The organism is Pseudomonas sp. GW821-FHT04C07, from assembly GCF_059420325.1.
On the sequence record NZ_JBWKTM010000001.1, the window covers coordinates 627428 to 684113 of the forward strand.

General features: G+C 57.4%; 51 protein-coding genes (2 of these 51 cut by a window edge). 23 read left to right on the top strand and 28 right to left on the bottom strand.

The window, feature by feature from the left end; all coding sequences use genetic code 11:
• The 4 genes from AC07UI_RS02980 to AC07UI_RS02995 all read right to left on the bottom strand — a co-directional run.
• Positions 1 to 1519 carry the 5' portion of a DEAD/DEAH box helicase gene (locus tag AC07UI_RS02980; RefSeq protein ID WP_494991181.1) on the bottom strand. It extends 893 nt beyond the left edge of the window, so only the first 1519 of its 2412 coding nucleotides appear in the window; the start codon lies at positions 1517 to 1519; its stop codon lies beyond the left edge, outside the window.
• Between the two features lie 438 nt (positions 1520 to 1957).
• Positions 1958 to 4186 carry a hypothetical protein gene (locus tag AC07UI_RS02985; protein ID WP_494991056.1) on the bottom strand — a complete coding sequence of 743 codons (2229 nt, stop codon included), beginning with the start codon at positions 4184 to 4186 and terminating at the stop codon, positions 1958 to 1960.
• 294 nt (positions 4187 to 4480) lie between these two features.
• Positions 4481 to 4669: a hypothetical protein gene (locus AC07UI_RS02990; protein WP_494991057.1), complete on the bottom strand. Its 189-nt coding sequence runs from the start codon at positions 4667 to 4669 to the stop codon at positions 4481 to 4483.
• 158 nt (positions 4670 to 4827) lie between these two features.
• Positions 4828 to 6129 carry a hypothetical protein gene (locus tag AC07UI_RS02995; RefSeq protein ID WP_494991058.1) on the bottom strand — a complete coding sequence of 434 codons (1302 nt, stop codon included), beginning with the start codon at positions 6127 to 6129 and terminating at the stop codon, positions 4828 to 4830.
• Between the two features lie 527 nt (positions 6130 to 6656).
• On the opposite strand from AC07UI_RS02995, the gene AC07UI_RS03000 reads away from it, so the two are divergent.
• The 3 genes from AC07UI_RS03000 to AC07UI_RS03010 all read left to right on the top strand — a co-directional run bounded on the left by AC07UI_RS03000 (position 6657) and on the right by AC07UI_RS03010 (position 11197).
• Positions 6657 to 7121, top strand: coding sequence for a hypothetical protein (locus AC07UI_RS03000; RefSeq protein WP_494991059.1), 465 nt, complete (start codon positions 6657 to 6659; stop codon positions 7119 to 7121).
• Positions 7122 to 7414: 293 nt separating this feature from the next.
• A complete protein-coding gene (locus tag AC07UI_RS03005) occupies positions 7415 to 9661 on the top strand; it encodes an McrB family protein (RefSeq protein ID WP_494991060.1) in 2247 nt (748 codons plus the stop codon).
• A 12-nt stretch (positions 9662 to 9673) separates the two neighbouring features.
• Positions 9674 to 11197 carry a DUF2357 domain-containing protein gene (locus AC07UI_RS03010; RefSeq protein WP_494991061.1) on the top strand — a complete coding sequence of 508 codons (1524 nt, stop codon included), beginning with the start codon at positions 9674 to 9676 and terminating at the stop codon, positions 11195 to 11197.
• Between the two features lie 494 nt (positions 11198 to 11691).
• Here AC07UI_RS03010 and AC07UI_RS03015 read toward each other — a convergent pair whose 3' ends face one another.
• The 3 genes from AC07UI_RS03015 to AC07UI_RS03025 form a co-directional block, all read right to left on the bottom strand.
• On the bottom strand, positions 11692 to 12105 hold the full coding sequence (locus AC07UI_RS03015; RefSeq protein WP_494991062.1) for a hypothetical protein: 414 nt from the start codon (positions 12103 to 12105) through the stop codon (positions 11692 to 11694).
• 150 nt (positions 12106 to 12255) lie between these two features.
• Entirely contained in the window at positions 12256 to 14031 is a 1776-nt protein-coding gene (locus tag AC07UI_RS03020) for a hypothetical protein (protein WP_494991063.1), read from the bottom strand.
• A gap of 18 nt (positions 14032 to 14049) precedes the next feature.
• Entirely contained in the window at positions 14050 to 17172 is a 3123-nt protein-coding gene (locus AC07UI_RS03025; RefSeq protein WP_494991064.1) for an SNF2-related protein, read from the bottom strand.
• A 543-nt stretch (positions 17173 to 17715) separates the two neighbouring features.
• Here AC07UI_RS03025 and AC07UI_RS03030 point away from each other — a divergent pair.
• Positions 17716 to 19224 (top strand): Hsp70 family protein, encoded by a 1509-nt coding sequence (locus AC07UI_RS03030; RefSeq protein ID WP_494991065.1) that lies wholly within the window; start codon positions 17716 to 17718, stop codon positions 19222 to 19224.
• Positions 19225 to 19748: 524 nt separating this feature from the next.
• On the opposite strand, the gene AC07UI_RS03035 is transcribed toward AC07UI_RS03030, so the two are convergent.
• The gene (locus AC07UI_RS03035) at positions 19749 to 20468 is read right to left on the bottom strand and encodes a response regulator transcription factor (RefSeq protein WP_494991066.1); all 720 of its coding nucleotides are present in this window, start codon (positions 20466 to 20468) and stop codon (positions 19749 to 19751) included.
• Between the two features lie 169 nt (positions 20469 to 20637).
• On the opposite strand from AC07UI_RS03035, the gene AC07UI_RS03040 reads away from it, so the two are divergent.
• From AC07UI_RS03040 to AC07UI_RS03050, 3 genes are all read left to right on the top strand, one after another.
• Entirely contained in the window at positions 20638 to 20970 is a 333-nt protein-coding gene (locus AC07UI_RS03040; protein WP_494991067.1) for a hypothetical protein, read from the top strand.
• 493 nt (positions 20971 to 21463) lie between these two features.
• Complete coding sequence (locus tag AC07UI_RS03045) at positions 21464 to 22399, top strand: FecR family protein (RefSeq protein ID WP_494991182.1); 936 nt, start codon at positions 21464 to 21466, stop codon at positions 22397 to 22399.
• A gap of 18 nt (positions 22400 to 22417) precedes the next feature.
• The gene (locus tag AC07UI_RS03050; protein WP_494991068.1) at positions 22418 to 24724 is read left to right on the top strand and encodes a CHASE2 domain-containing protein; all 2307 of its coding nucleotides are present in this window, start codon (positions 22418 to 22420) and stop codon (positions 24722 to 24724) included.
• Between the two features lie 389 nt (positions 24725 to 25113).
• Here AC07UI_RS03050 and AC07UI_RS03055 read toward each other — a convergent pair whose 3' ends face one another.
• The 4 genes from AC07UI_RS03055 to glyQ form a co-directional block, all read right to left on the bottom strand.
• Positions 25114 to 25884, bottom strand: coding sequence for a lysophospholipid acyltransferase family protein (locus AC07UI_RS03055; RefSeq protein WP_494991069.1), 771 nt, complete (start codon positions 25882 to 25884; stop codon positions 25114 to 25116).
• Between the two features lie 79 nt (positions 25885 to 25963).
• Positions 25964 to 26497 (bottom strand): D-glycero-beta-D-manno-heptose 1,7-bisphosphate 7-phosphatase, encoded by a 534-nt coding sequence (gmhB, locus tag AC07UI_RS03060; protein ID WP_494991070.1) that lies wholly within the window; start codon positions 26495 to 26497, stop codon positions 25964 to 25966.
• Between the two features lie 18 nt (positions 26498 to 26515).
• Positions 26516 to 28570 (bottom strand): glycine--tRNA ligase subunit beta, encoded by a 2055-nt coding sequence (gene glyS / locus AC07UI_RS03065; protein WP_494991071.1) that lies wholly within the window; start codon positions 28568 to 28570, stop codon positions 26516 to 26518.
• Positions 28567 to 29520 carry a glycine--tRNA ligase subunit alpha gene (glyQ, locus tag AC07UI_RS03070; protein WP_031319418.1) on the bottom strand — a complete coding sequence of 318 codons (954 nt, stop codon included), beginning with the start codon at positions 29518 to 29520 and terminating at the stop codon, positions 28567 to 28569. The genes glyS and glyQ overlap by 4 nt, the downstream gene beginning before the upstream one ends.
• Positions 29521 to 29601: 81 nt before the next feature.
• On the opposite strand from glyQ, the gene AC07UI_RS03075 reads away from it, so the two are divergent.
• The 3 genes from AC07UI_RS03075 (at position 29602) to AC07UI_RS03085 (ending at position 31446) form a co-directional block, all read left to right on the top strand.
• Positions 29602 to 30165 carry a DNA-3-methyladenine glycosylase I gene (locus AC07UI_RS03075; protein ID WP_493062793.1) on the top strand — a complete coding sequence of 188 codons (564 nt, stop codon included), beginning with the start codon at positions 29602 to 29604 and terminating at the stop codon, positions 30163 to 30165.
• A 51-nt stretch (positions 30166 to 30216) separates the two neighbouring features.
• A complete protein-coding gene (locus AC07UI_RS03080) occupies positions 30217 to 31104 on the top strand; it encodes a lysophospholipid acyltransferase (RefSeq protein ID WP_494991072.1) in 888 nt (295 codons plus the stop codon).
• A 102-nt stretch (positions 31105 to 31206) separates the two neighbouring features.
• On the top strand, positions 31207 to 31446 hold the full coding sequence (locus AC07UI_RS03085) for a PilZ domain-containing protein (protein ID WP_494991073.1): 240 nt from the start codon (positions 31207 to 31209) through the stop codon (positions 31444 to 31446).
• A gap of 16 nt (positions 31447 to 31462) precedes the next feature.
• Here the strand turns inward: AC07UI_RS03085 and AC07UI_RS03090 are convergent, their stop codons facing one another.
• The 5 genes from AC07UI_RS03090 to def form a co-directional block, all read right to left on the bottom strand.
• A complete protein-coding gene (locus AC07UI_RS03090; RefSeq protein WP_494991074.1) occupies positions 31463 to 31777 on the bottom strand; it encodes a tetratricopeptide repeat protein in 315 nt (104 codons plus the stop codon).
• Positions 31778 to 31921: 144 nt separating this feature from the next.
• The gene (gene trkA / locus AC07UI_RS03095; RefSeq protein ID WP_494991075.1) at positions 31922 to 33295 is read right to left on the bottom strand and encodes a Trk system potassium transporter TrkA; all 1374 of its coding nucleotides are present in this window, start codon (positions 33293 to 33295) and stop codon (positions 31922 to 31924) included.
• Positions 33296 to 33317: 22 nt separating this feature from the next.
• Positions 33318 to 34643: a 16S rRNA (cytosine(967)-C(5))-methyltransferase RsmB gene (rsmB, locus tag AC07UI_RS03100; protein ID WP_494991076.1), complete on the bottom strand. Its 1326-nt coding sequence runs from the start codon at positions 34641 to 34643 to the stop codon at positions 33318 to 33320.
• Entirely contained in the window at positions 34640 to 35599 is a 960-nt protein-coding gene (fmt, locus tag AC07UI_RS03105; protein WP_494991077.1) for a methionyl-tRNA formyltransferase, read from the bottom strand. Before fmt ends, rsmB begins: the two co-directional genes overlap by 4 nt.
• A 57-nt stretch (positions 35600 to 35656) precedes the next feature.
• A complete protein-coding gene (def, locus tag AC07UI_RS03110; protein WP_494991078.1) occupies positions 35657 to 36163 on the bottom strand; it encodes a peptide deformylase in 507 nt (168 codons plus the stop codon).
• Between the two features lie 154 nt (positions 36164 to 36317).
• On the opposite strand from def, the gene AC07UI_RS03115 reads away from it, so the two are divergent.
• The 3 genes from AC07UI_RS03115 to tsaC all read left to right on the top strand — a co-directional run bounded on the left by AC07UI_RS03115 (position 36318) and on the right by tsaC (position 39148).
• Positions 36318 to 37343 carry a LysM peptidoglycan-binding domain-containing protein gene (locus AC07UI_RS03115; RefSeq protein WP_494991079.1) on the top strand — a complete coding sequence of 342 codons (1026 nt, stop codon included), beginning with the start codon at positions 36318 to 36320 and terminating at the stop codon, positions 37341 to 37343.
• 89 nt (positions 37344 to 37432) lie between these two features.
• Positions 37433 to 38536 carry a DNA-processing protein DprA gene (gene dprA, locus AC07UI_RS03120; RefSeq protein ID WP_494991080.1) on the top strand — a complete coding sequence of 368 codons (1104 nt, stop codon included), beginning with the start codon at positions 37433 to 37435 and terminating at the stop codon, positions 38534 to 38536.
• 54 nt (positions 38537 to 38590) lie between these two features.
• Entirely contained in the window at positions 38591 to 39148 is a 558-nt protein-coding gene (gene tsaC / locus AC07UI_RS03125) for an L-threonylcarbamoyladenylate synthase type 1 TsaC (RefSeq protein ID WP_494991081.1), read from the top strand.
• Positions 39149 to 39302: 154 nt separating this feature from the next.
• Here tsaC and AC07UI_RS03130 read toward each other — a convergent pair whose 3' ends face one another.
• Entirely contained in the window at positions 39303 to 40280 is a 978-nt protein-coding gene (locus AC07UI_RS03130; RefSeq protein WP_494991082.1) for a quinone oxidoreductase family protein, read from the bottom strand.
• A 167-nt stretch (positions 40281 to 40447) separates the two neighbouring features.
• Here AC07UI_RS03130 and hemF point away from each other — a divergent pair, with 167 nt between their 5' ends.
• Both hemF and aroE read left to right on the top strand, forming a co-directional pair.
• Entirely contained in the window at positions 40448 to 41362 is a 915-nt protein-coding gene (gene hemF, locus AC07UI_RS03135; RefSeq protein ID WP_494991083.1) for an oxygen-dependent coproporphyrinogen oxidase, read from the top strand.
• A gap of 72 nt (positions 41363 to 41434) precedes the next feature.
• The gene (gene aroE / locus AC07UI_RS03140) at positions 41435 to 42256 is read left to right on the top strand and encodes a shikimate dehydrogenase (RefSeq protein WP_494991084.1); all 822 of its coding nucleotides are present in this window, start codon (positions 41435 to 41437) and stop codon (positions 42254 to 42256) included.
• Positions 42257 to 42278: 22 nt separating this feature from the next.
• Here aroE and AC07UI_RS03145 read toward each other — a convergent pair whose 3' ends face one another.
• The 3 genes from AC07UI_RS03145 to betC form a co-directional block, all read right to left on the bottom strand.
• Entirely contained in the window at positions 42279 to 43847 is a 1569-nt protein-coding gene (locus AC07UI_RS03145) for a SulP family inorganic anion transporter (protein ID WP_494991085.1), read from the bottom strand.
• Positions 43848 to 44042: 195 nt separating this feature from the next.
• Positions 44043 to 44975 carry a choline ABC transporter substrate-binding protein gene (gene choX / locus AC07UI_RS03150; protein WP_494991086.1) on the bottom strand — a complete coding sequence of 311 codons (933 nt, stop codon included), beginning with the start codon at positions 44973 to 44975 and terminating at the stop codon, positions 44043 to 44045.
• A 15-nt stretch (positions 44976 to 44990) separates the two neighbouring features.
• Positions 44991 to 46505, bottom strand: coding sequence for a choline-sulfatase (betC, locus tag AC07UI_RS03155; protein WP_494991087.1), 1515 nt, complete (start codon positions 46503 to 46505; stop codon positions 44991 to 44993).
• Between the two features lie 114 nt (positions 46506 to 46619).
• On the opposite strand from betC, the gene AC07UI_RS03160 reads away from it, so the two are divergent.
• Positions 46620 to 47570: a choline sulfate utilization transcriptional regulator gene (locus tag AC07UI_RS03160; RefSeq protein ID WP_494991088.1), complete on the top strand. Its 951-nt coding sequence runs from the start codon at positions 46620 to 46622 to the stop codon at positions 47568 to 47570.
• Here AC07UI_RS03160 and AC07UI_RS03165 read toward each other — a convergent pair.
• Positions 47557 to 48228: an NAD(P)-dependent oxidoreductase gene (locus AC07UI_RS03165; protein ID WP_494991089.1), complete on the bottom strand. Its 672-nt coding sequence runs from the start codon at positions 48226 to 48228 to the stop codon at positions 47557 to 47559. The two genes, AC07UI_RS03160 and AC07UI_RS03165, sit on opposite strands and share 14 nt — an antisense overlap.
• 83 nt (positions 48229 to 48311) lie before the next feature.
• Between AC07UI_RS03165 and AC07UI_RS03170 the strand changes: the two genes are divergently transcribed.
• Together AC07UI_RS03170 and AC07UI_RS03175 are read left to right on the top strand one after the other, a co-directional pair.
• A complete protein-coding gene (locus tag AC07UI_RS03170; RefSeq protein WP_494991090.1) occupies positions 48312 to 48638 on the top strand; it encodes a DOPA 4,5-dioxygenase family protein in 327 nt (108 codons plus the stop codon).
• Positions 48639 to 49098: 460 nt separating this feature from the next.
• A complete protein-coding gene (locus AC07UI_RS03175) occupies positions 49099 to 49464 on the top strand; it encodes a DUF6124 family protein (protein WP_494991091.1) in 366 nt (121 codons plus the stop codon).
• Positions 49465 to 49594: 130 nt separating this feature from the next.
• Here AC07UI_RS03175 and AC07UI_RS03180 read toward each other — a convergent pair whose 3' ends face one another.
• The 3 genes from AC07UI_RS03180 to trpB all read right to left on the bottom strand — a co-directional run bounded on the left by AC07UI_RS03180 (position 49595) and on the right by trpB (position 52200).
• The gene (locus AC07UI_RS03180) at positions 49595 to 50035 is read right to left on the bottom strand and encodes an anti-virulence regulator CigR family protein (RefSeq protein WP_494991092.1); all 441 of its coding nucleotides are present in this window, start codon (positions 50033 to 50035) and stop codon (positions 49595 to 49597) included.
• A gap of 120 nt (positions 50036 to 50155) precedes the next feature.
• Positions 50156 to 50968: a tryptophan synthase subunit alpha gene (gene trpA, locus AC07UI_RS03185; protein WP_494991093.1), complete on the bottom strand. Its 813-nt coding sequence runs from the start codon at positions 50966 to 50968 to the stop codon at positions 50156 to 50158.
• Complete coding sequence (gene trpB / locus AC07UI_RS03190) at positions 50968 to 52200, bottom strand: tryptophan synthase subunit beta (protein WP_494991094.1); 1233 nt, start codon at positions 52198 to 52200, stop codon at positions 50968 to 50970. Before trpB ends, trpA begins: the two co-directional genes overlap by 1 nt.
• A gap of 111 nt (positions 52201 to 52311) precedes the next feature.
• On the opposite strand from trpB, the gene AC07UI_RS03195 reads away from it, so the two are divergent.
• From AC07UI_RS03195 to AC07UI_RS03205, 3 genes are all read left to right on the top strand, one after another.
• The gene (locus AC07UI_RS03195; protein WP_494991095.1) at positions 52312 to 53205 is read left to right on the top strand and encodes a LysR family transcriptional regulator; all 894 of its coding nucleotides are present in this window, start codon (positions 52312 to 52314) and stop codon (positions 53203 to 53205) included.
• A 218-nt stretch (positions 53206 to 53423) separates the two neighbouring features.
• Positions 53424 to 53639 (top strand): dodecin, encoded by a 216-nt coding sequence (locus AC07UI_RS03200; RefSeq protein ID WP_494991096.1) that lies wholly within the window; start codon positions 53424 to 53426, stop codon positions 53637 to 53639.
• 127 nt (positions 53640 to 53766) lie between these two features.
• The gene (locus tag AC07UI_RS03205; protein ID WP_494991097.1) at positions 53767 to 53988 is read left to right on the top strand and encodes a DUF1161 domain-containing protein; all 222 of its coding nucleotides are present in this window, start codon (positions 53767 to 53769) and stop codon (positions 53986 to 53988) included.
• Positions 53989 to 54090: 102 nt separating this feature from the next.
• Here AC07UI_RS03205 and AC07UI_RS03210 read toward each other — a convergent pair whose 3' ends face one another.
• Complete coding sequence (locus tag AC07UI_RS03210; RefSeq protein ID WP_494991098.1) at positions 54091 to 55092, bottom strand: LLM class flavin-dependent oxidoreductase; 1002 nt, start codon at positions 55090 to 55092, stop codon at positions 54091 to 54093.
• A 241-nt stretch (positions 55093 to 55333) separates the two neighbouring features.
• Between AC07UI_RS03210 and AC07UI_RS03215 the strand changes: the two genes are divergently transcribed.
• The gene (locus AC07UI_RS03215) at positions 55334 to 55765 is read left to right on the top strand and encodes an OsmC family protein (RefSeq protein WP_494991099.1); all 432 of its coding nucleotides are present in this window, start codon (positions 55334 to 55336) and stop codon (positions 55763 to 55765) included.
• Positions 55766 to 55960: 195 nt separating this feature from the next.
• Positions 55961 to 56194 carry a DUF1161 domain-containing protein gene (locus AC07UI_RS03220; RefSeq protein WP_494991100.1) on the top strand — a complete coding sequence of 78 codons (234 nt, stop codon included), beginning with the start codon at positions 55961 to 55963 and terminating at the stop codon, positions 56192 to 56194.
• Between the two features lie 6 nt (positions 56195 to 56200).
• Here AC07UI_RS03220 and AC07UI_RS03225 read toward each other — a convergent pair whose 3' ends face one another.
• Both AC07UI_RS03225 and AC07UI_RS03230 read right to left on the bottom strand, forming a co-directional pair.
• Positions 56201 to 56620, bottom strand: a complete 420-nt coding sequence (locus tag AC07UI_RS03225; RefSeq protein ID WP_494991101.1) for a PA0061/PA0062 family lipoprotein — start codon at positions 56618 to 56620, stop codon at positions 56201 to 56203.
• Between the two features lie 43 nt (positions 56621 to 56663).
• Positions 56664 to 56686 carry the 3' end of a PA0061/PA0062 family lipoprotein gene (locus AC07UI_RS03230; protein ID WP_494991102.1) on the bottom strand. The gene runs 391 nt beyond the window's last position, so 23 of the gene's 414 nt are visible here — the last part of the coding sequence; the start codon falls outside the window, past its right edge — the gene reads right to left on this strand; its stop codon occupies positions 56664 to 56666.

Below are 56686 nucleotides of genomic sequence, written 5' to 3' on the forward strand. Positions count from 1 at the left end.
GATCCAGGCTGTCAGCTTGCTGGATGTTGAACACGACGACCTTCTTCTTCTGACCATAGCGATACAAACGACCGATGCGTTGCACGAGGCGCATGGGGTTCCAGGGCAGGTCGTAATTGACCATGACGTGGCACTTGTTCTGGAGGTTGATGCCTTCCCCGCCCGCCTCGGTCGAGATCAGGAATCGCCCTTGCTCCTCAAAGCGTTTGATGGCTTCACGCCGTTCGGCATGTTGCATTGAGCCATTGATTAACTCGACTTGTTCGCTGCCATAGTGGTTGGCCAAGGCATCACGCAGGTAGTTTTGAGTAGTTCGGTATTCGGTAAAAATCAGCACTTTCTCGTCGGGGTTGGCTGCGTGGATCTTGCCGATGATGTCTTCGATAAACAGCTTCAGTTTGAGGTCGTTGGCTTTCAGCGCAGCGGCCTCATCAATAAGGTCTTTCAACAACTGGACTTCACCGGCAAAGAATTCGCGGGCATCACTGGTGAATTGCTCTTCCCACTCACCTAGGTAGCGTTCATCGCTGGGTTCGTCTTCTGAGGTAGCGTTGGCTTCATCGTCGAGAAGGCGCTGAAGACGATTGCACAGCGCCCGGTGAATGGCTGCTGCGCTGGAGGCGGCCAGCTTGCGATAAACCGTCATGACGAAACCAATGGCGTTACCGGTACGGCCTAGCGCTTCACCTGCGCCATAGCCTTTGCGCAGATAGGCTTGAAGCGTTTTATCGAACTCGATGGATTCATGGCTGCTGGGCACCTGCAAGGCACTGGTTATTTTGCCTTGGAATATGAAGTTTCCTTCCGCATCGGTCACGTCAGCTTTGTGGTTGCGGAACACCATGTCATGCAGAATTTCTGGATTCAGGTTGAGCATCATCAGCTCGGTGCGACGCTCAGGGCGTAGTAGCTCTAGCAGTGCCACGAACTTGTCCTGCTTGCCTTGGTGAGGAGTCGCGCTCAACAACAGCATGTGTTTGGTTTGGCTGCGTAGATTCTTTGCCAAGTCATAGCGTTCAGAGCTGTCCAGCTTCTGCCCGTACTGGCGGCGGCTGAGTCGATGCCCTTCGTCAAAGATCACCAGATCCCATGGCTCTGCCTGGAGCAGGCTTTCCAGGTGGTCTACTTGTTTCAGGCGATCCATGGAGCCGATGACGCAGTCGTGCATCTTCCATTGGCGGGGTTCATTGATGAAAAAGTCTTCGCCATAGATCTCGAAGTCTTCCAATTTGAACTTGTGGTACAGCTCTTCCTGCCATTGTTTGGTCAGGCCTGCGGGCGTGATCAGCAGGATGCGTTTGACCAGGTCTCGTTGTCGCAGGGCGTGCAGCAGCATTCCAGTCTCGATGGTCTTACCCAAACCCACATCATCCGCAATCAACCAGTTGAAGTTGCCGGATGCGAGGATGTGGTGCACAAGGTGAATCTGGTGAGGCAGCGGCTCAATTTCTAGGTGAGAAAGGGCACCAGTGTTTTCATTCCACACCTTAATGGCATGGGCCAGCATGCGCAGGCGCATGCGCTCGGCATCGATTGGTTCCCCTTTGCTGGCTGTGACAAACCGATGCTTAACGCCCTTCACCTGACGCAGATATTGATAGGGCAGCCAATGGCGCTCACCACGCTCAGGAAAGTCGACCAACACTTGTTCGCTGCCTGCCAAGGTGCGTTGCTGCATGATGACGCCCAGCCCTAGTGAGCGAATGCCGCTGCCAGAAGTGTCATCGACCACGTCCATGCCATTTTGAAAGCCTGAGCGCACGGCAGAAGCATCGACATAGGCCAGCTTCTTCTCAGGACTAAACCAGTGAACCTGAAGCTGATTTTCGGGTTCTTTAGCAATGGCCATTTTGACGATGCCCCGACGCTCCTCTTGGCCGCTGGGTGATTTTTGGCTGACCCAGCAACCTGGTACATGGGTAAGTCTGAGGGGCTTCATGGGCTAATCCTTTATCCGTTACGGTTCAATGTTTGGCAAGGTTAGGTCGATACTCTGTGCGTGCAAGGCAGATGTGAGCGATGCCGCTGACAACTGTGATGGAGCTTCATCAGCGTCATCGTCAATAGTCTCATCTTCAGCCTCAATCTCTTCAGGAATATCTGTGTCCTCAGGCTGAGGTTTCTTAGTCCGCTTTTCGGCATTAAGCGGTGGTTTTTCTACTACAAGTGGCTTGTCACTCAAATAGCAACCAGGCTCCTGCGGATGTTTGGTTTTAAATACGCCGTAGGCCCGAAGGATCTCGTTTTTTTCGATTTCCAGCACATCGCATAGCCCCAAATCGCTGTATTCCTCAGCAGGTAGCTCGTGAGGATCGCAGAAGTCAAAGGGCTGATTGGCAGGTAAGCAGCCTTCCAAATTGGCAAACCTGAACCACAGATACCGAGCAAATGCTTTAAATGCACGGCGCAAGACAGTGTTCTCGTACCAAGAAGCAAATAGACTTTCTAGGAAAACCTCTATTTCTTCCACCTGTGGCAGTGATTCAAAAGAGCGGACGATCAGCAAGGCTGTCGGCCATGACAAAACGTAGTAGGACAGGCTACTACTACCGTTTTTATCAAAAGCGATCCAGTAGATATCATTCTCAGACCAGATCACTTTGATATGAGCAGCCAAGATCAGCTCTTGAGGGGCGAGTCCTTTTTCGATTTCTCTCTCAAGTGCGAGACGAGTCTGTCCCCAGCCACTCATCACAAAAATCTGTTGAACCAGAGAGAGTGTGCTGAGCGGCCAGTTGGCCTTTCCGATCAACTCAGCGGCTTTCTGGAGCGCACGGTCTTCGCGGGAGAGTTTGTCAGCGAGCCAATCATTTGACTCGGCAGTTACAGCCTCCTCGCCGTCAAAGACTTCATCCGGGTCAAAGGCATAAGCCGCATAGTCATCATCAAGATCACGGAAGTCATCTAGATCAGTGCGGGTTTCTTCTTCGAGGCCTGCCCCAAGTTCGATAATGGTCAGATCATACAAGTCATGATCGAGGTCGAGGTCATCTTCAAGGGCTTCAAGCCCCAAGTTCAGCTGGGGCGAAGTAGGGATGTCTAGCTCCAGATCGGTTAATGCGAGGTCTTCACCATCCTCATCCTCATCGTTCTCATCGGATATCTCATCTTGATTTGGAGACGTGGGAGCAGAAGCCTTCGTGACTAGCGATGGTATGACATGTGAGGGAGGGCCATCAGAATCCAATGGTTCTGGAGTGTCCAATCTTGTTGGCTGAATAGAGGTTAATGAGCGCCCTGATTTGTTGAATACCTTGACCTTGGTTAATCCCTCTCCAGCCTCTGTCTCTTTCCTCGGATGGGTGAGTTTGAGAATGTTTTTTATGGGGGCGGACGGAGCGATCTCGTCCTCAGCCGCGTGCTCTTCGGTGGAGTCGTCTGTAGCTGCTGAAGCCATATCAGGTGCATCACCGGCTTCAGGTTTACCGAGGCACATTGGAGCTTCAGAAGGCGTTGATTCTGATTGGCCTTCCCACCAGCCGTCAGTTTTCAACGAGGGGTATTGAGATGCCGTGTGCTGAATGAAGTTGAGCGAATCATCGGCTGTTTCGGTCAACGCCTTGTTGATCGGGGGGGGTGGGCTTTCTAAGGTCGTTAGGCGTTCAGCTGAGTCGTTGAGGAAAGCCAGGTCACTGGCTGTCGGAAGATCATCCGTCGTCTCTTCAGGCGCTATTTCGACAAAGGCCTGTTGTTGGCGTCTCAGCAATAGAGCGCGCTGCATGGCTTTGGCCCCATCTATGGGGCGGCGTTGTAGCATGTAAACGCGACTTAGCAGGTTTAGATAGTCAGGCTCTTCAAACGTATCAATTGCTTCCAGGAGGAGCGACTCGGCAGCTTGTAACTTGCCAGACGCGACCAGGCCGTTGACGTCTTTGAGGAGCAGCTCTTTGCTGCGTTGCTTGCTCTTGATCGAGAGCGTTTGCTGTGCGCGATGTTTTTTAAAACGAAGGATCAGTTCAAGCCTGCGCTGAATATCTTCCGCAGCCTGATGGTTTTTTAGGAACTCGCTGAGGAGTGTTCTGGCTGTGGCGTGCTGCCCCTGAGCAATCAGAAGTGAAATGGCTTGGAGCAGGCCTTCTGAGGAATGGCCTTTCAAGCTCGAGCGGATCTTCGTCTCCAGCTCCATAGGATCCGATGCAGCATAACTCCACAGTTCGTCGAACAGCGATTCCCAATCCATTTCCATACCGACTCCGTGACGACACTGCCCTGGCCGTGCGCAAGATCGTGGCGCGGTAGGAGAGAGCACAGCCCTATAGGTCTTTAGCCTGTGTCGTCCGTCACATTATCCAGACCGACCTTGTGGGTAAAGGCAAACAGCCATTAGGACGTTAAATTCTTATCTGTCTGCCTGCGGTTGCTAATTGCCGGATTGGCATTTCTCATCGGCACTTAGCCAGACTAGGAGTCTGACCATAACGTCCATTACGCGAATCGGTGCCCCAGGTACAGGTCAGTTACCTGGTTAATGCGGCTTTCATTAAAGTTCGACTGTCATCACCTTGATGCCCACCCCTTCGCAGAACCGACCTACGGCGGTTAGTGAGCGCCACACCCGCACCGGTAGCCACTTGGCGCCGAGGCGCAGTTCCAGCCGCCAGGCTTCCCCGTCCCGCAGCACCCGAAATTCCCGCGCCGCGCCGGTCTCCTGTTCGATGGCTGTGCGCATACGCCGCCCCTCCACTTGCCCGTCATGCCACGCCCAACCCTTCTGGTATAGCGCAATCGCGGAACCTGGCGACCAGAATGGTCATTTAGTTTCACCAGGCTGTGGATAACGGTGGGGGCTGATTTAACGTAACTGCCAATTACGCGCAGCGCGTGGCTCTAGTGGAGGCTCATCCGCGATTCTAGAAAGCGGCCGCTTGCTGGGAATCGATCTTCGAAGTTGCCGCGAATCATCTCCAGTTCCTCGGCGGTGGCAACGACGTTGTTCCAGGCTGGTAGAAAGCTGAGGCCCATAACCAGTGCTCGGTGCTTCAAACGTTTATACAGCGGTAGCTTTCCCAAATAGGCCGCCAATAGCAGGGCCTCCCTGAGAATGTTCTTTTGCGTCTCGCCAGAGCGATACAGTGCCAAGTCGGCGGCTCGTTCGTAATGGAAAAGCGCTGTTTCCAATTGGCCCGCGAGCACGTGCCAGCGACCTTCTAGGAATTCTAGGAAGTAGGCACTGACAGGCTCTGGTTCTTGAAGCGATATCTGGTGGCGGAACTGATCTAGGCCGTAACGCGTCCGGGCCTGGTCGCCTAAGGCTTTGGAGGTTGTACGTTTCAACTGGTCGTCGAGCAGAAGCCCGCTTTTTACCAGTTTGCTTTTGTGCGCAGAGGCTTGAACATTCAGCGCCGCGAGCTTATTCCCGATATCGTCGGGTGGCACATTGCCCAGTACCTCGCGCAGGATACTGTCACGCAGCTTTAGGTGGGCGGAGGCTGCTTCATCGAATACCACCAAGACCCTGGCGATGATCAGCCACTCCGTGAAGGCCGTGACCAGTCGATCTCGCAGGGGGAACACTCCCAGAAGTGTCCTTTGCAGCAGGCCGATGCGCTGAAGGGTGGGCAACTGCTGGCCATGGCGCCAACGCTGCATCAGTTCACGCCCGTTCTTGTTCTCATCAAGGGCGTTTGGGTACAGCAGGTGCCCGAGCTGATTGGTTTCAACACCAAGCTCCTGTTCCAGCCAGGTGAAGGTAACCGCCACAGGGTGTTGCTGATCGTTCAACAACGCCGCGATGGGCGGGCTAGGAACGGCCTCCTGCATTCGCAGCAAGAAAGACGCTGCGAATGGTGCGAACAGAAGGCTAATGAGGGCTGGGAGGCTTTGCTTGCGGGTGAGAGCGTCCAGCTGAACGGTTTTAATCAGCGCCACGTAACCGTGGTGAAAGGTCTTCGCGGAACTCATCACGAAGTCAGTGAAGTTTTCGTTGCTCTTGGCGAGCAGTGGCGTCTCTATCAGCTCCTCACGCAGTTGCGCCAGTAATTGCCAGTCAAAGTCCCCTTCCCTGGCCAACCGGTCTACCTGGCGGTTGCTGGCTTTGGTATCAAGCGCCTTAGCCAGGAGGCGGTAGCATTCGCCTAGGCGCGGGTAAGGCGGGAGCGGGTCAATATCAGTAGCAGTCTTCGGCATCATTGAGTAACTCCGTTCGTCCTAATGGCATATCCGCATCCTTGCGTTAACCGTCCTGATTAATGACTACGCTTTCGGCCCTTGGCCGCGATTGCCACCGGATTTGACACCAGGCACCTTGCTGGGCCAGTTGCCACCGGGGAATGGGGTGGGGCATGCCGGACGCGAGCGGCCCTTGGGGCCGTTATTTGACGATGGGCTGGAGCTCGGCTTCACCATGTGTTGGCTCGTGAGGGATGGTTGTTTGTGCATGTTGGGTCTCCATAGGAACGTAGCCCAGATGGCTACACTGCTAAAGGTACGGAGATGCCTCATAAAGTGCCCGCGCGCGGTTGGTCAGTTTTCCTGTGCGGGGTTGCGGTGATGTGCAAAACGGAACCGGTTATCCTCCCCTCATGTGGGACAGTGGCGTAGCCCGTAAAAACAGCTGTGAAACAGAGAAACCCAATCCGCTTCTGATAAGTTAACGCAGCACCGATGGAGTCCGGTGTAGGAGTGAACCTGATACCTGCCCATTAACTGGAAAGGCTATGGCAAAAGTCCAACAAGATAAGTTCCCAAAAAAACGAGGCCGACCTCGTCTAGAGAGGCTCCACGCTCGATACGAAATACAGATCACAAGCTGGGATTTCAGCTGGTCGTTTTACCTATCGGGGCCTAAAGACCGGTGGCAAGGGAGAAGCCACTTTAAAGAGATGGCGACCTTGACGTTGACGGGCCGTGTTATTGAGCCTGAGGGGTTTAAATATCCAGAAGCCCACCTGCGTCTAGTGGCAGATCCATGGCTGGATAGCTTAGTCGAGCAACCGGCGGCGATCGGCTCGATCCACATCAATGACAAACAGTTCACGGGATACGTGCCAATCCCCAGCAGCCAAATGCCAGTGTTGGTGAGCTCGGCGAATCGATTGTTATTTGTCGAACTCAATGGAACACCATTGCGGTATCGCAAGGCTTTGATCAACGAGCTCCACTTGAATACAGCCCCTGACTAACCCTTCACACGCGACGCCGCTCCACCAAATCCAAGCCGATCCATCGTGATGCCGATTTAGACCTGCATGGGCACTCATTTTTCTTGGGGGGGTACTGGCATGCGCTCCACGAATTTACGTTTCCTTTCCTATATATACACGAGCACCCTGGGCGGCCGGTTGAGGGTGTAGTGGTCAGCTAATCCCGGACAACCTACTGACTGAACCGGCTCGGCACACCAGTGCCCAGAAAGAGCCCCTTTCCCTTATAGCCACTTTGCTATCATCGCCAGCAAACCACAGAGGTAGAGCGTGTGAAGATCGATAGCGATGCCGTATTGAACACCCACCTTCAAGCCATCCTCGTAGGCTCTGCGCAATCCGAGCACAACCTGCGATGGGCTTCGGCTCTGGGAAGGTTTCTCGAAGAAGTGAAGGGCGCCATACCGAATCGCCTAGTCAGTCGAGACTTTCTCCTGCACCTGTGGAATTCCGAGGCGATATCGTCCACCGGTAACGGGCATGTGAACATCGAGCCGGCATTGGACGACCCTGATTTTGTGCAGTGGTTCGCCACACGGTTTGCCCAGCCCTTGCCGACCGACCCGGTCGAAGCAAAAAATTACCTAATCAACCTTTACGACGAACTTTCCCGGCGTATGCGAGCACTGTGCACGCGCAATGCCTGGCTCAAACTGAATCGTGTGATGTGCGCGTTTTTCCCAGAGCAGTTCACCACCATTGGCGATAAAGGGCGGCTCTACGTATTGCACCGGGCGCTGGGCGGTGACATACACGACCACCACGTTCAGAAGCACCTCGCGATAAGGGCCCGAATCGATTTGGTGCTTGGGCCGGCAGAGCCCGGTGAGGCGTCCGTCCGCCGTCTCTGCCTACCCTGGCTACTGTATGAGAGGCTCGATACAACCAATGCCAGCGATACCGCAGAGCCCGTTGAGCCCACTGAGCTGGGCTTGACGCCATTGCCTGCGGTTCTACGTCGCAAGGGGCTTACCGCGCTAGGCGGTGGCTTCGCGACAGTGCTCGGAATGCTTGATGACCTGAACCAAGGTGTGACCCGAGAGGAGTTTGCCGATCTACTGCGGCAAGTCAAACCCGACCTCCGCGATAATAGCGTTTCAACGATGATAAACGTCATTGCCCGAGAGTTGGATATTTGCAAACGCGAGGACGGCATCTACGGGTTAAACGCACGGGGCTTGAACCTGCTCGAGTCCCAAGATCCCGATGAACTGGCTGACCACCTGCTTACCCGCGTCTTGGGAGTCGACCATGTAATCACACAGCTAAAAACCGATCCTTGCTCTAAGTCGCACCTGGTCGTGATGCTGCAGGCGATTAATCCTGGCTGGACAAAGGCGGATGTGCCAACCGCTATCCTTAGTTGGCTTAGAAACCTGGGCGTCATTGAACCGAACAGTGGAAGAATGTTGCAGTTGACCGAACGCGGCCGACGCTGGGGTGAAATGATCGCCTGGGAGCCCCAGAGCCTACCTCAAAACACAATCAGCGTGATTGAGCCGGTTGACCCTGCCGAGCTGAACAACCTCGTTCTCCCCAACTTGCAAGACATCGTCACCCGCCTCGGCGCTCGCGTGGGTCAGCAGATGGCCTTTGATGCTCAGCTGATTCGGCAGTTGCACGCAGGACTCTGGTCCAATCCGCGGCGACATTTCGCGGTGTTGACCGGCATCTCCGGCTCAGGCAAAACACAGTTGGCGCTCAATTACGCCCATGCACTGTGCGGCAGTACGTCGGATCAGGCCCCCAATATTCAGGTGATTCCAGTGCAACCAGGCTGGTACGATCCGAGTGCGTTGCTGGGCTATGTCAGTCCACTCAGCGATAGCACTTACCGCAGCGCACCCTTTCTCGAGGTGCTGCTGCAGGCAGCCGGATCACCGCAAACCCCCTACATAGTGATCCTCGACGAAATGAACCTGTCGCATCCCGAACAATACCTGGCCCCTATACTGTCGGCTATGGAAACCGGGTGCTATCTGGACCTTCATCAGCTTGGCAATGACACCGTGCACGTCCCCGAGACTCTTCGTTACCCGGCCAACTTGGCCATCATAGGCACGGTGAACATGGATGAGACGACCCACGGTCTGTCCGACAAGGTCCTCGACCGAGCATACACTCTGGAATTCTGGAAGATCGACGTCGATGCCTTCCCCGGTTGGCAGACCACAACCCTGCCAGCCGATCTGCGTGGCCAAGTGCGCGAAGCGATCCTGGGTCTTGTGAAAGCGCTGGAACCGGTTCGACTGCATTTCGGCTGGCGCACCATCAGTGATGTACTTGGCTACCTAGCATTTCATCATAACGCCGGGCTGCCGACACAAAACGCGCTTGACGATGTGGTCTACGCCAAGGTTCTTCCAAAAATTCGCGGCGAAGCGACGACAAAATTCCAAACAGCCCTCGGGGCTGTACACGACTGCCTGAAAACTCACGGTCTTGAGCGTTGCGCCGAGAAAATCGCTAGCATGAAGGAAGACCTGCTGTTGACCGGTTCTACACGGTTCTGGCGCTAAGGAAGCCCTGCTATGCTGCGAATTCGCTCTCGCTGCGACGAAGCGTGGGTCACTGTCACCGCTGGCGATCGCGAGTCGGGGTTCAATGAAAACGTTGAATACCAGCTAGTTATCGAGCCGGGTTCGCGCTTGATCGTGGACGACATCGAACTCCATTCCAGGGCTGGCCTATTCACCTGGCAACCAGGCTTCTATGCCGGCCTCGTCAACGTCGAGGTGATCGATGCACGGGGTGAAGTCAGTGCCTGCCAATTGCAGGTCGATGTCAATCAAGGAAAGTCCACCTCAATCGCATTTGCCGAGATGATCGCGACGATTCGCGCCTTCGATCCTGCCCTGCTGTTAGGCACCTCAGAGGCAACCTTGGATTTCGGCAACGAACAACAAACCTCCACACTGGCCGATGCCATACTGCTGGCGCGTGTGCGTCACTATGGGCAAGCGTTTCTCGACGCAGTCGAGTCTATCCTTAGAGCGCCACATCAATCGCTTCTGGCCCATCGGCAGCATCTACCGCTGTCCAGGGTCCGCCGATTACACCACTCCGCTTTGCGCGACCGTCAGCTAGCTGCAGCGCTCAACGGTACCGGGGTCGAATCGCCAGAAGATGTCCTGATCCAAACCATCAGCTCGACGTCGAGTTGCGACACACCGGCCAACCGTACTCTACTCGCCCTGTTGAAACGCTTCAGAGCCAGGGCAATGTATCTCCGGGCTAAGGTTAGCGCTCAAGCGCTGGGGGGGCCTAAAGACGAACAGGCCAAGCGCAGCCCACGCCGTGTTGAGGTGCTGGATCATCTAATATCACAGACCCTGCTGATGGCCCAAGGCCAGACTCTTCGTCAGGTCTCGGGTCATGGCCCAAGCGCCAGCGGACTGACCCAGATCGCCGCTCTCCCAGGCTATCAAAGGGCATATCGAATGGGCTGTGCCGCATTGATGACCGGCATAGAGGGCAGCAACCCTCTCGACCAGCTGCACAGCAACTTTTCCTGGGGGATCTACGAAACTTGGTGCTATGTGCAAGTGCTTGCGATTGTGCCGCGGCTGCTCGAAAACTGTACTCCGATTGCCCACAGTTCCGCGGTCGGCGCGCAACTGTCGTACCGTTTTTCATTACCGAATTCGCGCTCGATCGATGTACTCTTCCAGGCACGGTTTCCCTCCGAGCAGGTGGAGACAAACCCGCTCGCCCGCAGTATTTCCCGTGAACGCTACCCTGACATTCTGCTGATGGACAGTGTCGGGCTGGGTAAGCGCAGTATGGTGCTGGACGCTAAATGGCGCAGCGGTCGGAAGAATGTGCTCGAGGCCATGGAATCCGCGCATATCTACCATGATAGCCTTCGCCTTGGGGGTACCGCGCCGACTCCCTGCCTGCTGCTATTGCCTGGGGATACATGCGTCCCTTCGCTTGAAACCGACGAATTTATCGAGCAGCACGGCGTCGGTTCCATCAGTGGGTTTTCGGTGCAAGGCGCTGGGCTCGAACGACTGGAACGAAGGATTGAGCAGTGGTTGAATTTGGGGGGATGATTGCCAAAGCACATTAGACTGGAGACTGTTGTCGCTGAAGCCTATTTGACCCACTTGCCGAAGCAAGACTGACCCATCTCCAATCGGCAAATCCAGTAAAGGCAATGATTCGCAAGGAATCAGGCGGGGTCAGTAAAGTCTCGGCAAATGGGTCAATTTGGCATCGGCGCCAATACTGAGATCGCCAAATGTGCCAATCTAGCGATGTCTAGCAAAATTCGCTATACATCGCTATACATCGCTAGATTTTGCTATGCACTCCTTTATTGTTGCTGATGCGGTAGTGCCTGTTGTCGCTGACGCGATTTTGATCAGGCCTGCTAATTTTGACTGACCCATACCCTGCCTCTGAGATCACCCGCAAGGCCATCATTTGTTGAGAATTCGGGTGGGTGATGAATTCCGGCGACTTGGGTCAAAATCGCATCAGCGCCAACAGTCGTAGGTACTGCTGCGTTGAGACTGAGAAGAAGCCTCCCTCCTGACTTGGTCAGCTATAAGCTCGCAGTATGCTTAAACAGTTTTGCCAATCGGTTTTCCAACTTGTAATGGTTTGCTGGCTGGACATCGAAGCGGAATATCCCTTCCTTTCGCCATTGTGCAATGCCCCCTTGGGGGTGAGGTAGCAGCTGCCAGGATGGTTTGACCTTTGTCCAAGTCATGGTGATTTTTTCACCATCTATGCTTTCAACGCGACCTGCCCCGCGAACCGTCCCTTCATTGGTGTTTTTGTTGAAGGTAGCCAGCAGCACATAGTGGCCGATCCTGAGATCATTCCGAATGGTCCGGATATCGTGGTTCTTAGCCTGAGGCCATTGCGCCAGGTCGGGAAACGGCAAATCATCTGAAGCTACGATTGCGTCCAGGAAATGCTCTGCGTAAGAAAATTTCCAAAATATGGTCTGCATCAGCCACCTCAGTACGAAAAACACTTTTTCTCTGTGAAGATCCTTATACGTGAACACACTTTCAGCAAGGATAGACATCCTGGTCGAAACGGAATTTCACTCCGTCAGTGCAAGGCGTCAGCGAAGGATATGCGGGAGAATTGCAGATACCTACTTCTCGATGTAGTTATCGCGCCATGCGTCCGAACTCGTCACCGGAATTACGGGTTTCGGAACTGCCTTCAGAACTTTCCCGAGATTCAAAAAGCTCAGACCATACGCCACTGACAAACGATCAAAATCGGCAATAGGAAGGCCCGGAGCCATCAGGTCATTTGGCTTCGTTAACTGTCTGATTTTAACCCTCATCCATTCGTACATACTTGGATGGTTATTAAGGGAGTATCGTAGCTGCTCGTAGAACGGGAGACGACTGCCTCCGCCGCACAGATAAACCGGAAGGTCAGTCAAATCAATACGAGAAAGACGTCCCTGTGAAGTCTCCCAATAGGTTTCATGAGCAACCTGTTTAAAGACTTTTTTATAAAACAGTCTGTCGGCGTGCTGAGCCGGCGTGGTAAATATCAAGCTGATTGCTGAAAAATAATCTTCTAGCTTTTCGGGTAGACCCGTTTGGGTATCGCTGACTAACCCGGCTTCCGAGATGGCCTCCAGCAACTCCACACGATCAGGGCATCGATCCTGAATAGCCGTACTCCACCAATTCAGCCTATGCCTGTGCAAATTCACTACCCCAAGCGGCTCAACCGTTGCAGTAAAAAAAATAAAATCCCATTTGCCGCCGCTCCCACGTTTAACCTGAAATAGCGAGGTGTCCACCGTGCCGGCTCCTACATCAACCATCATGAAGTTGTTGGCAGCCTTGGGATCAAATTGTTCAGAAGCAACATAGCCGTAAATTTGCGCCGCGATTTCTGGAATTACCGATATCTCGACGTCTTCTTGTTCGGTCGGGGCCTCGCCATGCCGTAGGTGAGACGCACGTCTTAACGCAGTTGTCGCTAATTGTTGAGTGATCACCTCAGCATCGTTACCTGCCAATATCCATGCTGCCCATCCTAATTGCTCAAATAGATCCGCTTGCTCAGGCTCCAAGTGATTGGCGGTTGGTAGGCCAATAGCCATACTCCAAATAATATTGTTGGATCGATAGACCGCTTCGTGTTGGGTAAATAACCAGGCCCGGGCTCGCCGAATGGCTAGGGCAAGGAAAGCCACCACATGAAGCCGATTGTCATCCGCCTCGGGGTGAGCAAGTAACGCCAGTTTGAGGTCGGCAAACACGAGGCCTTCGGGCGTCAGCGAAAACGTGTCTGCCGAGCGATATAGTCGGCATGGTAGTAGAAAACCAGATAAACCTTCGGCGCTGCGAAATGGCACTGCAAAAGCTTTACCCGATCGCCCAATCGCCGGATCACCAAATACAACTTTGACACTGGAGGTTCCGAAATCCAGCCCAAGTACTAACTCACGGTCGATTTTGGATTGAGCAGGTTGATCTGTTGTTGCTTGTACCTGTTGTCCCGTCAAATCGAACACTAGCAACGGTGGGGCTTCATCATCACTCTGGAGCTGCCAGCTTGGTTGCGCTTGGGAAGGGAAAATCAGGTCATAGTGTCCATCTACGGGATTGGCTTTGGTCGGGGAAGCGGCTTTTCCGTGGACACCGTTACGGTAAACACTAAGATCAAGTGGAGGGGGTTCCTGCCGGGGGGGATGTTCAAGAGGCCAAGCCTTGGCCTGTTTAGCGGCTGTGGGGGTTACATGCGTTTTTTGCGGATTAGCTTTCGGGTTTTGCTTCTCCTGTGGATGACTTTTATCCACAGGTTGAGCCACGAGTGGTTTAGACGGTTGAGGTTGAGTCGATATCTCCCGCCTAGCCAAGGCATAGGCTTCTTTGAGTTGGTCGGCCAATGTTTTGCGCATCGATCGCTCCCTTGATCGTCAGATCAATCGTATAACACCACCGCTTACAAAGTTTTGCTCAGGACGGTCGCCGCTCTTCAGTTCAAGCTCGGCAATACGTTCATCAATTCGATTAGTCAGCTTCTTTAACTTACCCTCAACCGCCGGAATCAGGCGTAAGCGACGTACGTCTCCCGATGCGATGTAGGTTTGAATTGTCCGTGTGAGGCGCTCGGCCTGCTTATCAAGATGTGAGCGCAGAGCCTTTGTCATCATCTTTAAACGGTCACGATCTTCACGGCCTTGAGCCCCTTGAAAGTCATCGAAGCTTGACTCCAACCGTTCAAGGCATTCATCGAAACGCCCCGCAGCTACTGACGTATCTAGCTCATTGCTTACCCCAAGCCACTGGCTACCGCAAAGTGCCGCTGTATTGACGAGGTGCTCAGCCTGTTCTCCATCAATGAAGTAATCTCCACCTATAGGGCGTGCTACGTATTCCAAGCGCTCAACAACTCGAGTTCCTGAAACGGTCCAACGGTAGACTCCGAACACATAAGTACCAGGCTCACCCCCCTGAATCTGGAGGGCCGGCAAATCTATGGCCGAAACAGGAAATTTCGCCAGGCTACGTCCTGATTTACTTAATCGCTCTGTCACAAAGCGAATCAAAGGGTGATCTTGAGTCACTCGTTCGAACGCATGGGAGAGGTTGCCTTGGCAGTTTTCGAATAGAAGCGGCTTGGGGCGTGAGCCCACCAGCAGAGTACGGCCCTGCAAATGCTGTGACTCAATGAACGCTGCAAACTCCACTTTCGCCTGAAGCGAAAGCTCAACCTCATACTCCATCGGTTCACGGTCGGTGGGTCTGAAATGTGAGCCTGGGTAATGTTCACTGAAGAAGTCCTGAGAATAGCTCAGCAAATCCTCACCTCGAATGTAGCGGCCTAACTCACGGGCTGCCCGGACTTTATTCTGGATGAAGTCGCTGTGAGCAATCAGCTGGGTAGCTTCGGCCTCAAGCTGTTCCTGCTGTCGATTGGTATTTTCGATTGCCAGTCTCGCTTGGTTGATGCGCCGTATCTCTTCCTCAGGAGACAACTTATGAGTGAGCAAATACTGCGTCAGCTCTGTAATCGGTTCCCCAAGTATCCCCTCCATGCTGCCTAGCGCATGCGTGAAAATCTGGAGGCGATCCAGCAACCGATCATAAACACGCTCGTCGATGGTATTGGCATACATGAAATTCCAAATAAATATCCGCTCGGCTTCTTGGCCGATACGGTCGATACGGCCAATGCGCTGTTCGATGCGCATAGGGTTCCAAGGCAAGTCGTAGTTGATGACTAGGCTGGAGAACTGCAAATCCACCCCCTCCGACGCAACCTCGGAAGACAGCAGAATACTGGGCCCTTCGACACTCTGAAATCGCGTCAAAGCTGCGCCCTTGTCCATGCCGCCTCGGACCAGGACAGAGTCATAGCCATTCTCACGCAATCGCTCGGCCAAATAAGTCAATGTCTGCCGATAGAAGGCAAACAACACCACTTTCTTGCCTGGGTTCTCAGCCCAATACTGGCGAAGATTTTTTAGCAGTTCGGCATACTTATTGTCGTTGCGCTTGAGTGTTTCATAGTCACCGACCTTTTGAGCAATATCCACTAGTGCAACGAGCAGCGAGCCCATAGAGTCCGGCCTGGCGGGCTCATCGTCCGGCAATTCGCCCTGCAAGTCATAGAGCAGTTCATTAAGTTCATCCTGTTCGATCAAAGCGTGTTTTTGCTGCCATGCACGACAAGCGGCCGCCATGCAGCTAGCCATCTGCCGCTGGGGAATGGTCAGCATGAAGCCTGTCGATACTGATTGCCTGCTGCAATACTCACGAATGGCCTCGGTCACCTGTTCATAAAACACTGCCTCGCTATCACTCAAACGAGCCTTAATCGCGTTCGAAACTCGAAGTACATGCCGCTCTTGCACATCACGTTTGAGTGTCCGGGTCACGACTTTGCTGAGTGGGTTGATCCGGTCGAGCTGGTCGGCCAGTTCCGCCCGCCCTTTCGGATCGGTCAGATGCTTCTTGCCGGGGGGATGATCGAGTAGGTATTGAAGCTGTTCGTTGTCTTCCAGAAATCGGGCATCGAGTGCTTCCTTCAATCCCTCGACAAATTCTGCTCGAGTAACCGGTCCTGCCAAGATGCGATCACGCAATTGCACGATTGGTGCATTGGCCTCCAGGCTGTAGCGAAAGCTTTCCTCATACGGAAAAGCATCCTCGTCAATCAATCGCAGGAGGTTGAAAAGGTCACTACTGCGCAGTTGGATGGGGGTCGCGGACAGCATCACCAGGCTAGATGTGACAGGGCGCAGTAACTGCCCTAGTAGATTGGTCTGTGTACCCCGGTTGCGTAGGTAGTGAGCTTCATCGACGATGACCATATCCAGCAGCGGCTCATCGAGTTCAGCCTCCTCTAGGAATCGAGCTAACTTAGCGCCAGCGCTTTGGGTAGGATTCTCGCTATCGTCATAACCCCTGGGAGGGCGCAGCCCTTGCATACTGGCAATCAGTGCAAAGCCGTCCTGGGGGCGCTCTCTGACAGCTTGGAGCTTTTTCAGCAGCTCTTTTGCATCAGCCATTTCTGCTTGGACGCCAAAGCGGTTTGCCAACTCAGCCTGCCATTTATCACGCAGCATTGCAGGACAGACGACCAGCAAGCGTTTGGCGTCCAGGCGGGCGCGTAGCTCTGTCCAGATCAAACCAGCCTCGATGGTTTTACCTAGACCCACCTCATCGGCGATCAAGATACCGTTGCAAGGGGAGTCGAGGAACTGTAATACCGGCTTGAATTGGTAAGCCAAGAACTGGGTGTTAGTCGTGTTGAGGCTATAGATAAGGTTGGCGAGTTTGCCGCTCAATCGATGGAACGTGATGGTTGTACGCAGGTCCTCTTCATCACTGAAGCGTCCTTGCTTGATACAGTCGTAAGGGCGCATCGGCGTGTTCTCGACTTTCTCCAGGGTCGAAGGCAAAACGAAGTCTTCCATACCGTCAAGATAGGTAATTAACACTCGCCGCCGATGCGCTGGGCCGTCGGCTTGGTTGCCCAGAATGCCAACCCTCGCTGGGTTGGCAATCAGTCGAACCTTGTCTCCAGCCTGCATCAGATCTGCCCTCTTATGGCTTCTTCACCCGGCATTTACACTCAGCGGGTGGCCAACGAATTAGTCCATAACACGCGTATGGCGATACGCTCGTGTCGTTCACACTGGTAAAGCTCAGTAGAAACCATAGCGGAAAAAATCAGTCAGCCTGCATAGGTTTACCGCGCGCCGCCTTGAAGGCGTACACCCGCCGGACCTCCCTCTTAATTTTTCACCCGTTGTTGAGCACCCTATGGGCGTTGTTTGCAGATAGGTACCCAGCCTAGATACAGGCATCAACTGGTGAACTGGAGATGGCCATTTTGCCTGCGGGTGCTAATGAGGGTAAGCGTCCGGCAAACACGCCCTTCTGACACCATCGCCCTAAGCGATGGCGTCAGGAAGGCGTGTTTGCCGGACGCTTACTGATTTTTTGAGGGAAGCGGCTTTCAAAAAATCACACCTGGTCACTCAGGGTTTTGCTCAGGCACCTAAAGACCTGACTACTCTTAGGCTGGCAAGAGGACTTTGCCGGAGGCTTACCCTCCAAGGTAGGAACCGCACATGAAGATCGGCATTGATTTCGGAACCAGTTACTCCAGCGCTGGAGCTTTTCGCAACGGCCGCATCGAACACATCATGTTCGATGGGCAGCCGCAATTCAGGACGTCGGTATTCTTTCCCGACCGTGCAATCGATATTTCCGGCTTCGAACTCACGTCGCTCCACGAACAAGAAATCAGCGACGGAATTCGCTCTGCCAAATCGTCTTATGCTAAGCGGCTTACTAAATACAGCGAGGATATCGCAGCGATAGAGATGCGCATTCGAGTCGCAGCTCGCAACAACAAACCGATGACCGAAGAGGAAAAAGCAGAACGCAGGACCATTATCGCGAAACCGTATCTGAGTAGCGATCAGGACCTTCGTGAAACTGCCATCAATGCAATCAAGCGTCGCTGGCTTAGCGATGAGATTGCAAAGGCCAAAGAGGCTGACATTCACCTTGATACCGCGATCTTTGGCGAGGAAGCCATTGATGCCCTGTTCATCTACGAGTCCGGTCGGTTGGTCCAATCGCCAAAATCGATGCTGGGCTTTCGCCTCGAGATGGCCCAGCGCGGCTATATCACCGGGATCGTGACCCGCATCCTTAAGCACATCCGGGAACAGGCCAGCTTACAACTCGGGAAAGAGGTAACGCAGGCGACTCTGGGTAGGCCGGTGAAATTTCGCAGCTCGATAGGTCCAGACGGAGAGTTGCAGGCTATTGCCATACTGACCGAAGCCGCCGTTGCTGCTGGCTTCGAAAAAGTCGATTTTCTACATGAGCCTTCCGCGGCTGCCGTGGCTTACCACACCAGTTCGGCCACTGCTCACCATGCGTTGATCATCGATATCGGGGGTGGAACCACCGACATCGCATTGGCTGAAGTCGGCACAGGGGACGCGCAGCCTCATATTCTGTGCACTTGGGGTGAACCGAAGGGCGGCATTGATGTTGACCTCGGCCTCTCGCTCCGCTCGGTGATGCCTTTGTTCGGCAAGGGAGTATGCCCCGAGTTGTTGGCACCGGTGTTTATGGATGCCGCGTCAGTGAGTGATCTTAATCGTCAGAAGTCCTTCCGGGACCGCCGCTTCACTCATACCCCACTTCCGTACGCTTCCCGATTGGCGGAGTTGCAGAAGCCGGGCATCCCCGTGCGCCTGAACCGTGACGTGGAGAAGCTGAAGATCGAACTGAGCGAAACTGCACATAGCGCACGTTCGCTGAATTACATCGAGCCTAACTTAGTGGCGCAAGCGACCGCTACCCACTTGGCATCAGCAGCCGAGAGTTTCATGCGCACTTTCCAGCAGCTTCTTGCGCAAGTCAGCGCGGAGATTCAGAAATACACCCCAGTGTTGTTTTTGACCGGCGGAATGTCCCGAGCGCCCTACGTGATTGAAGCTGTAAAGCAAGCCTTCCCGCGATGCGACATAGCCCCAAGTGAAGCATCTCTGGGAGTCGTCGATGGATTGTCGGTGTACGCATCATTGACCCAGGATGTTCGGCATCGTAAACCTGGCTGAACATCCCCTACCTCTAAATGACCAGCCTGTAGGTATGTCGGGGGGGGGGGGGGGGCAGTCTGACCTGCACCGGCTTCGGGATGCCTTTTCAATTCTTTCAGAGCGATGGTGTCAATATGCCATCACTGTCAGTGTGGGAAAAGATGTAAGCAGAAGATTACTCGGATGAGCGCTAGGAAGGGGCTATGGGGTTGGCATAGCCTGAGCCACTCAGCTCTTCCAGCGGGGGAGGCGAGCGAAACGACATTTAATTGGTTCAAAAAACTGCAATGCGACACTACTCCGCCTGCATGTTCCACGTGGAACCAACTATTGTGTGAGGCGAGTAGGATTTTCTCATTTATTTTGTGAATCCTAACCGGCTTGCTCACAAAAAAGATGATTTTCCGCCAATGTTTGCTGGGGCTCAGAATCATCTATTTTGTGACCCTACATCAGGTGTGATCTGCTGAAATAAAAAAAGCCAACGCTCAGCGTTGGCTTTTTTTATGTGTTGAGTTGATGTCACTGAAGAAGCTTGCGCCCTACTCGCTCGCGGGAGGGACGCTTTCAAGTCGATAGCCGTACCCGTAAATGGTCAGCAGCTGCCAGCCTCGATCAGCGGTCAGGCCTAGCTTGTTTCGCAATCGATAGATATGCGTATCCAGAGGACGAGAAGACACCATCTCTTCATGGGTCCAGAAACGCTCGTAGAGATATTCCCGGGATAACGGGCGGCCCAGGTTGGCAAACAGGCAGCGTGCCAGGCGGTATTCGCGCTCGGTAAAACTGATGGGCTTACCGGCACGGGTGACGGTCAATTCAGCATCGTCGAATTCGAGATCATTGAAGCTCTGCACTTCGTTAGCCGTTGAACGTTGCAGGCCATGCCGGCGCAATACAGCCGACACCCGCGCCTTGAGCTCGTTGGGTCGGAACGGCTTGCTGACGTAATCGTCGGCTCCCGCATTCAGTGCCTGAACGATGTCGCTCTCCGCGTCGCGGCTAGTGAGCATGATCGCAGCTGGTGGCGCTTCCATGTGTTCGCGAGTCCAGCGCAGCAGTGACAAACCACTGAGGTCGGGCAGTTGCCAGTCGAGGATCAACAGATCGAATGTTTCTCGTCGTAACTGACGCAGCAAATCTTCGCCTCGTTCAAAGCTGTGCAACGTCCAGGGTTGTTCTCTCGTGGCCGGGATCTGTCGCAGTGTCTGTTCCACCCGCCGTAGCTCGGCGGGCTCGTCATCCAATATTGCGACACGCATGCAGGGTAGTTCCTTCATCTCGGAGAGTGCGATTGCTTTTTGAAACGTCCTACGGCGCTGAGTTTAGGCTGATAGTTCGAATCTGAACAATTATGGGGGATTTGCTCGAGCATCCTTACGGCTCGGTACGCTGATGTCAATTAGCCGGTAGCTGACAGGAGCACTGTTATTGCCAGTGTTTTTTCCGCAGAACGATATCGCAACCCTCAAGGAAAAGGACATGGGGAACAACATGCTTCGTATAGGTCGAAAACAGATCGCGAAGGTTGTAAATGGCAGGGATTTAACCAGGCTGACATCGCTGGTTCTCGCTGCATACCTGGGACTCGGGTTGGGAGCCGAGCAGTCCACGACTGTACCTCACGTCAATGAAGTAATAACTGAATGGTATTTCAGCCCCGATGATTCACGAGGATTCGCTCCCGTGAATTATCCACAGGCTGAGTTTAGCCAGACCACACAGCCCATTCTGCGTGAAGAACAACAGCGTTGGGTGTTCTGAACCCGGATTCAGAATTCTGAACAAATATTGCAAACCGACTTTATGCGCCTTGTCAGTAGGTAAATTCCTTATCGCTGAGTGGCACACTGGGGCATAGGAAATGCTCCGACACAGGGAGTGTTTCCGTCGATCTGGCGGGCACCGGATCGCGAGCTTGCTTGGGATCTGCGGTAGGGGGGAAAAATGGAGTGCTTGCTCACGCTGGAAAGCCGGGTCGAACCTTAGATCTGACTGCGACACAGGGATGTGTCATCCCTCGCTCAATCAGCGAGGCTGACACATCTCCCTTATCTCGACTTCTGCAGCCTCACGTGAAGGGCTAGCCTGATTATGGCTATCTGCCACTGAGCCCGGTCAGGTATGGTGTGTAAGGCTGATGAAACAGTTTTCCTGGCCCGACTTCCAGAAGAGCGTGAAAGCAAATCCAATGAAACAAATTACCTCTTTGCAATTTCGACGCCTGGGCTCCTGCCTGTTGCTTCTTGGCGGGTTCATGAGTCTGTTCGTACAGCCCGCGTCGGCAGCCTTTTTCGCCGTCAAACGTTTGCCTTATATCGATGAAAACCAACAGTGTCGTGGTCAGCCACTGCCGGCCACCGTTGAGCACCTGACCGGCGAGGCCTGGAAACTCGATACCAAAGGGAATCAGGTGCCTCTGGAAGAAGGCATGAACATTGACGAACAGGAAGGCGTGAAGACTTCCCCTTCGGCTTTCGTCAGCTTGTCTCTGGGCGATGGATCTCGCGTGGTTCTGCCCTCAAGTTCTCAGGTTACGTTGCACCTGAATGAAGAACGCTCCATTCCACAGGTCATTCTTGAGCAAGGTCAGGTCGAGTCCTATGTGATCAAGCGTGCGAGCGACTACGACCGCTTCCAGATAGTGACCCCGGTCGGCGTGCTAGGGGTGCGAGGCACGCATTTCCGTGTGCGCAATGACGATGGGCTGTCACTGATTGAAGTGCTCAATGGTCAGGTCGCAGTCAATCGGGATGGCAGCGCTATAGATGCTGTAAAAAGAAGCTCGACCAAGCCTCCCGCCAAAAAAACGCTAGCACCTGTCGCTGACGAAGCTCAGGTCATGGCACGGCAAGGTTTGCGAATTCAGAAAGAAGGCAAGCTAACCCCGGTCGACTTGTTACCTGCCCCCCAGCTGATGGGGCAGGCCGGCCAACAGGGTGATACGCCAGTCTGGAAGTTGATCATGAAACCTCTGGAGGGGGCTAAGCGCTATCGAGCCCAGGTCGCGACCGACACCGACTTCTTGAACATTAAGCAGGAACAGTTTTCCAGCACACCCGAAGTTAACTTCAGTGGCCTGAAGGCATTTTTCTACCATGTCCGTCTCTCTGCGTTCGACGAGCACGGGCTGGAAGGAGATACTGGGGTGTATGACATTTTCTATTACCCCCGTACGACTCGTGCCCAATAACGCCTCGGCATTCTGCCGATGAAGGGCTGGCAAGGGGCCGATAGCCGTGAATCGACTCAGGCCCAGCATCTGTTTCGCGGCCTGGTGCGTGAATGGTTGTGGGTCAGTTTGATCCTGCTGCCCTTGACGGCCGTCTTGTCCCTGAGCCACGGTCTGACGCTGAACAATCTTTTGTATGACAGCCTGCGTCGCTTGAGCCCGTTGCCCGTCGACCCGAAAATTCTCATCGTTACCATCGACGACTACAGCCTGCAGCAGCTTGGCCAGTGGCCATGGCCCCGCGACCTGCACGCACAGTTACTGGATCGGCTCAGTGCGGCGAATGCCAAGGGTGTCTTGTTCGACGTCATCTTCAGCGAGCCGGCCAGCGTTCCGGAAAACGACCAACGCCTGGCCCAGGCGCTCTGCCGAGCCGGGAATGTCTTCGTGCCGTTGCTTCGGGAAGGTGTCGCCCGTTACGGGCAATCTCTTGGCGAAATCGAACCGGTACCACCGCTACGCAGCTGCGCCAAGGGTATCGGGCATATCAACGCCGAGGCGGATGCCGATGGCATCGTGCGCAGTGTGTATTTGCGCGAAGGACCTGCGCACAATCCAAGGGCCCAACTGGCCTGGCTTCTCTATGAGTTGACCCAGCCTATCGATAAGCAGATGCCGGGCTCGCCCTCCTCGTTGACGGCTCAGGGTTGGGAGCGAGCCTATAGGATTCTTGTTCCTTTCATCAGTGCCAACGCCGGTTTCCCCAGCGTCCCTTACGTCAGTGTGTTGCGGGGCGAAGTCCCCCCCGAGTTGCTGCGTGATCGCTTGATCCTGATTGGCTCCACCGCCCCGGGTCTGGGAGACCGTTATGTCACGCCGCAGTCGGCGAGTCTCGGAACGACACCCGGCATCGAGATACAGGCCAATATTCTTAATGGCTTGTTGCAAAAGCGCTGCATCGTCCCCTTGGGCGATGGCTTGGCGATTGCGCTGTCGTTGTCCGTCGTTGCGTTTCTGCTTGGCTTGCTGTTGTTACGTCCACGGCATGCGCTTTGGCTGACTCTGGGTTGCATGGGAGGTGCTCTGCTGGCGTCCTGCCTGTTGTTGCGACTGGGCTGGTGGTGGTCACCGGCCGCCAGCCTGCTGGGGTTATTACTGGGTTATCTGATCTGGAACTGGCGTCGCTTGAGCGTTGTGCTGGCCTACTTCGGCTGGGAACTGGCGCGCCTCGACAGTGAGCCCAAGGTGCTCCCGGAACGCCGCCGTACTCAGGCCCCGGCTGGAGATCGGCTGCAGGAGCAGATTGTCGCGCTGGAACAGGCCATGACCCGCACCCGTGACACGCGTCGCTTTATCGCCGACGGGCTGGAGTATCTTCCGGTCGCCACGCTGATCAGCGATCCGCATGGGCAGATCCTGCTGGCAAACCGCAATGCCCGCGCATTGTTCTCCAATAGCCTGGTTGGCGAAAACCTGCTCGATCAACTGGCCAGTCTCGGCTACCCAAGCTTGATCGATGGCGCACGGCCGCCGTTGTCGGCGCTGGAGATTGTCGAGTTCCGCGACACGCAGGAGCGTAGCTTGCGCCTGGACCTGGCTGCGCTGTTACCGGTGGGAGGCGAGATGGCGATTGGCTGGTTGCTCAGCCTCACTGACTTGAGCGTCGAGCGCGATGCCGAGCAGCAACGGGCGGTGCTGTTGCGCTTTCTTTCCCATGACTTGCGTGCACCGCATTCGGCAATCCTGGCCTTACTCGATATACAACGCCACCAAGCGCCTGGCGATTCACAGGTGTTCAACCAGATCGAGCTGCAAGTGCGCAGAGCCTTGAGCCTTACCGAGGCGTTTGTGCAGTTGGCGAAAGCCGAGTCGGAGGCCTATCAATTCGAGCCAAGCATATTCGCGATGCTGATACTGGATGCATTCGATCAGGCCATGACCATCGCCCAGCTAAAGAATGTTCAGCTTGTTCACGATCTGGATGAAGAGGCGGAAGGGATGGTCTCGGCTGACCAATCCCTGCTGACCCGTGCACTGTTCAATCTGCTGGAAAACGCCATCAAATACAGCCCGGCAGGTTCGCGTATCACGGTGCATATGAGTTGCATTGAAGGCTGGTTGAGCTGCGAGATCGCGGATCAGGGCAAAGGTATCGCCGCCGATGAGCTGCCTCGGCTGTTCAGCCAGTACCAACGATTTGCTTCGGCCCAAGGCAGTGATGGTCTGGGGCTGGGGCTTTCAATGGTCAAAGCAGTCGTCGATCGGCATGGCGGAAGGATTTTCTGTGAAAGCATGGTGGGGCAAGGCACCACCTTCAGTCTTCAGCTTCCCCTGCTGGAGGAGTGATATTCAACAGGCAAAGAAAACCGGTCTCAAGGACTAATGCCGGTCAGTTAAGGAATTTTAAGTTCAGCACTGTCCCCCGTAGCAGCTGCCGAAGGCTGCGTCCGGCGGCGAAGCCGTCGCAAATCCTGCTTCCACGATTTGTCTGGAATACCGCAGTGACTGTTTTACGACTGCTGCGCAGCCGGACGCAGGCTTCGCCAGCTGCTACGGTTCGCGTAATGCCTTAACTGACTGGCATTGGTCTCAAGGACCGGTTTTTTTATTGCCATAAAAACTTATGCACGTTTTTTGTCGTTTTATTAGCTTAAGAAATATCTATATAAATCATATAGTTATTTGATGAAACAGGCGGTTTTCAACAAAACGGTACACAGGTTATCCACAAAATCTCAGACAGCCATTTTTTCCGGTTCAGCGGTGATGGGCGGCAGGGAGCCCATGTCTCGTTGAGCCTGCTCGTTCCAGGCTGCAACCCGGTCATTGAGTTCGGCAATAGCACGCGGCCCGGCGCCTTCGGCATACATCGGTGCGCCGATGACCACTGTGATAGTGCCAGCCTTTTTAGCCCAGCCGGTCTTCGGCCAGAACTTGCCGGCGTTGTGCGCAATCGGCAGAACCGGTAGTGCAGCGTTGACCGCTAACGCCGTACCGCCCCGGGAAAACTTGCCGAGTGTGCCGAATGGAACACGCGTGCCTTCCGGGAAGATCAGCACCCAGACACCATCCTTGAGCAGCTCGTCGCCCTTCTTGGCCACATGCTTGAGCGCTGCCTTGGGGTTGTCACGGTCGATGGCAATCGGACGCAACATGGCCATGGCCCAGCCGAAAAACGGCACATAGAGCAACTCGCGCTTGAGCACCTGGCTCAAGGGCTGAAAGTAGGCCGAGAGGAAGAACGTCTCCCAGGTACTTTGATGGTTAGACAGAATCACGCATGGCTGTTCGGGCACGTTCTCGGCGCCCTTCACTTCAAAGCGGATATCGAGAAATACCTTGCTCAACCACAGCGCGCAACGGCACCAGTACACGTTGATAAAACGATAACGTGCCTTGAACGGTAAAAAAGGCGCGATAAAAAAGCTGAGGCTGCACCAGAGCAACGAGGTGGTGCCCAGCAGCAGGTAAAAGAAGAAAGTTCTGATTGCCTGCAGGATCGACATAGCGGCATTTGCCTATTAAAAGCGCACTCCGGAACTGTCCTTGGTCAGGATGTCAGAAGCGCTCTATTTGTGGATAAGTTCAGTTGCGCACAAGTTCTGCGGCAACCGCCGCCAGATCGTCAAAAATCAAGGTGCCCACCGGTAGGTTTTTGCCCAGTGTCTCTTCGCCTTTCCCGGTTTTAACCAAAACTGGCTGAGAGTCGACGGCTTTTGCAGCTTCCAGGTCACCGAGACTGTCGCCGACAAACCATAGGCTGGTCAGCGCCACGTCGTAATGAGCGGCGATGGTTTTGAGCATGCCGGGTTTCGGCTTGCGGCAATCGCAGCCTTCATCGGGTCCGTGAGGACAATAGACGACGAGCCCGAGTTCGCCACCCTGCTCCGCCACCAGCGAGCGCAAGCGCTCGTGCATGGCGTCCAGGGTCGCGACATCGTAGTAGCCGCGAGCGATACCGGACTGGTTGGTAGCAACCGCTACCGTCCAGCCGGCTTTGCTCAACTGCGCGATGGCTTCGATCGAGCCGGGGAGCGGAATCCACTCCTCCACCGACTTGATATAAGCGTCGGAGTCGTAATTGATCACCCCGTCCCGATCGAGAATCAGCAGTTTCAAGCCCCGCTCCTTAAACCATTAGCCCAGCAGCGAAATATCGGCAACACCGAGGAACAACCCACGCAAACGTGCCAGCAACGCATAACGGTTGGCACGCACCTTGGCGTCTTCAGCATTAACCATCACGGCTTCGAAGAACGCATCGACCGGCTCGCGCAACGCTGCCAGACGCGCCAGCGATTCACTGTACTGACGCGCCGCAGCCATTGGCTGGACCGCCTGATCAGCCTGCTGGATCGCCGAGTACAGCGAGAACTCATTGGCGTTGTCGAAGTACTTGGCTTCGACGGTGCTCGGGATCGAGCCTTCGGCCTTGCTCAGCAGGTTCGATACGCGCTTGTTCACGGCAGCCAATGCAGCCGCTTCCGGCAATTTGCGGAACGCTTGCACCGCTTGCACGCGCTGATCGAAGTCCAGAGCCGAACCCGGTTTCAGGGCACGTACCGAGAGGTAGGTGGCGACATCCACGCCTTCGTCTTCGTAACGGGCACGCAGACGGTCGAAGATGAACTCCAGCACCGAATCAGCCAGGCCGGCAGCCTTGACCTTGGCGCCGAACGCGGCGACGGCGAAGGCCACGGCGTCGGTCAGGTCCAGCTCGAGCTTCTTGTCGATCAGGATCCGCAACACGCCGAGCGCGGCACGGCGCAGGGCATACGGGTCTTTGCTACCGGTTGGCAGCATGCCGACGCCGAAGATGCCGACCAGGGTGTCGAGCTTGTCGGCGATCGCCACGGCCGCACCGGTCAGGGTGGTCGGCAGTTCAGCGCCGGCACCGCGCGGCATGTATTGCTCGTTCAGCGCCAGTGCGACGTCTTGCGGCTCGCCATCGTTGAGGGCGTAGTAGTAACCGGCGACACCTTGCATCTCCGGGAACTCACCGACCATCTCGGTTGCCAGATCACACTTGGACAGCAGGCCGGCCCGCGCCGCCCATTGAGCGTTGCCGCCAATGTGTGGCGCGATGAACGCGGCCAGTTTGGAAACGCGCTCGGCCTTGTCGTAGACGCTGCCGAGTTTTTCCTGGAACACCACGTTTTGCAGGCGCAGGTTGAAGTCTTCGAGTTTCTGCTTCTTGTCTTGCTTGAAGAAGAATTCGGCATCGGTCAGGCGTGGGCGAACCACTTTCTCGTTACCGTCGATGATCTGCTGCGGGTCTTTGCTCTCGATGTTGGCCACGGTAATGAAACGTGGCAGCAACTTGCCGTCGGCATCCAGCAGGCAGAAGTACTTCTGGTTGTCCTGCATGGTAGTGATCAGGGCTTCTTGCGGCACATCGAGGAAACGCTCCTCGAACGAGCACACCAGCGGTACTGGCCATTCCACCAGCGCGGTCACTTCGTCGAGCAGGCTCGGCGGCACAATCGCAGTGCCTTCCTGCATCGTTGCCAGCTCGGTGGTGCGCTTGCTGATCAGCTCGCGGCGCTCATTGGCATCGGCCAATACGTACGCGGCGCGCAGGTCGTTCAGGTAGTTGGCAGGCGAAGTGATGCGCACGCTTTGCGGGTGATGGAAGCGGTGACCACGGGAGTCGCGACCGGCCTTCTGAGCAAGGATGGTGCAGTCGATGACCTGGTCACCGAGCAGCATCACCAGCCACTGCGTCGGGCGAACGAATTCTTCCTTGCGAGCGCCCCAGCGCATGCGCTTCGGAATCGGCAGGTCGTTCAGGGAGTCCTCGACGATAGTCGGTAGCAGACTGGCGGTCGGCTTGCCTTCGATACGTTGGCTGTAGCGCAGTTTCGCACCGCTCTGATCGATTTCGCTCAGGTCAACGCCGCACTTCTTGGCGAAGCCCAGGGCGGCCTGGGTCGGGTTGTCTTCGGCATCGAAGGCGGCCTGACGTGGCGGGCCGTCGAGGTTGATGCTGCGATCCGGCTGTTGGGTGGCCAGTTTGGTGATCAGCACGGCCAGACGACGCGGTGCGGCGTAGACCTGCTTGGCTTCAAAGCCCAGGCCAGCGGCCAGCAGGCCCTTCTCGATACCGGCGAGGAACGCATCGGCCAAGGTGTTCAGGGCCTTGGGTGGCAGCTCTTCGGTGCCCAGTTCAACCAGGAAATCTTGAGCACTCATTGTGCAGCCTCCAGCTTAGCCAACACTTCATCACGCAAATCCGGGGTCGCCATCGGGAAGCCCAGCTTGGCACGAGCCAGCAAGTAGGCTTGCGCAACGGAACGCGCCAGGGTGCGTACACGCAGAATGTATTGCTGACGCGCCGTCACCGAGATCGCCCGGCGTGCATCCAGCAGGTTGAAGGTGTGCGAGGCCTTCAGCACCATTTCATAGCTTGGCAGTGGCAGCGGTTGATCGAGCTCGATCAGGCGCTTGGCTTCGCTTTCATAGAAGTCGAACAGTTCGAACAGCTTCTCGACGTTGGCGTGTTCGAAGTTGTAGGTCGACTGCTCCACTTCGTTCTGGTGGAACACATCGCCGTAGGTCACTTTGCCGAACGGACCGTCAGCCCAGACCAGATCGTAGACCGAATCCACGCCTTGCAGGTACATGGCCAGACGCTCGAGACCGTAGGTGATCTCGCCGGTCACTGGGTAGCACTCGATGCCGCCCGCTGCCTGGAAGTAGGTGAACTGGGTCACTTCCATGCCGTTGAGCCAGACTTCCCAGCCCAGACCCCAGGCGCCGAGGGTCGGCGATTCCCAGTTGTCTTCGACGAAACGGATGTCGTGCACCAATGGGTCAAGGCCCACGTGCTTGAGCGAGCCCAGGTACAGTTCCTGGAAATTGTCCGGGTTCGGCTTCAGGACTACCTGGAACTGGTAGTAGTGCTGCAGACGGTTCGGGTTTTCGCCGTAGCGGCCGTCAGTCGGGCGACGACTGGGCTGCACATAAGCGGCGTTCCAGGTTTCCGGGCCGATGGCGCGCAGAAACGTGGCGGTATGGAAAGTGCCGGCGCCTACTTCCATATCGTAGGGCTGAAGTACCACACAACCTTGCTCGGCCCAGTATTGCTGGAGGGCGAGGATCAAGTCTTGGAAGGTACGCACGGCTGGCGTAGGCTGGCTCACGAAATTCACCTGTTTCTTGGGCTGCGATTTAAAGAGCGGGAGTATACCCGATTCGTTCGTCCGCACGCCCCCTGGAGCCTTATGCCACGCTGCTTTTGGTGTTCCGAAGATCCGTTGTACATGGCTTATCACGATCAAGAGTGGGGCGTACCGCTACGCGATGCGCAGCGCTTGTTCGAGTTGCTTTTGCTCGAAGGGTTCCAGGCCGGTCTGTCATGGATCACCGTGCTGAGGAAACGCGAACGCTACCGTGAGGCGCTGTTCGGCTTCGACGTGCAGCGCGTGGCGCAGATGAGCGACGCCGAAATCGACGATTTGATGCTCGATCCGGGGATCATTCGCAACCGTCTCAAACTCAATGCCGCCCGGCGCAATGCCCAGGCCTGGATGGCGCTGGAAGACCCGGTGGCGCTGCTCTGGTCGTTTGTCGGCGGCGTCCCGAAGATCAATCATTTCAAGGATCGCAGCGAAGTGCCGGCCGTGACGCCCGAGGCCGAAGCGATGAGCAAAGGTTTGAAGAAAGCCGGCTTCACCTTTGTCGGCCCGACCATTTGCTATGCCCTGATGCAGGCCTCGGGGATGGTCATGGATCACACCACCGATTGTGATCGCTACGCCATCTTGCGCAGTGGGCGGTTAGAATAGCCGGCTCGCGATACGGATCATTACGTCGGTTCAGAAGATCAGGAGTGACTTGTGGATAAGTTTAAAGGCGCCTTGCTGGTAGGCGCTCTGCGGTTGTTTGCCCTGCTCCCGTGGCGGGCGGTGCAAGCGGTAGGCGCGGCAATTGGCTGGGTCATGTGGAAAACCCCCAACCGTTCCCGCGACGTGGTGCGCATCAACCTCGCCAAATGTTTCCCGGAGATGGACGCCGCCGAGCGTGAGCGTCTGGTCGGGCAAAGCCTGATGGATATTGGCAAGTCGCTGACCGAAAGCGCCTGTGCCTGGATCTGGCCTGCCCAACGCTCTATTGACCTGGTGCGTGAAGTCGAAGGTCTGGATGTACTGAAAGAAGCGTTGGCCTCAGGCAAGGGCGTGGTCGGTATCACCAGCCACCTCGGCAACTGGGAAGTGTTGAATCACTTCTATTGCAGTCAGTGCAAACCGATCATTTTCTATCGGCCACCCAAACTCAAGGCTGTGGATGAGTTGCTGCGCAAGCAGCGGGTGCAATTGGGCAACCGCGTCGCGGCGTCCACCAAGGAAGGCATCCTCAGCGTTATCAAGGAAGTGCGCAAAGGTGGTGCGGTGGGCATCCCGGCTGACCCGGAACCGGCCGAATCCGCCGGGATTTTCGTGCCGTTCTTCGCGACCAAGGCGCTGACCAGCAAATTCGTGCCGAACATGCTCGCGGGCGGCAAAGCGGTCGGTGTGTTCCTGCATGCCCTGCGCCTGCCCGACGGTTCTGGCTACAAAGTGATCCTCGAAGCCGCGCCAGAAGCCATGTACAGCACCGATACCGAGACTTCCTGCGCGGCGATGAGCCAGGTCGTCGAGAAATACGTGCGGGCTTATCCGAGCCAATACATGTGGAGCATGAAGCGCTTCAAGAAACGTCCGGCGGGCGAGGCGCGCTGGTACTGAGTCTTATCCCGGGCAGGCCTCGCGCCTACAGCTAACTGGCATGATCTGTGGATAGTTTTGGATTCAATGTTATCCACAGCAGTTTGAACAAGGGCGCAGCAGATGTCCGATCACCGCAAATCCTTTCGCATTAAAATCCAGCACGAAAGCTTTGGCGAGTGCCTGGGCCAGACACGCAATCTCTCGGCCAGCAGCGTATACGTGAAACATCCGGCACTCTCGGCGTTGACCAAGGGCGCGGTGGTCTATGGGCAGGTGCAAGACTTGCCGGTGGCTGCGCCGTGGGTGGGTATGGAAGTGGTACAGGTCGACGCCGAAGGCATAGGACTGCGTTATCTCTGAACTGACTGTTTTTTGATCACTTAGCCTGGCGATCAAGCTTCTTCAAAAACACCGTCATTTCCTTTTCCGCCTGTTTGTCGCCATGAGCGCGCGCGGCTTCGAGCCCCTGTTCCCAAGCCTTACGGGCGGCCGGATAGTCCGCCAACGCCAAATGCGCCTTGCCCAGCAGCTTCCAGGCAGCGGAATACTTCGGATCGAAACACACACAGCGTTGCAGATGCTCGGCCGCTTTGGCGTTCTCGCCCAAATCCAGATAGCCCTTGCCCAGACCGAAGCGCAGCAGCGAGTTATCCACACCCTTGGCGAGCATTTTTTCCAGGGATTCGATCATGGGGCAGTGTCCTTCAGTTGATGATCGTTCCCACGCTGCGCATGGGGGTGCATCCCGTGACGCTGCGCGTCACATCCGGAGCGGACGCAGAGCGTCCATGGCGGCATTTCCACGCAGAGCGTGGGAACGATCTATTTGTGTGGGTCAAAAAAAGCTCAGGCCAACGTGGAACAGCTTCTCCACATCGCGGATATGTTTTTTATCCACAAGGAACAGAATCACATGGTCGCCGGTCTCGATCACCGTGTCATCGTGGGCGATGATGACTTCTTCGTCGCGAATAATCGCGCCAATGGTGGTTCCCGGAGGCAAACCGATGTTTTCGATGGCGCGGCCGATCACTTTGCTCGACTTGGCATCGCCATGGGCAATCGCTTCAATGGCTTCCGCTGCACCACGGCGCAACGAGTGAACGCTGACGATATCGCCGCGACGCACGTGGGCCAGCAAGGTGCCGATGGTTGCCAACTGCGGGCTGATGGCGATATCGATGTCGCCACCCTGGATCAGGTCGACATAGGCCGGGTTGTTGATGATGGTCATCACCTTTTTCGCGCCCAGGCGTTTGGCCAGCAGCGACGACATGATGTTGGCTTCGTCATCGTTAGTCAGCGCCAGGAAGATATCGGCGTCAGCGATGTTCTCTTCCAGCAACAAGTCGCGGTCTGATGCGCTGCCCTGCAACACCACGGTGCTGTCGAGGGTATCGGAGAGGTGGCGGCAACGCACCGGGTTCATCTCGATGATCTTCACCTGATAACGGCTTTCGATGGCTTCGGCCAAGCGCTCGCCAATCTGCCCGCCACCAGCAATCACGATGCGTTTGTAGCTTTCATCGAGGCGGCGCATTTCACTCATTACTGCACGAATATTCGCTTTTGCGGCGATGAAAAATACTTCATCGTCGACCTCAATTATCGTATCGCCCTGGGGCAGGATCGGTCGGTCACGGCGGAAGATCGCTGCAACACGGGTTTCGACATTGGGCATGTGCTCGCGCAACTGCCGCAGTTGCTGACCCACCAGCGGTCCGCCGTAGTAAGCCTTGACCGCCACCAGTTGCGCCTTGCCTTCAGCGAAGTCGATCACTTGCAAGGCACCGGGATGTTCGATCAGGCGCTTGATGTAATTAGTGACGACCTGTTCCGGACTGATCAACACGTCGACCGGAATGGCGTCGTTGTCGAACAGGCCGGCGCGAGTCAAGTAGGCGGCTTCGCGCACGCGAGCGATTTTGGTTGGGGTGTGGAACAGGGTGTGGGCGACCTGACAGGCGATCATGTTGGTTTCGTCGCTGCTGGTCACCGCCACCAGCATGTCGGCATCGTCGGCGCCAGCCTGACGCAGCACTGTCGGGAACGAGCCGCGGCCTTGCACGGTGCGGATATCGAGCCGATCACCGAGATCGCGCAAGCGTTCGCCGTCCGTGTCGACCACGGTGATGTCATTGGCTTCGCTGGCCAGGTGTTCCGCCAGCGTACCGCCGACCTGCCCTGCGCCGAGGATGATGATTTTCATCCACTCACTCCCTTGAAACCGGTTAACCGCGTGCAGCGGCGATCTTGATCAGCTTGGCATAGTAAAAACCGTCATGGCCGCCCTCTTGTGCCAGCAACTGCCGGCCGTGGGGTTGTTTCAGACCTGCTGCAGGCTGCCCGAGCTGGCCGGCGATGTCCAACTCACGAGCGCCCGGGGTACGGGTGAGGAAGGCTTCGATGACTTCGGTGTTCTCGGTCGGCAAGGTCGAGCAGGTGGCATACAGCAGGATGCCGCCGACGTCGAGGGTCGGCCACAGGGCGTCGAGCAGTTCGCCTTGCAGCACGGCCAACGCGGCGATGTCGTCAGGTTGACGGGTCAGTTTGATGTCCGGGTGACGGCGGATCACCCCGGTGGCCGAGCATGGCGCGTCCAGCAGAATCCGCTGGAACGGCTTGCCGTCCCACCAGGCAGCGGTGTCGCGACCATCGGCGGCAATCAGCTCGGCGCTGAGGCCAAGACGCTCAAGGTTCTCTTGCACTCGCACCAGGCGCTTGGCTTCCAGATCCACCGCCACCACACCGGCCAGTTTCGGTTCGATTTCCATGATGTGGCAGGTCTTGCCGCCCGGGGCGCAGCAGGCGTCGAGCACTCGTTGGCCCGGCGCCAGGTCCAGCAGGTCGGCGGCCAGTTGCGCGGCTTCGTCCTGCACGCTGATCCAGCCTTCGGCGAAGCCCGGCAGGTTGCGTACATCACCCGGCTCGTCGAGGACAATGCCGTCCTGGCTGTAGAGGCAAGGTTTGCCGACCACACCGGCGTCGCTCAGCAGCTTGAGATAAGCATCGCGAGAATGGTGGCGGCGATTGACCCGCAGAATCATCGGCGGATGGGCGTTGTTCGCCGCGCAGATGGCTTCCCACTGTTCAGGCCAGAAGGCCTTGAGGGATTTTTGCAGCCAGCGCGGATGGGCGGTGCGCACCACCGGGTCGTGTTCCAGCTCGCTCAGCAGCGCTTCGCTTTCGCGCTGAGCACGGCGCAGCACTGCGTTGAGCAGGGCCTTGGCCCAGGGTTTTTTCAACTTTTCCGCGCAACCGACGGTTTCGCCGATGGCAGCGTGGGCCGGCACGCGGGTGTAGAGCAATTGGTAGAGACCGACCAACAGCAACGCCTCGACATCGGCGTCTGCAGCCTTGAACGGCTTTTGCAGCAGCTTGGCCGCCAATGCCGATAAGCGCGGTTGCCAGCGAGCGGTGCCGAAGGCCAGATCCTGGGTGAAACCACGATCACGTATTTCCACCTTGTCCAGTTGCGTCGGCAAGGAGCTGTTGAGTGAGGCTTTACCGTTGAGTACAGCCGTCAGGGCTTTGGCGGCGGCCAGACGCGGGTTCATTGGGCATCCACCGCTTGACCCAGCACGGTACCGACGGCGAATTTCTCGCGGCGGCTGTTGAACAAGTCGCTGAAGTTCAGCGCCTTGCCGCCGGGCAATTGCAGACGGGTCAGGCACAAGGCCTGCTCGCCGCAAGCGACGATCAGGCCGTCCTTGCTGGCGCTGAGAACCTCACCCGGCGCGCCTTGGCCATCGGCGAGGTTCGCAGAGAGGACTTTCAGGGCTTCGCCATTGAGGGTGCTGTGGCAGATCGGCCAAGGATTGAACGCGCGAACCAGGCGTTCCAGCTCGACGGCCGGACGGTTCCAGTCGATGCGCGCTTCGTCCTTGTTCAGCTTGTGAGCGTAGGTGGCGAGGCTGTCGTCTTGCACTTCGCCTTCCAGAGTGCCTGCGGCCAGACCGGCGATGGCCTGAACCACGGCCGGCGGGCCCATCTCGGCGAGACGGTCATGCAGGCTGCCGCCGGTGTCGTCGGCGCTGATCGGGGTGGTGACCTTGAGCAGCATCGGCCCAGTGTCCAGGCCTGCTTCCATACGCATCACCGTCACACCGCTTTGGGTATCACCGGCTTCGACGGCGCGCTGAATCGGCGCCGCACCGCGCCAGCGTGGCAGCAACGAAGCGTGGCTGTTGATGCAGCCCAGGCGTGGGATATCCAGCACCACTTGCGGCAGGATCAGGCCGTACGCCACCACCACCAGCAAGTCCGGCTTCAGAGCCGCAAGTTCAGCCTGGGCCGCTGCGTCGCGCAGGGTCGGTGGCTGCAAAACGGCAATGTTGTGCTGCTCGGCGAGTTGCTTGACCGGGCTTGGCATCAGCTTTTGCCCACGGCCCGCCGGACGGTCCGGCTGGGTGTAGACCGCAACGATCTCATAAGGGCTGTCGAGCAGGGCCTTGAGGTGTTCGGCGGCAAATTCGGGGGTGCCGGCAAAGACGATGCGCAGTGGCTCAGTCATGTGAGAAGTCTCGCAAAAGAAAAAGGCTTGCCGCAGCAAGCCTTTGGAAGAAGGGAATCAAGCGTGCTGGCGATGTAGTTTTTCCAGCTTCTTCTTGATCCGGTCGCGTTTGAGCGTGGACAGGTAGTCGACGAACAACTTGCCATTGAGGTGATCGCATTCGTGCTGAATGCACACCGCCAGCAGGCCGTCGGCGATGAGCTCATAAGGCTGGCCGTCACGGTCCAGTGCGTGGATCTTCACGCGCTGCGGGCGATCGACGTTTTCGTAGAAGCCCGGTACCGAGAGGCAGCCTTCCTGATACTGGCCCATCTCGTCAGTCAGGACTTCAAACTCGGGGTTGATGAACACCCGTGGCTCGCTGCGGTCTTCGGAGAGGTCCATGACCACCACGCGTTTGTGCACGTTGACCTGGGTCGCAGCCAGGCCGATGCCGGGTGCTTCATACATTGTTTCAAACATGTCATCGACCAACTGACGCACTTCGTCGTCCACTACAGCCACAGGTTTGGCGATAGTGCGCAGGCGCGAGTCAGGGAATTCGAGGATGTCTAAAATGGCCATAGGCGTAATTGCTGCACGTGTGAGTAAAGTCAAAGTCGGTGCCTGGTGGGTCCGTAGACTCAGGCTGCCGTTGTAAAACGTTCTCCTGGAAGGGAGCAAGCCTCGGGGGGCTCTGGCGTTTCACGCGAACGTACATAATAAAGGGATTCACTGCATGAGGAAATCACTACTCGCCCTGCTGCTGCTGGCCTTGGCCGGTATCGCGCAGGCGCAAGTGCAACTCAAGGACGGTTTTCCACAGCATTACACCGTAGTGGCTGGTGACACACTCTGGGATATTTCCGGGAAATTTCTCCGGGAACCCTGGAAGTGGCCGCAGATCTGGCAGGTCAATCCGCACATTGAAAACCCCAATCTCCTCTACCCCGGCGACTCGCTGTCACTGGTCTACGTCAACGGCCAGCCACGCTTGACCCTCAATCGTGGGGCTTCACGGGGCACCATCACACTGTCACCGCAAATCCGCAGCACGCCGGTGGCCGATGCCGTTGCGAGCGTTCCTCTGCAGACGATCAACAGCTTCTTGCTGAATAACCGTATCGTCGACACGGTCGAGGTGTTCGACAAGGCGCCATACATCGTCGCCGGCGATGCCGAGCGGGTGCTCAGTGGTACGGGCGACCGAATCTATGCCCGCGGCAAGTTCGGCCCGGCGCAATCGGTCTATGGCATCTTCCGTCAGGGTAAGGTCTACATAGACCCACAGAGTAAAGAGTTCCTTGGGATCAACGCCGACGATATCGGCGCCGGTGAAATCGTTGCCACTGAAGGTGATGTCGCCACGCTGGCCCTGCAACGCACGACCCAGGAGGTTCGCCTCGGCGACCGATTATTCAGTGGCGAGGAACGGGCGATCAATTCGAATTTTATGCCCAGCTCGCCACAAAACGAGATCAACGGCGTGATTATCGATGTGCCACGCGGTGTGACGCAGATTGGCGTGCTCGACGTGGTGACCCTGAACAAGGGCTATCGTGATGGCTTGGTCGAAGGCAACGTGCTGGCGGTGATGAAAACCGGGGAAACCGTTCGTGATCGCGTGACGGGCAGCGAGGTGAAAATCCCGGATGAACGCGCCGGATTGCTGATGGTGTTCCGCACTTATGAAAAGCTCAGCTATGGCCTGGTATTGAATGCATCGCGCTCTTTGGCAGTGATGGACAAGGTCAAAAATCCTTAAAAAAACGGAAACTCTCAACAAGTTACCAACAGACTTATCCACAGCTTGTTCCTGTCTGAGCAGGACTTATAACGATCAAGGATGATCCTATGTCGCTGTCTGCTATATCCCCGGTTTCCCCTGCGGAGCTGGAAGCCCGTTTGCGTTTGCACCGTCTGCCGGAGCTCGGCCCCCGACGTTTTCATAAGCTGCTCGACGCCTTTGGTTCGGCCTGCGCAGCCATCAGCGCACCCGCTGGTGCCTGGCGCTCATTGGGCCTGCCTGCTGCGTGCGCCGAGGCCCGACGCAGTGCCGATGTCCGTGACGGTGCCAGCCATGCATTGGCCTGGCTTGAACGTGCGGACCAGCATTTACTGATGTGGGACCAGCCGGGCTACCCTGCTCTGCTGGCCGAGCTGTGCGACGCCCCGCCGCTGTTATTCGTTGCCGGCGATCCGGACATTCTTGAAAAACCACAGCTGGCGATGGTCGGCAGTCGTCGTGCTTCGCGGCCTGGAATGGATACTGCCGCGGCGTTTTCCCGCAGCCTTGCCGGTGCCGGTTTTGTCATCACCAGCGGCTTGGCGCTGGGCATCGACGGCGCCGCGCATCAGGCCGCTTTGGACGTGGGCGGGCTGACCGTCGGCGTGCTGGGCACAGGGCTGGAAAGTTTTTATCCACAGCGCAACCGTCAACTCGCCGAAGCGATGATTGCCCAAGGCAGCGCGGTGGTTTCCGAGTTCCCGCTGGACGCCGGGCCGCACGCCAGCAACTTCCCTCGGCGCAATCGGATCATCAGCGGTTTGTCCCTGGGCGTGCTGGTGATTGAGGCCAGTGTTGCCAGCGGTTCGTTGATTACCGCGCGGCTGGCAGCCGAACAGGGCCGCGAGGTGTATGCGATTCCTGGGTCGATCCATCATCCCGGTGCCCGCGGTTGTCATCAGCTAATCCGCGATGGCGCGGTACTGGTGGAAACCATCGAACATGTTCTCGAAGCCCTGCGTGGCTGGCAAAACCTGGCACCATCCGAGGTGGTGCCAGTGAAGGCCGATCACCCATTGTTGCGCTTGCTACATGCAGCGCCGCACACCAGCGAAGCCTTGGCTGGCGCCAGTGGTTGGGCTTTACCGAAGGTATTGGCGGCATTAACCGAGCTGGAGATGGACGGCCGGGCAGTTTGCGAAAGCGGACGCTGGTTTGCGCGCGTAAGCTAGGTTTTGTAACGAAGATCGGTAAACTGCGCTCAGCCTTATTCCGGAGAGTCAGCAATGGTCAGCAGTTGGCGTGTGCAACAAGCCGCACGAGAAATTCGCGCAGGGGCGGTGATTGCCTATCCAACCGAAGCCGTCTGGGGCCTGGGTTGCGACCCGTGGAACGAAGAGGCGGTGGATCGCCTGTTGGCGATCAAGTCGCGATCTGTGGATAAAGGTCTGATCCTGATCGCTGACAACATCCGTCAGTTCGATTTTCTTTTCGAAGACTTCCCGCAAGCCTGGATGGACCGTATGGCCAGCACCTGGCCGGGGCCCAATACCTGGCTGGTGCCGCACCAGGGCATGCTGCCGGAATGGATCACCGGGGTTCACGACACGGTGGCCTTGCGAGTCAGTGATCACCCACAAGTCCGGGATTTGTGCGCGCTGGTCGGACCGCTGGTGTCGACCTCGGCCAACCCCCAGGGCCGGCCGGCGGCGCGCACACGGATCCGAGTCGAGCAATACTTCCGCGGGCAAATCGACATGGTGCTGGGCGGTAATCTCGGCGGGCGGAAGAATCCGAGCCTGATTCGTGATCTGGCGACCGGCAAGATCGTTCGCCCGGGTTGAAGTCGCAGTAGAACCCCTGTTAATTGATCGTTCCTACGCTCCGCGTGGGAATGCCTCAATGGACGCTCTGCGTCCGCTCTAGATGTGACGTGGAGCGTCACGGGATGCATTCCCACGCGGGAGCGTGGGAACGATCAACGATCAGGCGGTCAGCTTACGGCAACAGAATCGTCGACCCGGTCGTACGCCGTGCCGACAACTCGGTCTGGGCCTTGGCCGCTTCTGCCAGTGGATAACGCTGGCTGATATCAACCTTGATTTTGCCGCTGATGATCATCCCGAACAGCTCATCGGCCATGGCTTGCAGGTTCTCGGCGTTGTTGGCGTAAGTCGCCAGCGTCGGCCGGGTCACGTACAACGAGCCCTTTGCCGCCAGAATCCCCAGATTCACGCCATCCACCGCGCCCGAGGCGTTGCCGAAGCTCACCACCAGGCCTCGTGGCGCTACGCTGTCCAGCGAGGTGAGCCAGGTGTCTTTGCCGACGCCGTCGTAGACCACCGGGCATTTTTTGCCGTCAGTCAATTCCAGCACACGCTGTGCGACGTCTTCCTTGCTGTAGTCGATGGTCTCCCAGGCACCGAGGGATTTGGCGAGGGCGGCTTTTTCAGGCGAGCTGACCGTACCGATCAGCTTCACGCCCAGCGCCTTGGCCCATTGGCAGGCGAGCGAGCCGACACCGCCAGCGGCGGCGTGGAACAAGATGGTTTCGCCACCTTTCAGGTCATAGGTTTGACGCAGCAGGTATTGCACGGTCAGGCCTTTGAGCATCACGCCCGCAGCTTGTTCGAAGCTGATGGCATCCGGCAAATGCACCAGATTGCTCGCCGGCAGCACATGCACATCGCTGTAAGCGCCCAGTGGACCGCTGCCATAGGCCACGCGGTCGCCGACTTTGAATTGAGTGACTTCGCTGCCGACCGCCTCGACCACGCCGGCGCCTTCGGCACCCAGGCCCGAGGGCAAGGATGGCGGTGCATACAGGCCGCTGCGGAAGTAGGTGTCGATGAAATTCAGGCCGATGGCCTTGTTGCTGACGCGAACTTGTTGCGGACCCGGTGCTGGCGGTTGGTAGTCTACATACTCGAGTACTTCGGGGCCGCCATGGGCACGGAACTGGATACGTTTGGCCATCTGCAATCTCCTTGGGGCTTTTCGCGAAAGGTCCCTATCGGACTCCTAAGCTTGACCTTCGTCAACTGCGGTGGGGCAAGTTGCGGTGTTATGCTACGCGCCCATTTGCGTCGGCTTCACGTTCCGTTCGAAGCGCCGCGTAGCTTTGCCCGATTCAAGGTGATGCCATGAATACTCGCACCGAGGCCGTAAAAGCTTACCTGCTTGACCTGCAAGACCGTATTTGCGCTGCTCTGGAAGCCGAAGACGCTGGCACTCGCTTCGTCGAAGACGCCTGGACCCGGCCTGCCGGTGGTGGTGGTCGCACCCGGGTGATCGAGAACGGTCAGGTCATTGAAAAAGGCGGTGTCAATTTTTCTCATGTGTTCGGCAGCGGGCTACCGCCATCTGCCAGTGCCCATCGGCCAGAACTGGCCGGGCGCGGTTTTGAAGCCCTTGGTATATCGCTGGTGATTCACCCGCACAACCCTCATGTGCCAACTTCCCACGCCAATGTGCGATTTTTCATCGCCGAGAAAGAGGGCGAAGAGCCGGTCTGGTGGTTCGGCGGCGGCTTCGACCTGACTCCGTATTACGGCAACGAAGAAGACTGCGTGCACTGGCACCGGGTCGCCGAGCAGGCTTGCGCGCCATTCGGGCCGGACGTTTACTCGCGTTACAAGGCTTGGTGCGACAGCTATTTTTACATCAAGCATCGCCACGAGCCGCGGGGCATTGGCGGCCTGTTTTTCGATGACCTGAACGAGTGGGACTTCGACACCAGCTTCGCCTTTATGCGCGCTATTGGTGACGCCTACATCGAGGCGTACCTGCCGATCGTCCAGCGCCGCAAGGCCGAGGCGTACACCGAGAAACAGCGGGAGTTCCAGGAGTATCGCCGGGGTCGCTATGTCGAGTTCAACCTGGTGTATGACCGTGGCACGCTGTTCGGCCTGCAATCGGGCGGGCGTACCGAGTCGATCCTGATGTCGCTGCCACCGCAAGTGCGCTGGGGTTACGATTGGAAAGCCGAGCCTGGCAGCGAAGAAGCGCGTCTGACCGAATACTTTCTGCAGGACCGTGATTGGCTGGCCAAGGGCTGACAGTTTTACACCGTCAGGACCAACGCCAAGATCGCAGCCTCCGGCAGCTCCTACAAATGAGGAATGTGCTTGATGGACCGTTACGTCGTATTCGGTAACCCGATTGGCCACAGCAAATCGCCGCTGATCCACCGCCTGTTTGCCGAGCAGACCGCTCAGCGGCTGGACTACAGCACCTTGCTGGCGCCGCTCGACGACTTTTCCGGCTGCGCTCAGGCGTTTTTCCTTGAGGGCCTGGGCGCCAACGTCACAGTGCCATTCAAGGAAGAAGCCTATCGCCTGGCCAACAGCCTGACGCCACGGGCGCAGCGGGCCGGCGCGGTCAACACCTTGAGCAAACTCGCCGACGGCAGCCTGCTGGGGGATAACACCGACGGTGCCGGGCTGGTGCGGGATCTGACGGTCAATGCCGGATTCAGCCTGCGGGGCAAACGTATTTTGCTGCTGGGTGCTGGCGGCGCGGTGCGCGGTGCGCTGGAGCCGTTACTGGCCGAGCAGCCATCGTCGGTGATCATCGCCAACCGTACGGTGGAAAAAGCCGAATTGCTGGCTGAGTTGTTCGCCGATCTCGGTCCGGTGTCCGCTAGCGGTTTCGACTGGCTGCAAGAGCCGGTGGACCTGATCATCAACGCTACATCTGCCAGTCTGTCAGGCGATGTACCACCGATTGCCAGCAGCCTGATCGAGCCGGGCAAGACCTTTTGCTACGACATGATGTACAGCAAGGAACCGACCTCGTTCTGCCATTGGGCCAGTGAGCATGGCGCGGCGGTAGCAATGGATGGCTTGGGGATGTTGGCGGAACAAGCAGCCGAAGCGTTCTATCTATGGCGTGGCGTGCGCCCGGATACTGCGCCGGTGCTGGCGGAATTGCGCAGGCAGTTGGCGTTGTAACTGGCGGCGCGGGCTTTTGTGTTCAGTCTTCAAACCGAATCGGGCATTTCTCCGCCCCTTCCAGCTTCCTCAGCTCTTCCACCACCTGCGGCCGTGCTCGCCGCAGGGTCAGGCTACGGTCCTGCCGCAGCAACCGCCGTGCTTCCTGATGGAGCATTTCCACCCCGGAATAGTCGATGAAGTTGATTTGCTGCGCATCGATCACCACCCGTGAGCCGTGGAGACTTTGCAGGCGTACTTGCAGGTAGTGGCTGGCGCCGAAGAAGATCGAGCCGCCGACCCGCAGAATGTCTTCATCGCCGTCGCGCCACTGCTGCACTCGCGGTTGCGAAGTGCGTTTGAGGTAGAAGAACAGCGACACCAGTACCCCGGCGTAGATCGCGGTCTGTAATTCCAGCAACAGGGTTGCGACGCAGGTCAGCGCCATGACCGCGAACTCAGAGCGGCTGACCCGGAACAACGACCGAATACCGCGATGATCCACCAACCCCCAACTGATCAGCAAAATGCTCCCGGCCATGCTCGGGATTGGGATATGCGCGATCAACGACGCGCCGGTCACGGCGAACAACGCCACCCATAACGCGGAAAATACCCCGGCCAACGGCGAGCAAGCGCCGGCTTCGTAGCTCAGACCCGAGCGGGTGAAAGAGCCGGCCGACAGAGAACCCGAGAAGAACCCTCCAACGATATTGGACAAGCCCTGAGCGCGAACTTCCTGATTGGCGTCGAGAAGTTGCTGCGAACGGGCGGACAACGAGCGGGCGATCGACAGGCTGGTGACCAGGCCGAGCATCCCCACCGCTACGGCGCTGGGCAGCAGGCGCAGCACCAGATCAAGATCCAGCGGCAGCGGGCTGAAGGGCGGTAGTTTGCCGACGAACGAGCTCACTAGCTTCACATGACCAAACATCGCCGGCCACAGCCAGACCACCAGGGCGCTCAAGGCCAACGTGATCAGCAATGTCGGCCAGCGCGGCAGCAGGAGTTTGAGAACGATGCCCAACACCAAGGTGCTAATGCCCAGAACCAATGACGGTCGGTCCAGAGCGCCAATATGGCTGATCAGCGACATCAGACCGTTCAGAGCAGTGGCCTGATTCGCAAGATCGAGCCCCAGCAGGTTGGGTAATTGCCCAAGGGCGATGACCACCGCGGCGCCAAAGGTGAAGCCCAGTACCACCGAGTGGGAGACGAAATTTACCAGCGCGCCGAAGCGCAGCATGCCCAGCAGCCACTGGAAAGCCCCGGCAAGGAACGTCAGCAACAGGATCAGGGTGATGTAGTCCTGCGAACCGGGTACGGCCAATGGACTGACGCTGGCATACAGCACAATGGAAATCGCCGCCGTCGGGCCGCAGATCAGATGCCAGGACGAGCCCCACAGGCAGGCGATCAGCACCGGAATGATTGCCGCGTACAAGCCATACTCGGGCGGCAGGCCGGCGATCAGCGCATAGGCGATGGATTGCGGTAGCGCCAGAATCGCTCCGCTCAGGCCGACAATCACGTCGCGGCCGACGCTGGCGCGGGTTTGCCGTGGCATCCAGCTCAGGAAGGGGAAGAGTTTATGGCGGTTGAGCCAGGCCATGGGTCCTCTCGGTCGGGATATGCAAAAAGCGTAAGGGTGAAGTTTCAAAGGGCTGGATGCAAGGTTGGGTTTGATCGTTCCCACGCGCAGCAAAGGAATGCCGCTAAGGACGCTCCGCGTCCGCTCTGGATGTGACGCGCAGCATCACGGGATGCATTCCCACGCAGAGCGTGGGAACGATCACCTAGCCATCACTCAAAGCTTCGCCTTCACCGCCACCAACGCATCCCTCCCATCCACCGTCTTCACCCCATCCAGCCACTTGTCCAGCACTGCGGGGTTGGCCTTGATCCAGGCTTTGGCGGCGTCGGCGTTGCTGACTTTCTTGTTCACCACCTCGGCCATGATGCTGTTCTCCATTTCCTGGGTGAAACTCAGATTGGTCAGCAGTTTGCCGACGTTCGGGCAGGCCTGTGCATAACCTTTGCGGGTCAGGGTGTAGACGCTGCCGGTGTCGCCGAAGTACTTCTCGCCGCCTTTCAGATAGTGCATTTTCAATTGCACGTTCATCGGGTGTGGGGTCCAGCCGAGGAAGGTCACGAATTTCTGTTTCTTAACTGCGCGGGACACTTCGGCCAGCATTGCTTGCTCGCTGGATTCGATCAGCTTCCACTGACCCAGCTCGAAGTCGTTTTTCTTGATGATGTCCTGCAACGAGATGTTCGCTGGCGCGCCGGAGCCGATGCCGTAGATCTTCTTGTCGACTTTTTCAGGGAATTGGTCGGCATATTTATTCAGGTCGGCAAAATTATGCACACCCGCGTCCCAGACGTAATCCGGCACTGCCAGCGTGAATTCGGTGCCGTCCAGGTTCTTCGCCAGTTGGGTGACGTCACCATTGGCCACGAACTTGTCGTAGAAGCCCCGCTGCGCCGGCATCCAGTTACCCATGAAGACATCTACCTGGCCGTCCTTGAGCCCGCCAAAGGTAATTGGCACCGCCAGCGTGTCGACCTTGGCCTTGTAGCCCATGCCATCTAACAGAAAACCGGTGATGGCGTTGGTCGCGGCGATGTCGCTCCAGCCCGGGTCGGCCATTTTCACCGTGTCGCAGCTCTGCTCGGCGTAGGCCGAAACACTGCTCAGGGCCAATAGCCCCGCGCTCAGTACTGTGGATAACCGTTGCATGCTCTTCCCCTTACGTTATTGGTTTTGGCAGGGTTGTGGATAACGAGCCTTGCGCTCCAGATCGTCGAGGTCGATGTGGTTGCGCATGTATTGCTGACTGGCGTCGACCAGCGGCTGGTGATCCCAGCTCTTCAGCTTCCCGGTGGTCAGCGCCTGGGCGACAAAGCGCCGGCGTCGCTGGCTGGCGAGCACCTGTTGGTGAATCGCCGGGATATCCCATTTCGCCCGCGCTTCGGCGAGAAAGTCGTCGAACAGTTGCCGATATTGCGGTGAATGGCTGAGTTCTTCCTGTTCACGCGGGTCGTTGTGTACGTCGAAGAGAAGGCAGGGGTCGTCTTCGCTGTAGATGAATTTCCAGGCACCGCGGCGAATCATCATCAGCGGGCTGATGGTGCCTTCGGCCATGTACTCGCCAAAGACTTCGTCGTGGCCGGCCTGGCCCAACAAGTGCGGGACCAGTGAGCGGCCGTCCAGTGGCAGACCGGGTTCCAGCTCACCACCGGCCAGCTCCACCAGGGTCGGGAGCAAATCGGCGGTGGACACCGCAGCGCGGACCCGTCCTGCGCCGAATTGCCCCGGAGCACTGACCAGCAGCGGCACGCGGGCAGCCATTTCGAACCAGTGCATTTTGTACCAGAGCCCGCGCTCGCCGAGCATGTCGCCGTGGTCGCCGGAGAACACAATGATGGTGTCGTCGATTAGCCCGGTTTCCTCAAGCGTTTGCAGGAGTTTGCCGACGTTGCTGTCGATATAGCTGCATGCGCCAAAATAGGCACGGCGCGCGTCGCGGATTTTATCCACAGGCAGCGGCTTGTCCCACAGGTCGTAGACCTTGAGTAGACGCTGGGAATGCGGATCGAGACGGGTCTGCTCCGGCGTCTGCGGCAGTGGAATGTCTTCGTCGCGGTACAGGTCCCAAAACGCTTTGGGAATGGTGTACGGGTCGTGGGGGTGAGTCATCGAAACGGTCAGGCAGAACGGCTGATCGCCATCCTCGCGGATATGGTCGAACAGGTACTGCTGAGCCTTGAACACCACCTCTTCATCGAAATCCAGCTGATTGGTGCGCACACATGGCCCGGCTTGCAGCACCGAGGACATGTTGTGATACCAGCTCGGGCGTACATCCGGCTCGTCCCAGTTCACCGACCAGCCGTAGTCGGCCGGGTAGATGTCGCTGGTCAGGCGTTCTTCGTAACCGTGCAGTTGATCCGGGCCGCAAAAGTGCATCTTGCCCGACAGCGCCGTGCGGTAACCGAGGCGACGCAGGTAGTGGGCATAAGTCGGCACATCGGCGGGGAAATCGGCCGCGTTGTCGTAGGCGCCGATCTTGCTCGGTAACTGTCCGCTGACCAGGGTAAAGCGCGAAGGCGCACAGAGCGGGCTGTTGCAGTAGGCGGCGTCGAACACCACGCCTTGCGCGGCGAGGCGGCTCAAATTGGGCAATTTGATGGGCGATGGGCCGTAGAATGGCAACATTGGCGCGGCCATTTGATCGGCCATGATGAAAAGAATGTTCTTGCGCTTCATGTGATCGCGGCATTCCATAGTGAATATTTATGCGAAAGTGCTGTGATCGAGAATGGAGCCCACGCACTTGGCGGTAAAGCCCATGCACGGCAATGACTAGGATAAGTACAGCTTATGTATGACGCTCTTGGCGATTTGTCCCTGGACCTGTTTCGCGCCTTCGAAGCCGCGGCCCGCCACCGCAGCTTTACCGCAGCGGCGGTGGAGCTCGGCACGACCCAGCCGGCCGTGAGCCAGCAGATCAAGCGGCTCGAGGAGCAACTGGGCACGCGCTTGTTCGACCGGATCTATCGCGGCATTGAACTGACCGAGGCCGGAACGATTCTGTTCGAACAGGTGCAGGCCGGATTGCAAAGCATTGACGCCGGCTTGAGCGCGATCAGCGCCCAGCATCAGCATGAGGTGTTACAGGTCGCGACTGACTTTGCCTTCGCCGCCTACTGGCTGATGCCGCGCCTGCAGCGCTTCCATGAAGCCAACCCGCAGGTCGACGTCAGCCTGGTCACCAGCGAGCGCAGTCATAACATGCTGCGCACGGATATCGATGTCGCCGTTTTGTTTGGCGATGGGCGATTCAAACAGGGTGAAAGCCATTGGCTGTTCAGCGAAGAAGTGTTTCCGGTGTGCAGCCCGCAGTTGCTCGAGGATCGCTCGACGCCCTTGCCTGCTCATTCGCTACTGGAGTTTCCACTGCTGCATCTGCGCGGTGAAAACAGCAGCCATTGGTTCGACTGGAGTGGCGTATTTCGCGAGTTGGGCATTGCTTCAGCGCCTGCCCCGGGACCATTGCGCTTCGACAACTACACACTGTTGATCCAGGCGGCGATTGCCGGCCAAGGCGTGGCCATCGGTTGGCGCCACCTTGTGGATAACTTGTTGGAGCAGGGCTGGCTCTGTCGGCCGATAGCCGAAACGGCGATCTCACGTTTCGGCTATTACGTGGTTTTGCCCCAGCGCAAACGCCGCGGGCCGCTGATCCAGACGTTCGTCGATTGGTTGATGGCCGAGCAGGCCAGCAGTGCCGAATCGCTGACGGGTGTGGCCCTGCCGTCTATTGCGGTTTAGCGTCTGTCGCTACGAAACACACGTGCTCGCGGATGTGCAGATTCAGGCGCAGCTCATCGGCAATCCCGACTGCGACGCGGTTGAGCCGCTCAAGTACTGGGGCCAGCCCCGGCTCAAGGTGGCTGCTGACCCGGCTGAAATGTTCGATGGTCAGTCCGGCCACACCTCGCGGCGCGTTCACCAGCGTCCAGTGCAAGGTGCTGGCCTGCAGGGCTTCGAGGATTTCTTCGGCGGCGTGGTGTTGTAGGGGATCCCCCTCTTCCGGGTCATCCAGCACTGCAAAGCCCCCCACTAGAAACAGCCGATGGATGCCCATTGCCTGCATTCCGACGATCAACGCATCGACGGCGCGGACCTGCTCTACCGGGTCGGGCGTCGTGGTTTTTTCGACGTGTTCATGACTCATCGGCAGTCCCGGTGCATCCAGCAGGCAGATCACTGCCGAACAGCCGGCGACGCTTTGCTTGACCCGTTCGGCATCGAACAGATTTCCGGTTTTGGTGCGCAAACCCGGGCGCGGTGCCAGAGCCGTCAGGTCATCGAGAATGGCGATGACTTCATGTTGGCGCCGCAGCATCTCAGCCATCAGCGCACTGCCGAGGCTACTCATGGCACCATAGAGCACCAGTTTGACCACCGGGGTTTCGGCGTTTTTCATGGCTGAACTTCCTTCTTTCCCACAAGTATAGGTGCTGACCTGTGGGCAACCGGAAGGGTTCGACATTGTCGCGAGGGTTTCAGATGCAACGAATCAAGGGCTACCACGCCCATGTCTATTTCGACGCCAACACTATCGATCGGGCCCGAGCCCTGTGTGAGCAGGCTGCGCAGTTATTTCCGCTGAAGATGGGGCGTGTGCATGAACGGCCAGTCGGCCCGCACCCGGACTGGAGCTGCCAGTTGGCCTTCGCCCCTGAGTATTTCGGCGACGTCCTGCCGTGGCTGGCGCTTAATCGCAAAGGCCTGGTGGTGTTTGTGCACCCCGATACCGGGGATAACCTGGCGGACCATGCCGAGCATGCCATTTGGATGGGGGCGGTAAGGCCGCTGGATTTGTCTATTTTTTAAGCAGTGCGATCGTTCCCAGGCTCTGCGTGGGAATGCTTCAACGGACGCTCCGCGTCCGCTTCGGCTGTGACGCGGAGCGTCACGGGCTGCATTCCCACGCGGAGCGTGGGAACGATCATTGGGGCGGGGGCGTCGGAGATTTCCTTCAACTTCTATCGCCATGCATGAACTTGTGGAGCCTTGGATCGGGCACTAATCTGCGTCCGTCACCGCAAAATCGGTGACACGGACGTGCAAGTCCGGGTAAAACGTGACCGACAAATGCCATCAACCATTCAACGAGCATTTCCTAAGCTCGATGATTGTTTTATGGCGGTTGTGCGCGGGAGATCTTTCGAGAGGAAGGTCTGCCGGGTTTTCGGTCCGTTTCCCCCGGTCTTGCACACTCGCGCACGGCTGCCACCCTCTTCGCGTGCAAGCGAACGGTGCCAGCCCTTTAGTAATGAAGGACTGTCACATCATGTTCAAACCAACACCGAATCCCCCCGAAACCCCAAGCACCTCCCCCTACGAATCCCTCGATTCGACCAAACTCAACGACGCCGCCGAGCGCGCTCTTGATCATCACTTGGGCTCTAAACCTGACACCCAGCGCTTCGTCGGCACCCGCCCCGGCACACTGTTTACGGTGTCACCCGAAGCCAACACCGAAACCCTGTTGACCAACGCTTACGAGACACTCGCCTCGGTCAACGCCATGGCCTGCGATCTGGCCTTTGACCTCGAAGGCTCGCGTCGACATGTGGCGTTGGCCATCCAGCAGATGGTCGAGTTGGGCCAACTGCTGGTGAACCGGGCGCTGGACCTCGAAAACCCGGTGCACTGACGCGCGGGTCTTTGTGATCGTGTGAACGTTCCCACGCTCTGCGTGGGAATGCAGCCCGTGACGCTCTGCGTCACATTCGAGAGCGTCCAGTGAGGCATCCCCACGCGGGAGCGTGGGTACGATCCTTGAGTCAATACAGCACTCCTTCCAGAATTTCATAAACGATCCCGGTACCCACGGCGATCAGCACCACATCGGCCCCCATGCGCCGCCATTCATAACCGGGGTAATACGGCAGGTGGGACAGCGCGCGATCGTCCAGGCGTTCGCCGTAGTAGCCGTGAGGCAACGGCTGGCCCCGGACCAGATAGATGCCGTGTGGCGGTGGTGCGCCGCGGACAAACCACCCGTGGTTTTCACGAATGACCTGGCGGACCGGGCCGAAGTCCCGAGGTGGACCTGCGCGATGATCGTCGTCACGGTTGTAGCCGCGATGATCATAGTCTCGGTGTTCGTGTTGCCAGCCGCCGTGGTCATGATCGTCGCGCTCGTCGGCCATCACATGCACAAGCGGGCTGACGCTCAGCATCAGCACGCCCAGGCTGGCAATCAGACGTTTCGGCATTTTCATCAGGTCTTCCTCACAGCACGAACAGCAAAAAGGGGTTCAGAACCCGGTTCTGAACCCCTCGGTCTTGCTATTTAGTCTGTGGCTTAAGGCTTTGATTCCTCTGTATCAGGAACTTTACCTTCAGCTGACGCGGGCTTTACGCACGCCTTCGGACAGTGCTGAACACAGGCTGAGGACACCGCTGACGGCCTGCTCGGAAGTTGCGGCATTGGCGATCTGGTCGATCAGCGCCGAACCCACCACAACACCGTCAGCCAAGCGAGCGATGGCTGCAGCCTGTTCTGGCGTGCGGATGCCGAAACCGATGCTGATCGGCAGATCGGTATGACGGCGCAACCGCGCAACGGCTTCTTCGACGTGCTCCAGAGTCGCGGAACCTGCACCGGTCACACCGGCCACCGAAACGTAGTAAACGAAGCCGGAACTGCCGTTGAGAACAGTCGGCAGACGCGCATCGTCGGTGGTCGGCGTGGTCAGGCGGATAAAGTCCAGACCGGCGGTCTGGGCCGGGTCGCAGAGTTCGCCGTTATGCTCCGGTGGCAGGTCGACGACGATCAAACCATCGACACCCGCCTCTTTCGCCTCAGCGATAAAGCGCGGCACGCCGTAGTGGTGGATCGGGTTGAAGTAACCCATCAGCACCAGCGGAGTGTCGCTGTTGCCGGCGCGGAACTCGCGGACCATTTGCAGGGTTTTGGCCAGGTTCTGATGGGCCGCCAGCGCACGGATGTTGGCCAGTTGAATCGCCGGGCCATCGGCCATTGGATCGGTGAAGGGCATGCCCAGCTCGATCACGTCGGCGCCGGCGCCCGGCAAGCCTTTGAGGATCGCCAGGGACGTGTCATAGCCCGGATCGCCGGCGGTGATGAAGGTCACCAGGGCGGCGCGGTTCTGTTCTTTGAGTTCGGCAAAGCGTGTTTGCAGGCGGCTCATTAGTGTTTCTCCTGCTGGGACTGTTCCATGTGGTGCATCACGGTTTGCATGTCTTTGTCGCCACGGCCGGAGAGGTTGACCACCATCAGGTGATCTTTGGGCAGGGTTGGCGCGCGTTTGAACACTTCAGCCAGGGCGTGGGCGCTTTCCAGCGCCGGGATGATGCCTTCCAGACGGCAGCATTTGTGGAATGCGTCGAGAGCTTCGTGATCGGTGATCGAGGTGTATTCGACGCGGCCGATGTCATGCAACCAGGCGTGTTCAGGGCCGATACCAGGGTAGTCCAGGCCAGCGGAAATCGAGTGGGCGTCGATGATCTGGCCGTCGTCGTCCTGCAGCAGGAAGGTCCGGTTGCCATGCAGCACGCCCGGCAGACCGCCGTTCAGGCTGGCGGCGTGTTTGCCGGTTTCGATGCCGTGACCGGCAGCTTCGACACCGATGATTTTCACACTGGTATCATCGAGGAACGGGTGGAACAGGCCCATGGCGTTGGAACCGCCGCCGATGCAGGCCACCAGGCTATCGGGCAGACGGCCTTCTTGTGCCTGGAGCTGGTCGCGGGTTTCCTTGCCTATGACGGCCTGGAAGTCGCGAACCATCGCTGGGTATGGGTGCGGACCGGCCACAGTACCGATCAGGTAGAACGTACTGTCGACGTTGGTCACCCAGTCACGCAGAGCTTCGTTCATCGCGTCTTTGAGGGTACCGGTGCCGGCGACCACCGGGATCACTTCGGCACCCAGTAATTTCATGCGGAATACGTTGGCTTGCTGGCGTTCGATGTCGGTGGTGCCCATGTAGATCACGCAATCGAGGCCGAAGCGTGCGGCCACGGTGGCAGTGGCCACGCCGTGCATGCCGGCGCCGGTTTCGGCGATGATGCGTTTCTTGCCCATGCGCCGGGCCAGGAGGATCTGGCCGATGCAGTTGTTGATCTTGTGCGCGCCGGTGTGGTTGAGCTCTTCACGCTTGAGGTAGATCTTGGCGCCGCCGCAGAATTCGGTCAGGCGCTCGGCGTAATACAGTGGGCTTGGACGGCCGACGTAATCGCGCTGGAAGTAGGCCAGTTCTTCGATAAATGCTGGATCTTCCTTGGCTGCTTCGTATTCGCGGGCCAGGTCGAGGATCAACGGCATCAGGGTTTCGGCCACGTAGCGGCCGCCGAACGCGCCAAACAGGCCGTTGGCATCGGGGCCGCTGCGCAGATTGGATGGGGTCGTAGTCTGGGTCATGGGGCGCTCCATCGAATGGGTGGAAGAACAATGGCGTTCACTCTACCCCTGACGATCCGGGCTGAAAACCGATAAGATCGCCGAAACCTGTCAGGAAAACTCACAGATCACATGAGCCATGACCTTCCCCCGTTAAACGCCCTGCGCGCCTTCGAAGCGACTGCCCGATTGAACAGCGTTAGTCAGGCTGCCGACCAGCTGCACGTTACCCACGGCGCCGTTAGCCGGCAATTGAAGGTGCTCGAAGAGCATCTCGGGGTGAGCCTTTTTATCAAGGATGGGCGCGGCCTTAAACTCACAGATGCCGGTATGCGATTGCGTGACGCCAGCAGCGACGCCTTCGAGCGCCTGCGCACGGTTTGTGCCGAGTTGACTCAAGGCGGTGCTGACGCGCCGTTCGTACTTGGTTGTTCGGGTAGTTTGCTGGCGCGCTGGTTCATTCCGCGTCTGGGGCGATTGAATGCCGATTTGCCGGACCTGCGTTTGCATCTGTCGGCCGGTGAAGGCGATCTCGATCCACGACGGCCGGGGCTGGACGCCTTGCTGGTGTTCGCCGAGCCGCCATGGCCGGCGGATATGCAGGTGTATACGCTTGCGAGCGAACGCATCGGCCCAGTCATGAGCCCGCTTTTCGCCGGTTATGAGCAGTTACGTCAAGCACCGGCCGAAGCGTTGCAGCGTGAGGCGTTACTGCACACCACTTCCCGCCCGCAAGCCTGGCCCAATTGGGCACGACAAAGCGGCATTGACGTAAAAGCGTTGAAGTTCGGTCAGGGGTTCGAGCATTTGTATTATTTGCTGGAAGCCGCGGTGGCAGGCCTTGGGGTGGCGATTGCCCCTGAGCCGTTAGTGGCCGAGGACGTACGAGCCGGTCGCCTGGTTGCGCCGTGGGGCTTTTGTGAAACCCAGGCACAACTGGCGTTGTGGTTACCCAAGCGTGCCGCGGACGGGCGCGCTCGGCAGTTGGCGCAATGGCTCAAGCATGAGCTGCGCCAACCGACTTGAGCAGGCTCTCGATCTCGGCTTCGATGCTGTGCAATGAGGCTTTACGTAATAAGGTGGTGGTCATGATGACGCTCCTGCATTGATGATCAGTGGCGTGTGTTGTTTGGGACTTCAGGGGGGGAAAGAGCAGTAAATCTGAACGTTCTCGTGGGAACGACCTGCAGAAGAAATAAGAAAAATCACTGCTAGGCTGTATTTCACACCCTAAGGAGAACGCCATGAGTGACCATCACACCTACAAGAAAGTCGAACTGGTTGGCTCTTCCCTCAACAGCATTGAAGACGCCATCAACAACGCTCTGGCTCAGGCCAGTAAAAGCATCAAATTCATGGAATGGTTCGAAGTGATCGAAACCCGTGGGCATATCAAGGACGGCAAGGCAGCACACTTCCAGGTCACTATCAAAGTCGGATTCCGGATTGCCAGTAGCTGAGATTGAGCTAGGCTTCTGAGCCTGTGCGCTGGCCGATTGCCATAGTGAATGGCAAAGCGCCACAGACGTGAGCGCGTCAGCGTCGAACGTTGACGCCTCTTTTTGATCCGACCAGGGAATGTGACCGATGAAGAAATTTATTTTGGCGATAGGTCTGCTGAGCATTGCGGGGACAGCCCTTGCTGCAGGCAAATCGTGCGAAACACTGAAAGGCGAGATTGCGGCGAAACTCGATGCCAGGCACGTTTCTGGCTATTCGCTGGACATCGTTGATAAAGGCGCTGCGGCTGGTGGGAAAGTGGTCGGTAAGTGCGAAAGCGGCAGCAAGGTCATCGTCTACAAGAAGTAGGATTGTTCCCCCCCCTTGTAGATGGAAAAGCCGACGCGGTTGCGTCGGCTTTTTTTATTGATTCGCCCCGAATCCTGTTCTCGGCGCTCCATTTGATCCGGTTCAGCCTTTCATGACCTGCGCCAACAATTCGTAGGAATGCAGTCGATCGGCATGCTCGTACAAATCACAGGTGAAAATCAGCTCATCGGCACCTGTCTGTTCGATCAGCACTTCCAGTTTCGCGCGGATTTTCTCCGGGCTACCGACCATCGCCAGACCAAGGAAGCTCGCCACCGCTTCTTTCTCATGGGGCAACCACAGGCCGTCCATGGTTTTCACGGGGGCGCGCTGCACCAGACTTTGGCCGCGCATCAGGGCCAGAATCCGTTGATAGACCGAGGTCGCCAGGTAATCGGCCTGCTCGTCGGTATCCGCGGCCACCAGCGGCACGCCGAGCATCACGTAAGGCTTGTCGAGCACTGCCGAAGGCTTGAAGTGATTACGGTAGACGCGAATGGCTTCGTGCATATAGCGCGGTGCGAAATGCGAGGCGAAGGCGTAGGGCAAACCGCGCTCCCCGGCCAGTTGCGCACTGAACAGACTTGAACCCAGCAGCCAGACCGGCACGTGGGTGCCGGTGCCCGGAACGGCGATCACTTTTTGATCAGGTGTGCGCGGGCCGAGGTATCTCATCAGTTCGGCCACATCTTCGGGGAAGTCGTCGGCGCTGCCGGAGCGTTCACGGCGCAGGGCACGGGCGGTCATCTGGTCGGAACCGGGTGCGCGGCCCAAGCCGAGGTCGATCCGGCCCGGATACAGGCTTTCCAGGGTTCCGAACTGCTCGGCGATGACCAATGGGGCGTGGTTGGGCAGCATCACACCGCCGGAGCCCACGCGAATGGTCGAGGTACCGCCGGCCAGATAACCGAGCAGCACGGAAGTCGCGGAGCTGGCGATACCGTCCATATTGTGGTGTTCGGCGACCCAGAAACGGTTGTAGCCGAATTTCTCGACGTGTTGCGCCAGATCCAGCGAGTTGCGCAGCGATTGCGCCGGGCTGCCATCCGCGCGGACCGGAACCAGGTCGAGGGTCGAGAACTTGATGTCAGACAGTCGTTTCATAAGCCTGCTTCTCCGTTGGGTGTGCAGGCTTTTGTCACGAGCCAAAACCTGCCGATTTCTATAAGCGTGTTCTATGCAATGTGGGCATATACCCGAGATTCAATAGCAGAGCTGATTTTGCCTGCCAGATAAGCGGTTTGATCCGACAAGGTGAACTCTGCCAGACCTTCTATTCTCAGAACCCTAGTAACGGAAAACCATGAAGGCGCGATCCTTCGCGCTGGATCTTGAGGAGGCACAGATGAGTATCAAAAAGAAAGCATCGGCTCATTGGGTCGGTGATCTGAAGACTGGGCTTGGCTCCATCTCGACCGAAACCGGGGCTCTGAGAAATGCACCTTATGGCTTCAAGGCACGCTTCGAAGGCGGCCCGGGCACCAACCCGGAAGAGCTGATCGGTGCAGCTCATGCGGGTTGTTTCTCCATGGCCTTTTCGATGATTCTCGGCGAGGCCAACCTCAAAGCCACCAGCATTGATACCAATGCCGAGGTGACGCTGGATCAGGTGGACGGTGGCTTTGCAATTACCGCCGTGCATCTGACGCTCAAGGCGAAAATCCCAGGCGCCAGTCAGCAGCAATTCGACGAGCTGAGCAAAAAAGCCAAAGAAGGTTGCCCGGTGTCGAAGGTGTTGAATGCCAGGATCACGCTCGATGGGACGTTGTTAGACTGATCCAGAAGTCTGGTGTGACGTAAAAGATCGCAGCCTCTGGGCAGCTCCTGTAGGTGCTGCCCAGAGGCTGCGATCTTTTTTGGGTGTCCCCCCGGATTTGAGCCAAATCAGAACTCGGTTTGCGAAACTGTGGTCGAATGGGTGAATGCGGCTTCTGCGTATGACAGTGCGCGCTGCATCAAGGGAGTTGTAACCATGAAACGTTTTGCTTTGGCGATTATCTGTTGCGCGCTGACCACCTCGGCCCTGGCGGCAACGAAGTCTTGTGAAGAGCTCAAGGCCGAGATCGAAGCAAAGATTCAGGCCAACAACGTGGCGTCCTACACGTTGGAGATCGTGAATAATGACGAGGTGCATGATCAGAATATGGTGGTCGGCACCTGCGAAAACGGCACCAGGAAAATCATCTATCAGAAGAACGACCGTTAAGCCCTGTTACGGTACGCAATTGACCATCCGATCTTCTGCCACGATCTCGCCTTTGGCGTTATACAGCCGGGCGCTGGCGTCGAAGGACAGCGAGCGGGCTTCCAGTCGGTAACGCTGGCCCGCCTCGAAGTGGTCGTAGCGCACTGTCAGGTAACAGAGGCGCACCCGCGGTTGTATCATCATGCCTAATTTACCTGCAAATGTTTCGAAATCGAAGCGCACTACCAGTTCATGGCTGCCGGGTGTGACCTGAAAAAAACGCCCGTCGCTCAACCGCTGGTGATCCAGACGCTCGGCCAATATCACCCTGGCGCCGGGGGTCGGGGTGGCGAGGTCGATCCAGGCTTGTTGCGGATCGACACTCGGTAAAGGGCTGGTGCAGGCACTGAGAGTGGTCAGGGCGAGTAAAAGCAAAGACTGGCGCATGATGTCGGCGATTGAGATCAAGATACATTTAGCATAGCTCCGATCAGCTTCGTTGACAGCCTCTGG

Coding starts and splice junctions, on each gene's coding strand:
- AC07UI_RS02985 (WP_494991056.1), bottom strand. CDS start 4,186: ATGGAAATGGATTGGGAATCGCTGTTCGACGAACTGTGGAGTTATGCT.
- AC07UI_RS03045 (WP_494991182.1), top strand. CDS start 21,464: ATGAGTCTGTTCGTACAGCCCGCGTCGGCAGCCTTTTTCGCCGTCAAA.
- AC07UI_RS03025 (WP_494991064.1), bottom strand. CDS start 17,172: ATGCAGGCTGGAGACAAGGTTCGACTGATTGCCAACCCAGCGAGGGTT.
- fmt (WP_494991077.1), bottom strand. CDS start 35,599: ATGACTGAGCCACTGCGCATCGTCTTTGCCGGCACCCCCGAATTTGCC.
- AC07UI_RS03090 (WP_494991074.1), bottom strand. CDS start 31,777: ATGATCGAATCCCTGGAAAAAATGCTCGCCAAGGGTGTGGATAACTCG.
- AC07UI_RS03035 (WP_494991066.1), bottom strand. CDS start 20,468: ATGCGTGTCGCAATATTGGATGACGAGCCCGCCGAGCTACGGCGGGTG.
- trkA (WP_494991075.1), bottom strand. CDS start 33,295: ATGAAAATCATCATCCTCGGCGCAGGGCAGGTCGGCGGTACGCTGGCG.
- AC07UI_RS02990 (WP_494991057.1), bottom strand. CDS start 4,669: ATGCGCACAGCCATCGAACAGGAGACCGGCGCGGCGCGGGAATTTCGG.
- AC07UI_RS03200 (WP_494991096.1), top strand. CDS start 53,424: ATGAGTGACCATCACACCTACAAGAAAGTCGAACTGGTTGGCTCTTCC.
- AC07UI_RS03220 (WP_494991100.1), top strand. CDS start 55,961: ATGAAACGTTTTGCTTTGGCGATTATCTGTTGCGCGCTGACCACCTCG.
- AC07UI_RS03165 (WP_494991089.1), bottom strand. CDS start 48,228: ATGAAAAACGCCGAAACCCCGGTGGTCAAACTGGTGCTCTATGGTGCC.
- betC (WP_494991087.1), bottom strand. CDS start 46,505: ATGAAGCGCAAGAACATTCTTTTCATCATGGCCGATCAAATGGCCGCG.
- AC07UI_RS03175 (WP_494991091.1), top strand. CDS start 49,099: ATGTTCAAACCAACACCGAATCCCCCCGAAACCCCAAGCACCTCCCCC.
- AC07UI_RS03015 (WP_494991062.1), bottom strand. CDS start 12,105: ATGCAGACCATATTTTGGAAATTTTCTTACGCAGAGCATTTCCTGGAC.
- AC07UI_RS03130 (WP_494991082.1), bottom strand. CDS start 40,280: ATGGCCAAACGTATCCAGTTCCGTGCCCATGGCGGCCCCGAAGTACTC.
- AC07UI_RS03020 (WP_494991063.1), bottom strand. CDS start 14,031: ATGCGCAAAACATTGGCCGACCAACTCAAAGAAGCCTATGCCTTGGCT.
- AC07UI_RS03180 (WP_494991092.1), bottom strand. CDS start 50,035: ATGAAAATGCCGAAACGTCTGATTGCCAGCCTGGGCGTGCTGATGCTG.
- trpB (WP_494991094.1), bottom strand. CDS start 52,200: ATGACCCAGACTACGACCCCATCCAATCTGCGCAGCGGCCCCGATGCC.
- AC07UI_RS03115 (WP_494991079.1), top strand. CDS start 36,318: ATGAGGAAATCACTACTCGCCCTGCTGCTGCTGGCCTTGGCCGGTATC.
- AC07UI_RS03085 (WP_494991073.1), top strand. CDS start 31,207: ATGTCCGATCACCGCAAATCCTTTCGCATTAAAATCCAGCACGAAAGC.
- AC07UI_RS03160 (WP_494991088.1), top strand. CDS start 46,620: ATGTATGACGCTCTTGGCGATTTGTCCCTGGACCTGTTTCGCGCCTTC.
- glyS (WP_494991071.1), bottom strand. CDS start 28,570: ATGAGTGCTCAAGATTTCCTGGTTGAACTGGGCACCGAAGAGCTGCCA.
- hemF (WP_494991083.1), top strand. CDS start 40,448: ATGAATACTCGCACCGAGGCCGTAAAAGCTTACCTGCTTGACCTGCAA.
- AC07UI_RS03215 (WP_494991099.1), top strand. CDS start 55,334: ATGAGTATCAAAAAGAAAGCATCGGCTCATTGGGTCGGTGATCTGAAG.
- AC07UI_RS03075 (WP_493062793.1), top strand. CDS start 29,602: ATGCCACGCTGCTTTTGGTGTTCCGAAGATCCGTTGTACATGGCTTAT.
- rsmB (WP_494991076.1), bottom strand. CDS start 34,643: ATGAACCCGCGTCTGGCCGCCGCCAAAGCCCTGACGGCTGTACTCAAC.
- AC07UI_RS03170 (WP_494991090.1), top strand. CDS start 48,312: ATGCAACGAATCAAGGGCTACCACGCCCATGTCTATTTCGACGCCAAC.
- AC07UI_RS03145 (WP_494991085.1), bottom strand. CDS start 43,847: ATGGCCTGGCTCAACCGCCATAAACTCTTCCCCTTCCTGAGCTGGATG.
- AC07UI_RS03030 (WP_494991065.1), top strand. CDS start 17,716: ATGAAGATCGGCATTGATTTCGGAACCAGTTACTCCAGCGCTGGAGCT.
- AC07UI_RS03010 (WP_494991061.1), top strand. CDS start 9,674: ATGCTGCGAATTCGCTCTCGCTGCGACGAAGCGTGGGTCACTGTCACC.
- choX (WP_494991086.1), bottom strand. CDS start 44,975: ATGCAACGGTTATCCACAGTACTGAGCGCGGGGCTATTGGCCCTGAGC.
- trpA (WP_494991093.1), bottom strand. CDS start 50,968: ATGAGCCGCCTGCAAACACGCTTTGCCGAACTCAAAGAACAGAACCGC.
- aroE (WP_494991084.1), top strand. CDS start 41,435: ATGGACCGTTACGTCGTATTCGGTAACCCGATTGGCCACAGCAAATCG.
- AC07UI_RS03225 (WP_494991101.1), bottom strand. CDS start 56,620: ATGCGCCAGTCTTTGCTTTTACTCGCCCTGACCACTCTCAGTGCCTGC.
- dprA (WP_494991080.1), top strand. CDS start 37,433: ATGTCGCTGTCTGCTATATCCCCGGTTTCCCCTGCGGAGCTGGAAGCC.
- def (WP_494991078.1), bottom strand. CDS start 36,163: ATGGCCATTTTAGACATCCTCGAATTCCCTGACTCGCGCCTGCGCACT.
- tsaC (WP_494991081.1), top strand. CDS start 38,591: ATGGTCAGCAGTTGGCGTGTGCAACAAGCCGCACGAGAAATTCGCGCA.
- AC07UI_RS02995 (WP_494991058.1), bottom strand. CDS start 6,129: ATGATGCCGAAGACTGCTACTGATATTGACCCGCTCCCGCCTTACCCG.
- AC07UI_RS03195 (WP_494991095.1), top strand. CDS start 52,312: ATGAGCCATGACCTTCCCCCGTTAAACGCCCTGCGCGCCTTCGAAGCG.
- AC07UI_RS03210 (WP_494991098.1), bottom strand. CDS start 55,092: ATGAAACGACTGTCTGACATCAAGTTCTCGACCCTCGACCTGGTTCCG.
- AC07UI_RS03055 (WP_494991069.1), bottom strand. CDS start 25,884: ATGTCGATCCTGCAGGCAATCAGAACTTTCTTCTTTTACCTGCTGCTG.
- AC07UI_RS03050 (WP_494991068.1), top strand. CDS start 22,418: ATGAAGGGCTGGCAAGGGGCCGATAGCCGTGAATCGACTCAGGCCCAG.
- AC07UI_RS03000 (WP_494991059.1), top strand. CDS start 6,657: ATGGCAAAAGTCCAACAAGATAAGTTCCCAAAAAAACGAGGCCGACCT.
- AC07UI_RS03205 (WP_494991097.1), top strand. CDS start 53,767: ATGAAGAAATTTATTTTGGCGATAGGTCTGCTGAGCATTGCGGGGACA.